37 protein-coding genes (1 of these 37 only partly in view) are annotated in these 46,662 nt (G+C 43.8%); 28 read left to right on the forward strand and 9 right to left on the reverse strand.

What is annotated here, in order from left to right:
* The 11 genes from fhuB to JMX48_RS05930 all read left to right on the forward strand — a co-directional run.
* Positions 1–1,052, forward strand: partial view of a Fe(3+)-hydroxamate ABC transporter permease FhuB gene (fhuB, locus tag JMX48_RS05880; RefSeq protein WP_227687918.1) — the end only. Its footprint begins 1,207 nt before the window's first position; the window shows 1,052 of its 2,259 coding nt (coding positions 1,208–2,259); the start codon falls outside the window, past its left edge; its stop codon occupies positions 1,050–1,052.
* Between the two features lie 407 nt (positions 1,053–1,459).
* On the forward strand, positions 1,460–2,809 hold the full coding sequence (locus JMX48_RS05885; protein ID WP_201535453.1) for a diaminobutyrate--2-oxoglutarate transaminase family protein: 1,350 nt from the start codon (positions 1,460–1,462) through the stop codon (positions 2,807–2,809).
* A 133-nt stretch (positions 2,810–2,942) separates the two neighbouring features.
* Positions 2,943–4,460 (forward strand): pyridoxal phosphate-dependent decarboxylase family protein, encoded by a 1,518-nt coding sequence (locus JMX48_RS05890; protein WP_201535455.1) that lies wholly within the window; start codon positions 2,943–2,945, stop codon positions 4,458–4,460.
* A complete protein-coding gene (locus JMX48_RS05895) occupies positions 4,447–6,243 on the forward strand; it encodes an IucA/IucC family protein (RefSeq protein ID WP_201535456.1) in 1,797 nt (598 codons plus the stop codon). Before JMX48_RS05890 ends, JMX48_RS05895 begins: the two co-directional genes overlap by 14 nt.
* Positions 6,244–6,295: 52 nt before the next feature.
* Positions 6,296–7,693: a lysine N(6)-hydroxylase/L-ornithine N(5)-oxygenase family protein gene (locus tag JMX48_RS05900; RefSeq protein ID WP_201535459.1), complete on the forward strand. Its 1,398-nt coding sequence runs from the start codon at positions 6,296–6,298 to the stop codon at positions 7,691–7,693.
* A 75-nt stretch (positions 7,694–7,768) separates the two neighbouring features.
* Positions 7,769–8,371 carry a GNAT family N-acetyltransferase gene (locus tag JMX48_RS05905; protein WP_201535462.1) on the forward strand — a complete coding sequence of 201 codons (603 nt, stop codon included), beginning with the start codon at positions 7,769–7,771 and terminating at the stop codon, positions 8,369–8,371.
* Between the two features lie 97 nt (positions 8,372–8,468).
* The gene (locus JMX48_RS05910; RefSeq protein WP_201535465.1) at positions 8,469–9,884 is read left to right on the forward strand and encodes an MFS transporter; all 1,416 of its coding nucleotides are present in this window, start codon (positions 8,469–8,471) and stop codon (positions 9,882–9,884) included.
* A 155-nt stretch (positions 9,885–10,039) separates the two neighbouring features.
* Positions 10,040–11,941: an IucA/IucC family protein gene (locus tag JMX48_RS05915; protein WP_201535468.1), complete on the forward strand. Its 1,902-nt coding sequence runs from the start codon at positions 10,040–10,042 to the stop codon at positions 11,939–11,941.
* 23 nt (positions 11,942–11,964) lie between these two features.
* Complete coding sequence (locus JMX48_RS05920) at positions 11,965–14,133, forward strand: IucA/IucC family protein (protein ID WP_201535471.1); 2,169 nt, start codon at positions 11,965–11,967, stop codon at positions 14,131–14,133.
* An 83-nt stretch (positions 14,134–14,216) separates the two neighbouring features.
* A complete protein-coding gene (locus tag JMX48_RS05925) occupies positions 14,217–14,861 on the forward strand; it encodes an RraA family protein (RefSeq protein WP_201535474.1) in 645 nt (214 codons plus the stop codon).
* A gap of 245 nt (positions 14,862–15,106) precedes the next feature.
* Entirely contained in the window at positions 15,107–17,473 is a 2,367-nt protein-coding gene (locus JMX48_RS05930) for a TonB-dependent receptor (protein WP_201535477.1), read from the forward strand.
* A 185-nt stretch (positions 17,474–17,658) separates the two neighbouring features.
* Here JMX48_RS05930 and JMX48_RS05935 read toward each other — a convergent pair whose 3' ends face one another.
* The 6 genes from JMX48_RS05935 to JMX48_RS05960 form a co-directional block, all read right to left on the reverse strand.
* Positions 17,659–19,392 carry a BCCT family transporter gene (locus JMX48_RS05935; RefSeq protein WP_201535480.1) on the reverse strand — a complete coding sequence of 578 codons (1,734 nt, stop codon included), beginning with the start codon at positions 19,390–19,392 and terminating at the stop codon, positions 17,659–17,661.
* A gap of 43 nt (positions 19,393–19,435) precedes the next feature.
* On the reverse strand, positions 19,436–20,923 hold the full coding sequence (locus JMX48_RS05940) for an aldehyde dehydrogenase (protein WP_201535483.1): 1,488 nt from the start codon (positions 20,921–20,923) through the stop codon (positions 19,436–19,438).
* A 67-nt stretch (positions 20,924–20,990) separates the two neighbouring features.
* Positions 20,991–22,028 carry an LLM class flavin-dependent oxidoreductase gene (locus tag JMX48_RS05945; protein ID WP_201535486.1) on the reverse strand — a complete coding sequence of 346 codons (1,038 nt, stop codon included), beginning with the start codon at positions 22,026–22,028 and terminating at the stop codon, positions 20,991–20,993.
* Positions 22,029–22,070: 42 nt separating this feature from the next.
* Positions 22,071–22,982 (reverse strand): flavin reductase family protein, encoded by a 912-nt coding sequence (locus JMX48_RS05950; protein ID WP_201535489.1) that lies wholly within the window; start codon positions 22,980–22,982, stop codon positions 22,071–22,073.
* A gap of 35 nt (positions 22,983–23,017) precedes the next feature.
* The gene (locus tag JMX48_RS05955; RefSeq protein WP_201535492.1) at positions 23,018–23,842 is read right to left on the reverse strand and encodes an alpha/beta fold hydrolase; all 825 of its coding nucleotides are present in this window, start codon (positions 23,840–23,842) and stop codon (positions 23,018–23,020) included.
* A 13-nt stretch (positions 23,843–23,855) separates the two neighbouring features.
* Positions 23,856–24,458, reverse strand: a complete 603-nt coding sequence (locus JMX48_RS05960) for an amino acid synthesis family protein (protein WP_201535495.1) — start codon at positions 24,456–24,458, stop codon at positions 23,856–23,858.
* 186 nt (positions 24,459–24,644) lie between these two features.
* Between JMX48_RS05960 and JMX48_RS05965 the strand changes: the two genes are divergently transcribed.
* From JMX48_RS05965 to JMX48_RS06005, 9 genes are all read left to right on the forward strand, one after another.
* The gene (locus tag JMX48_RS05965; protein WP_201535497.1) at positions 24,645–25,304 is read left to right on the forward strand and encodes a GntR family transcriptional regulator; all 660 of its coding nucleotides are present in this window, start codon (positions 24,645–24,647) and stop codon (positions 25,302–25,304) included.
* A 26-nt stretch (positions 25,305–25,330) separates the two neighbouring features.
* On the forward strand, positions 25,331–25,717 hold the full coding sequence (locus JMX48_RS05970) for a carboxymuconolactone decarboxylase family protein (protein WP_201535500.1): 387 nt from the start codon (positions 25,331–25,333) through the stop codon (positions 25,715–25,717).
* Between the two features lie 20 nt (positions 25,718–25,737).
* Positions 25,738–27,189, forward strand: a complete 1,452-nt coding sequence (locus JMX48_RS05975; protein WP_201535502.1) for an NAD-dependent succinate-semialdehyde dehydrogenase — start codon at positions 25,738–25,740, stop codon at positions 27,187–27,189.
* 388 nt (positions 27,190–27,577) lie between these two features.
* Positions 27,578–28,024 (forward strand): DoxX family protein, encoded by a 447-nt coding sequence (locus JMX48_RS05980; protein ID WP_201535504.1) that lies wholly within the window; start codon positions 27,578–27,580, stop codon positions 28,022–28,024.
* A 426-nt stretch (positions 28,025–28,450) separates the two neighbouring features.
* Positions 28,451–30,805 carry a FepA family TonB-dependent siderophore receptor gene (locus JMX48_RS05985; RefSeq protein WP_201535506.1) on the forward strand — a complete coding sequence of 785 codons (2,355 nt, stop codon included), beginning with the start codon at positions 28,451–28,453 and terminating at the stop codon, positions 30,803–30,805.
* Positions 30,806–31,003: 198 nt separating this feature from the next.
* A complete protein-coding gene (locus JMX48_RS05990) occupies positions 31,004–32,560 on the forward strand; it encodes an ABC transporter substrate-binding protein (protein WP_201535508.1) in 1,557 nt (518 codons plus the stop codon).
* Between the two features lie 65 nt (positions 32,561–32,625).
* Entirely contained in the window at positions 32,626–33,564 is a 939-nt protein-coding gene (locus tag JMX48_RS05995) for an ABC transporter permease (RefSeq protein WP_201535510.1), read from the forward strand.
* A 66-nt stretch (positions 33,565–33,630) separates the two neighbouring features.
* The gene (locus JMX48_RS06000; protein WP_201535512.1) at positions 33,631–34,434 is read left to right on the forward strand and encodes an ABC transporter permease; all 804 of its coding nucleotides are present in this window, start codon (positions 33,631–33,633) and stop codon (positions 34,432–34,434) included.
* Complete coding sequence (locus JMX48_RS06005) at positions 34,431–35,924, forward strand: ABC transporter ATP-binding protein (protein ID WP_201535514.1); 1,494 nt, start codon at positions 34,431–34,433, stop codon at positions 35,922–35,924. Before JMX48_RS06000 ends, JMX48_RS06005 begins: the two co-directional genes overlap by 4 nt.
* 470 nt (positions 35,925–36,394) lie before the next feature.
* Here the strand turns inward: JMX48_RS06005 and JMX48_RS06010 are convergent, their stop codons facing one another.
* Positions 36,395–37,294 carry an NAD(P)/FAD-dependent oxidoreductase gene (locus JMX48_RS06010; RefSeq protein ID WP_201535516.1) on the reverse strand — a complete coding sequence of 300 codons (900 nt, stop codon included), beginning with the start codon at positions 37,292–37,294 and terminating at the stop codon, positions 36,395–36,397.
* A 114-nt stretch (positions 37,295–37,408) separates the two neighbouring features.
* Here JMX48_RS06010 and JMX48_RS06015 point away from each other — a divergent pair, with 114 nt between their 5' ends.
* Positions 37,409–37,819 (forward strand): Rrf2 family transcriptional regulator, encoded by a 411-nt coding sequence (locus JMX48_RS06015; RefSeq protein WP_201535518.1) that lies wholly within the window; start codon positions 37,409–37,411, stop codon positions 37,817–37,819.
* 147 nt (positions 37,820–37,966) lie between these two features.
* Here the strand turns inward: JMX48_RS06015 and JMX48_RS06020 are convergent, their stop codons facing one another.
* A complete protein-coding gene (locus JMX48_RS06020; RefSeq protein ID WP_201535521.1) occupies positions 37,967–39,292 on the reverse strand; it encodes a basic amino acid/polyamine antiporter in 1,326 nt (441 codons plus the stop codon).
* A gap of 10 nt (positions 39,293–39,302) precedes the next feature.
* On the reverse strand, positions 39,303–40,244 hold the full coding sequence (locus JMX48_RS06025; protein WP_265088767.1) for a homocysteine S-methyltransferase family protein: 942 nt from the start codon (positions 40,242–40,244) through the stop codon (positions 39,303–39,305).
* A 507-nt stretch (positions 40,245–40,751) separates the two neighbouring features.
* Here JMX48_RS06025 and JMX48_RS06030 point away from each other — a divergent pair.
* The 7 genes from JMX48_RS06030 (at position 40,752) to hxpB (ending at position 46,435) form a co-directional block, all read left to right on the forward strand.
* Complete coding sequence (locus tag JMX48_RS06030; RefSeq protein WP_201535526.1) at positions 40,752–41,816, forward strand: 2,3-butanediol dehydrogenase; 1,065 nt, start codon at positions 40,752–40,754, stop codon at positions 41,814–41,816.
* 215 nt (positions 41,817–42,031) lie between these two features.
* On the forward strand, positions 42,032–42,451 hold the full coding sequence (locus tag JMX48_RS06035) for a VOC family protein (protein ID WP_201535528.1): 420 nt from the start codon (positions 42,032–42,034) through the stop codon (positions 42,449–42,451).
* A 138-nt stretch (positions 42,452–42,589) separates the two neighbouring features.
* Positions 42,590–43,057, forward strand: coding sequence for an OsmC family protein (locus tag JMX48_RS06040; protein ID WP_201535529.1), 468 nt, complete (start codon positions 42,590–42,592; stop codon positions 43,055–43,057).
* Between the two features lie 117 nt (positions 43,058–43,174).
* Positions 43,175–43,717, forward strand: coding sequence for an ASCH domain-containing protein (locus JMX48_RS06045; RefSeq protein ID WP_201535530.1), 543 nt, complete (start codon positions 43,175–43,177; stop codon positions 43,715–43,717).
* Between the two features lie 478 nt (positions 43,718–44,195).
* Positions 44,196–44,909, forward strand: coding sequence for a deiodinase-like protein (locus JMX48_RS06050; RefSeq protein ID WP_201535531.1), 714 nt, complete (start codon positions 44,196–44,198; stop codon positions 44,907–44,909).
* A 95-nt stretch (positions 44,910–45,004) separates the two neighbouring features.
* Entirely contained in the window at positions 45,005–45,643 is a 639-nt protein-coding gene (locus tag JMX48_RS06055; RefSeq protein ID WP_201535532.1) for a glutathione S-transferase family protein, read from the forward strand.
* 114 nt (positions 45,644–45,757) lie between these two features.
* A complete protein-coding gene (hxpB, locus tag JMX48_RS06060; protein ID WP_201535534.1) occupies positions 45,758–46,435 on the forward strand; it encodes a hexitol phosphatase HxpB in 678 nt (225 codons plus the stop codon).
* Positions 46,436–46,662 lie beyond the last annotated feature (227 nt).

The raw sequence follows: 46,662 nt of genomic DNA on the forward strand, positions 1-46,662 counted from the left end.
CGGGCATTCTTGGTGCGCCGCTTATTATCTGGTTAATCTTACGCCAGCGCCGTGAACGAATAGAAACCGTGATTCCAACGCTTGCGGGCAACAATACGCCTGTCGCATTTTGGCGCTGGGGTCTTGGCGTAGTCGTAATGATCATACTGGCTTGCCTTTTTGTGCAAGATATCAGTGGATGGGGACTGAGCACCGATTGGGCAATTACCCAGCAGTATCGATTGCCTCGCAGTTTAAGTGCAGCCGCAACGGGTCTCATGCTGGCGGTCGCTGGCGTACTATTACAAACGCTCACGCGCAATCCGATGGCAAGTCCAGAGGTATTAGGGGTAAGCTCAGGAGCCGCACTTGGGGTTATTTTAGGGTTTTTGCTACTGCCAAGCTTGGGGCTATCTTCTGGATCAGGTACTTTATTGATTTCAGGATTGTCTGGCGCCATGGCAGTGCTATTGTTAATTATTTGGCTGGCACGGAGGGTAAGCTCAGGCTATCTGTTATTGGTCGGCATCGGTATTGCGGCCATGATGGATGGGGTGATGCATATGGTTAAGCTGTCGGGTGACCCGCGTTTAGAGGCGATGCTCAGCTGGTTATCAGGCACGACTTATAGTGCCCAGCCTAGTACCGTGTGGTATCTCATTGGCATTGCTTTTATCTTATTTATATTGAGCTTATTACTTATTAAACCCTTACGTGTTCTTGGTTTGGGGACAGGCGTCGCTCGCAATTTGGGCGTGGCAGTCACTCCCGTGACGATGGCACTATTGGTATTGGTGGCAGCCCTTAGTACCGCCAGTACGCTTGCGGTGGGGCCACTGAGTTTTATTGGCTTGATGGTGCCGCATTTGGCGACCTCACTTGGGGCAGTAAGGCTTGAGCGTCAATTGCCTTTGGCGGCATTATTAGGGGCAGGCGTAATGGTGTTAGCCGACTGGATCGGACGTTATGTCATTTTTCCTTATGAGCTGCCTGCTGGTACGATTGCTGCCATCATTGGCGGCGCTTATTTCTTATGGCTAATTCGTAAAGTACCCATGGCGGTGAGTCGATAGTTTTCTGTAAGAAAAAGTAGAGATATAGTGGATTCAATATAAAATAAGTATAGTGATACTGAAATACATTTTGCGTAGCCTCTATCTGCGTAGGCATCGCAATCAAGAAAAGAGATACGAGTATCGTATTGCTATATTTGTCTCTCTTTTATTCAGGACTAACTATAAATCAATGGCAAGCAAATAGCTTTATGCCTACAAGTGTTTATCATTGATTTATCAACAGTTTTTATTAAAATCAATCTTTTCATACGCTTAAAGAAATTCTCAGTACGAACACTTAAAAATAAATAAACAAGGTTGACAGTGAGGCATCGGTCGTCAATAATACGCCTCTCAAATGATAATGGTTATCATTTTTATTATCATTCGTTTTTATTAATTAATAGCGAATAAGGTTTGATACTATGTCTACGTCTTTCTCAAAAGAAAAAAACAACAACAAAAACTATTTAAATCGCCAAGCGCAGTTTGAGTCAAAGGTGCGCAGTTATCCTCGCAAATTGCCTTTTGCGATTCAGTCGGCATCAGGCGTTTGGATTACCGATGTTGAAGGTAATAAATATATAGATTGCCTATCTGGAGCAGGGACGCTCGCGCTTGGACACAATCATCCTGTCGTCACTGAGAGCATCAAACAGCTTTTGGACAGCAATCTGCCAATGCATACTTTAGACATTACTACGCCATTAAAAGACAAATTCAGCGAGTTCATGTACACGCTTTTGGCGACCAATCGCGATGAATATTGCTTGCAGTTTTGCGGGCCGACAGGTGCTGATGCGGTGGAAGCTGCGATTAAATTGGCAAAACAAGTCACTGGTCGCTCAGGTATCGTCAGCTTTAGTGGTGGCTATCATGGCATGACTCATGGCGCGCTTGCGGTGACGGGTAATCTGGCTCCCAAGCAAGGCATTGAGGGGCTTATGAGTCCTGTACAGTTTTTGCCATATCCCAATGCTTATCGCTGCGCTTTTGGCTTGTCCTCTGAACAAAGTGTCAGTGCGCATATTACGTATTTTGAAAACTTTCTAAAAGATGTAGAGAGCGGTGTGGTCAAACCAGCAGCGGTCATTTTAGAAGTGATTCAGGGAGAGGGCGGAGTCAATCCTGCGCCAATAGAGTGGCTAAAGCAGGTGCGCCGCGTGACCAAAGAGCTTGATATTTTATTAATTATCGATGAGGTGCAAACAGGATTTTGCCGTACGGGACGCTGGTTTGCCTATCAATATGCAGACATCGATCCCGATATGATCGTTATGTCAAAAGCCATTGGCGGCGGTTTACCCTTGGCAGTACTCGGTATCAAAAAACAATACGATGCATGGCAAGCGGGCAATCATTCTGGCACGTTCCGTGGCAATCAGTTAGCGATGGCAACGGGTCTTGCCACCCTTGAATATCTCAAAGAGAACGACATGGCAACTTATGTGTCTGAGATCGGTGCATGGTTTATGTCGGAGCTAAAAACGCTACAACAACGCTATCCCAGAATTGGTCATATCAGAGGTCGAGGGTTGATGATCGGTATGGAGATTATAGATCCGAGCTTACCCAAACAGACTGATGGTAGCCATCCTGCGGACAGTGCTGTGGCTGCAAGCATCCAACAGGCCTGTTTTAGACACGGCTTGGTTATCGAAAAAGGTGGACGAAGCGGTACAGTGCTACGTTTGTTACCGCCGCTCAATGTGACAAAGGATGAGCTGCGACAAGTATTAGAAAAACTGGATAGCGCGCTGCAAGACAATGCTTAACACGCCATATTTTCCATATTATTTTGTCTTAAAAAACTGATCACCATGATAAAAGCAATTGACAAAATTAATGAATGAGAATGGCCGCTTATCTAACTTCAATAGAGCCACAGAATAGACTGGTGAGAATACTTTGCATTTATTAAATGAGCAAACCAGTGAGCAATACCTCACACACATGCATAAAACGAGTACCGTCATCAAGCGATGGCTGGATGATAATAACGTATATTCAGGAGGAACGCCGCAACAAGTACAAGCGGCTAGTACCGTCCATATTAGCGAAAATGGGCGAGATATTGAGGCCATATTGGCAGATATACAAGCCAGTTTTTTGCCCGGTTGCGTGTCCACTGCGCATCGTCATTGTTTGGCACATTTGCATCCGCCCACTTTGCTGATTGGTCAAATGGCGGAAATGATCATTGCCGCGACTAATCAAAGCATGGACTCTTGGAATCAAAGCCCTGCAGCCACTTATATTGAAAAAGATTTGGTTGAGTGGCTGTGTCGGCGATGTCAATTTGATAAAGGGGTTGCGTCTCAAACCAGCGCGCAGACTGATAGCGAATACACTCGTCAGTCGGGTGGCATCTTTACCAGCGGCGGTACACAAAGCAATCTGATGGGTTTATTGCTGGCGCGCAATAAATTTTATGCAGCCAAAGGAATTGACGTACAAAAACAAGGAATGATGGGTCAACCCCGTGGCACCATCTTATGCTCAGACCAAGCGCACTTTTCTATCGAAAAAAACGCGGCCTTACTAGGGCTTGGCGTACAGTGTGTTGAAAAGGTAGACACCGATTCAAATGGCGCTATGCTCACATCGCATCTACAGCAGAGAATAGAAGAGATCGGCGTAGACAATGTGATGGCAGTGGTAGCAACCGCTGGCACGACGGATTTGGGCGCTATTGATGACTTAACAGGCATCGCCAAGGTTTGTCGTACTGCTCAGATATGGCTGCATGTGGATGCGGCATGGGGCGGGGCTTTACTACTGTCTCAGCGCTATCGTCATCTCATTGATGGTATTCAAGAGGCAGATTCGATTACTTTGGATTTTCACAAGCATTTCTTTTTGCCTATCAGTTGTGGCGCTTTTTTATTACGCGATCAACAAAATTTTGAGAGCATTCGTCACCATAGCGAGTACCTCAATTCTTCTGATGATGAAAAAGACAATATCCCTAATTTGGTCACTTATTCTCTGCAAACCACCCGTCGATTCGATGCGCTAAAGCTGTGGATGGCGCTTGATTTATTAGGAACTGATGATTACGGCGCACTGATTGATGCCTGTCTTGATATTGCCAGACAAGCGGCAGAGTTGATTGAAGATCACACCGATTTTGTGTTAATGCACCAGCCTATTATTAGCAGTGTTTTATTTTACTTTAAACCAAAAAACACCGCGTTATCTGACAAGCAACTGTCTCAATTGAATCGCCAAATTGCCCAAGACTTATTGATTAATAATATTGCTAATGTGGCGACCACTCAATTGGGTCAGCAACTTTGCCTAAAATTCACTATTTTAAACCCTAATACCCAAGCCAGCGATATCAATGCCATCCTTGAACAGGTGGCTGTCGCTGGCTTTGATCGACTCAAGGTTTCTGAAGGACAACACGATGATGCAACATAAAACGCTTGATCGCTTGACGCTACAAAATTTAGTGAATGCTTATAGTTATGAGACAGGGCGGGGCAAAATTATACAGATAGACGAGCAGAATGCGCTGCAACAGCAAATCTCACAAAATAAGCCTATTTTGCTATTGAACCTTGCACCGCACAATACGGTTATGGCTGTCCCTGTGGATAGAGTCAGCCAATTGGGTCAGCACCGTTTTGCTGATACGCCCTCTGTATTAAGTGCAGCCTCATTAAATGAGCATCAGCATGAACATCAGTGGCTGAAACCTTCTGCCATGAGTCTAGCGTCTTTTATTATTGAAGATATCGTCCATCAACATAAAGATGACGTCACGCTAGATGGCAATGGGGTGCTTAAGCGCTGGCTTGAGAGTTATGAAGGGCTACAGATTATTTTAGAGCATCGTAATGATGAGATTGATGACATTGTTGATGACAAGCAGGATTTTATTCAAACTGAGCAAAGTCTGATTTATGGACATGCGATGCATCCAACACCCAAAGGTCGAGCAGGTTTTTATGGTGCTGAATGGGCAAAGTATGCGCCCGAGACCAACAGCAAAACCCAGCTGAATTATTGGCTGGTACATTCGGACTATATTATTGAAGAGTTCGTTGATGGCGATAGCATCACAGCAGAGCTAAAGGAAAAGCTAGTGGCTGATATGAGCGATTATCAGCAACAATTGATAGCGCAAAACCCTGAGCATAAATTGTTGCCACTACATCCTTGGCAAGCGACATTTTTGCAGCAACAACCATGGTATCAGCAGCTCGTGGAGAGCGGTCAGCTTTTTGATTTGGGTGCACTTGGATGGTATTTGCATCCGACGACATCGGTGCGCACGCTTGCAGCATTTGACGCCCCTTGGATGTTTAAACTGTCATTATCTGTGGCGATTACCAATTCTGTGCGTATCAATTTGCCCAAAGAATGTAAGCGCGGTATGCATGCTTGCCGGATATGGCGTAGCGACTATGGTACGCAGTTGGGTACTGAATACCCTACGATCGCGGTACTGAATGATCCCGCTTGGATTGCCTTACGGATCAACGGCAAAATCATCGATGAGACCATCTGCATCCTACGTGATAATCCTTTTACTCAATCAATGCAAGTCACCAATTTGGCAAGTTTAAGCCAAGATCATCCCACCCGTCTCACCAACCGCTTGGCGACTTTATTTCAATCTATTCATCAGTGTACCAATCAGCCTTTGGACAAGGTTGCTACTGAATGGTTCGATACCTACTTACAAGTGGGTTTTATACCGCTTATTCATCTGTATTATCAGCACGGTATTGGGTTTGAGGTGCATCAACAAAATAGCTTGATAGAGCTAAAAGATGGTTATCCTGCCAAATTTTGGGCGAGGGACAATCAAGGATTTGGTTATATTGCTGAATATGCCATGCCACTTATTGATGCGTATCCCGAGCTTATCAGTGAAGGTGAGTGCGTCATTCCAGAAGATTTTGCCGATTCACGCGTGGCTTATTACTTAGTGGGCAATACGATCTTTGGTCTTATTACAGCGATTGCTCGCACGCAGCTTGTCAGTGAAACGGCTTTATTAGCAACGTTTCGAGACTGTCTCGTCATGCTAGAAAAACAGTATCCACACCGCTCTTTATTCGATCTATTGCTACGCAGTCCTACATTACCGTTCAAAGGCAATCTGCTCACCAGACTTCATGCTTTAGATGAGTTGACCGCGCCTGTGGAAACCCAGTCTATTTATGTAGACATTGCGAATCCTATGAGCGCTTAGGGTAAAGCAGAAAATCATCGATATATATCTAAGTGATAAGTAAGGAATCAATGTGTTAGATCTTCTCGGTATTGGTTTGGGACCATTTAATCTTAGTCTGGCTGCATTATTGGGCAAAACAGATGTCAAGGCCAAATTCTTTGAGCAAAAGGCGGATTTCAATTGGCACAAAGGCATGATTTTACCGCACACCACGCTGCAAGTGCCCTTTATGGCGGATTTGGTGACATTGATAGACCCGACCAGTCCCTATTCATTTTTAAACTATCTGCATACACAGCATCGATTGCTTAAGTTTTATTTTTTAGAGGACTTTAAGATTTATCGCAAAGAGTACAATCATTACTGTCAATGGGTTGCAGGTCAGCTTGATAGCTTAGCTTTTGATGCCCAAGTGATCAACGTGGCTTTTAACGAAAATAGTGATGGCTCAAATGCTGACACACACAATGGGTTTATCGTCACGGTCAAAGAGCAAGGCGAGCAAAAAACGTACTATGCCAAAAACCTAGTCATAGGGACAGGCACGCAACCGACGCTGCCAGCTACGCTGAAAATGATTGCCGATCAAGCACCTGAGCGCTGTATGCACACCGCGCATTTTGCTAATCATTTCGATTTTGAGGCTATTAAATCAAGAAATAACAAAACAAGGAACCATGAGATAGAAGGCGGTAAAGCAGACGATAGTCTGACCAAAATAGTGGTATTGGGGTCTGGGCAATCATCGGCTGAGGTATATCGCGAGTTGTTCGATCAGCAATTTGATGCTGATAATGAGCCAATGTTTCAGTTGGATTGGATAACCCGCTCAGCTGGCTTCTTCCCGATGGAATATTCGCCGTTAGGTTTGGAGCATTTTAGCCCTGCCTATACCGATTATTTTTATCAATTGGACGTCGCCACCAAAGCAAAAGTCGCGCCCAAGCAGGACCTGCTTTACAAAGGCATGGGGGTTGAGATTATCCGCGATATCTATCATAAGCTTTATGAGCGCAGTATCAGCAATCAAGCATTGTACACGACGCTATTGTCCAACTGCGGCGTGGTTGCGGCGACGCTTGATGATGCTGATAATACATTAAAAGTGACGTTTGAGCAGCGTGAACAGAATCAAACGTTTACGGCAGATTACGACTGTGTCATCGCGGGTACGGGCTATCGTCATGCGTTGCCTGCTTGCTTAAACACACTGCTGCACGCAATCGAACATGATGAATTTGGACAACCAAAGATTGATCGACATTATGCCTTGGTTTATCAAAGTCATGATGATAAGGGCGGCAAAGTGTTTGTACAAAATCAAGAAATTCATACTCATGGCGTTGGTACACCCGATTTAGGATTGGGTGCTTATCGAGCAGGGCAGATTATCAATCAATTAATGGGCACGGCAGTTTATGACACCGATGCTTTAGCAGTATTTCAAAGCTTTGGCGCGTCATCTTAACGTTTATTGGAAGTAAGACATATTGAAAGTAATACATGTTGGAATTAACACACAATATAAAATAAGGAACTATCAATGCCAACGACCACAAAAAATCTGCCAGATACTTTTAGCGTAGAGGCGTATCAAAAGACATTTGCATTAAGATCGGTCAAGTATCCCGAGGACATGCCGTTGCTTTATAAATGGATGCACGCGGAACATGTCGTCGAGCAATGGCAACTGCATTTGCCTATGCCACAGCTTCGAGTACACTTTGAAAAAATGCTGGCCGATGACCATCAGCGTCTCTATATTATACTTTGCGAAGACGTTCCTATTGGTTACACGGAGATTTATGAAACGGCTCGTGATCGCCTGTCTCACTATTATAAAGCCAAAGAAAATGACATGGGTTGGCATATTTTGTTGGGTGATCCTGCCGTCGTTGGCAAAGGCTATCTGAAACCGACAGGGATGATGATCAGTAAATTTATATTTGAGCATACCGATGCCAAAAAAATAGTGGTCGAGCCTGATAGCAAGGTTGAGGTTTATAAATGGGTGGCTGATAGTTTTGCCTATCATATACAACGGCTCATCGATATGCCTGAAAAAAAAGCATCGCTTTATTTTTGCAATCGTGATGAGTTTTTTGAATCGAGAGGCTATCTCAACTTTTATGGTGCCGCTATTTAATGAATAGAATTTTTTATGGTCACAAGGCCAACTACTTCCTAGAGGTTTTGGCGGTACGACGATGCTGGCAAGGCATGATTTGCCAATGGTTTAAATAATGCCTTCACTTGATAGCAGTCACAGACTGACCCAAAAGCAAGTGCGTCAGGTGTTATTGACATTGTTGCTTGGTGGTACGGTCGTCAGCTTTAGCAATAGCGCTCTCAATCCTGCTATTCCGGTATTCATGTCGGTATTCGACGTCGATATTGTGATGGGCGGCTGGGTATTGAATGCGTATGTGCTGTCTATGAGCGTCGGGCTTATGCTCAGCGGTTATTTGCATAAAAGGTTTGCCTTTAAGCTGGTCTATTTGACCGCGATCATAGGGTTTATGGTGGGTTCGGTGCTTGGTATGTCTGCGCCCTCCATGACGATAGTAATCGTCGCTCGTGCTATACAGGGCATTAGTGGTGGTCTAACTATCCCGCTGTCTATTGGCATGCTCTACCAGATTTATCCGCCGCATAGACACGGTAGAGTGATGGCGCTATGGGGCATTGTTATTATGATGTCACTAGCGTTTGGCCCACTGATAGGGGCTTATTTGGTGGAGCAATTTGCGTGGTGGACATTATTTGCAGCCACTATACCGCTAAGTGCGTTGGTCTTGGTTATGGTGTGGTTGTTCTTGCCTGACATGCGCGCGCCCAAAACAGACAGCTCTTTTGATGTCATTGGTTTTGTCAGCTTGCTCGTTTGGCTGCTAGCTTTGATGACATGGCTCAGTACGCTTAAGACAGATTTTCAGGCCAGCTTTGCTAGTGTGATTGAGACAGGTTTATTGGCTGTCGTGTTTTTACTATCCTTTTTGGGTTGGTGGATATATGAGCGCCGTCAGAGTCATCCGCTATTGAACGTGCGCTTGTTTAATAATCAGGTGTATTTGCACAGTACGATTATCAGTGTGACGCAGACACTGGGTCTGATGGTGTGTCTGTTGTTATTGCCAATCTTAATCCAAGAAGTCATGGGCGAGAGTGCATTATGGACAGGCGTTATTTTGATGACTGCGACGCTTATGTCTAGTATCACGACCCATTTTGCAGGCAAGCGCGTCGATAGGTATGGTGCTAGAGGCATCGGGATTTTGGGCATTATCGTCAGCGCGTCGTCTATGCTGATGCTGGCGTGGTGTTTGTATCAGCCAACGCTTTGGTTGCTGATCGTTGTGATGAGTGTACAAGGTGTGGGAGTGGGGCTGGCATATCTGCCTACGACCACGGTCGGTTTTAGCAGCTTGGCGAAAGAGCTGGTCACTGAAGGCGCGGCGCTCAATAACATCAGTCGCCGAATTGTTTCTAGCATTTTTATCACGTTGGTTACGGTCTACGTGGCAGGGCGCGGGGCGCAATTATTAAGCGCTGGTAGTACGCAAAGCATTGGTGCTGCTATCCAAGAAATTTTTGTCATGCTGGCTGTGATTTTGTTTTTGACGGTTTTTTCGGCGCGGCAATTACCAAAAGCCACCTGAGTTATTTATAGTCTATGCACGCTGTCATACCAATCAGCTCAAGGCATTATTTTAGCTGGTAAACGTAATTAATTCTCATTCGCTTTTATATGAATTCAATAGTACTGATTTAACCCAAACACTTATTTTTTAGTTTTTAGAAAGGACATTGTTACATGCAAAATAATCGAGAAAATGATGCAACAAGTAGTCGAACGATTGATGTAACTGCGCCTTGGCAAGCGCCGATTGACCATCGAGCCATGCAGCGTGCAGAGCAGCGGGTCATCAAACAACTATTACAAGCATTACTGTACGAAAACATTATTGATTTTGAGTATGCGAGTGCAGAATCAAGCAGTGATAAAGCGCTCTTGGATTTTACGATAAAAGCTACTGATACTATCAGTTACTGTGCTCAAGGTCATATTCATTATAGCTTTGATATTATCCGTTTTAATAGCCTTAACGTACAGCGTAGCGTTGATGGCAATATGTACGATGCCAAGCTTGAGAATGTCATTAGCGATATTTTGTTAAAAATAGAAGATGCCACATTAAAGGATAGCTTTATCAAAGAGCTGCGCCATACTTTAATCAATGAAATTCAATCTCAACAACTCTCACCAAATGCACCAACGCCCATTGACATGCTCACCTACGAGCAACTCGAAGGTTATTTGATGGCGGGGCATCCATATCATCCGTGTTTTAAGTCGCGTATTGGCTTTGATTTACAAGACAATTATGACTATGGGCCGGAGTTTGATCAAAATATCGAAGTGGTCTGGTTGGCGGTAAAAAAAGATCTGCTGGTCAGTAATACAGATTTTGATAGCAATCTCGACATGACGCTTAACGATTGGATTGAAAACTATGTGGATGCGGATAAGTTTGCCAAATTAACGGATAAGCTGAAACACGTACTTGTGACGACGAGCGAGCAGAATGGATATCAGATAAATGAAAGCGAAACGGTCAATACTTATGCATTCATCCCAGCGCATCCTTGGCAGTGGCAAAATACGTTAATCTTTGCCTTGCAGCCACTTATTGACACGCAAGAAGTGGTTTATTTAGGTAGTGCAGGCAACCAATATCGTTCGCAGCAATCGATTCGCTCTTTGTCTATGTTACAAGACGACAAGGCTTATCTAAAACTCAGTATGCATCTGATGAATACCTCCAGCACTCGTATCTTAGCCAAGCATACGGTGATGAACGCCGCGATTGTGACGAAGTGGCTCAATCAGTTAGTGGCAGAAGATGCGGTAGCGCACGCGTTGCAAATTGCCTTTTTGGGCGAGACAGTGGGCGTCAGTTTGGATCATGAGGTGTTACAACAACGTGGCTATCAGCATTCGGATATTTATGGCGGACTTGGGGCTATTTGGCGTGAAAACGTGAGCCAGTATTTATCGATCAATCAAAAAGCCTTTCCGTTAAATGGTGTCAGTTATATCAATACAGATGGCTCTAGACTCATTGACCCTTGGATTGATAAGTACAGTGTAGAGGGTTGGACTGCCCAACTGATCAGAGTCACTGTCGCCCCGATATTGCACCTGTTGTTTGGTCACGGTATTGCTTTGGAGTGTCATGCGCAAAATATCGTTTTGGTACACGAAGCAGGCTTTCCTATCAAAGTATTATTAAAAGACTTGCATGATGGTGTTCGTTATTCTCCCAAGCATCTGACCCGCCAAGATTTGATTCCCAATTTCCATAGCCTACCTGCGGCCCATGCAGCGTTGAATCGTGGCTCTTTTATCGAAACCGACGATACCGATGGTATTCGGGATATGACGGTCGCTTGCTTATTTTTTGTGGCGTTTGCGGACATTGCTATTTTTATGCAAACCCATTATCACTACCCCGAGGCTGAGTTTTGGCAACAGGTTGCTGATTGTGTGACAGAGTATCAGGCTCATCATCCGGAGCATGCGGCAAGGTTTGAGTTGTTCGATGTATTTGCCAAGCAAACGCGTATTGAGTCTTTGGCTAAGCGCAGACTGTTCGGCGATCAGGTATTTCCGATCAAATATATCAATAACCCATTAGCCAAAAGCCGAGTATAGACACCATGTTAAGTGAAAATGCGATGTCAAATACAAATGCGATGTTGAGTACAAATGCCGTGCTAAATACACATAAGACGCCCACTTTATTTCCAGTGCAAAACCATTATTCAAATAATCAGCCCGACATGGTATCGATACAAAGCTCATTGATAACTTATCTAGTCGAGTGCGCCTTGATTGAGCAGTGGATAGAAGAGCCTCTCATTGAAGTGACAACGACGACTGACTATCTGGCAAGTCAACCGTTGCAGCAGCATTTGGCCTCACTACCAAGCGTTTATCAAGCGTTTTTGGCTCAACCCAATCCGCTATTGGTGATCCAAACGAGCAAGGACAGTCGGTTACTATTATTGGTAGAGTCAGGCTATGCCGCGCCATGGCGATTGCATAAATTTTGTTTGCCCATCTTACATCGTCTACAAAGCGACCATGGCTCCAACATTCATAGCGCCGGTAGTGGTTCGTTACAACGGCTAGAGACAGTAGAGACGCTGCTAGATATTTTACTGTCTGCAATGGATCGCTCTTTACTTAGCGACACAGGTATCGCCAAACTAAAAGAGAGCTTGCAAGCGGCTTTGGTTGCTAAAGAGCACTCTGCCAATAGTGATATCACCATGACTGTTTATAATCAACCGCACTGGTATCAGACCCTGATTGCTGGCGAGCAATGGGCATCATTGATGGATCGTCCTTTTCATCCGCTAGCGAAGGGTAAGCTTGGCTTTACGGCAATAGAGTACCAACGTTACATGGCAGAGTTTAATCAGCCTATTAACTTGGCTTGGGTAGCGGTTGCAAAAAGTCACATCATGGCGGCGGATCACGTAAAGGACATTAACCGACAAAACCCAGCAGTTTATTTATTAGATAAGGTGCAGCAGCAGCGATTGGCAGAGGAGATGCAAGGCCACAAGCTGATAGACACTCATGTGGCGATACCTGTTCATCCTTGGCAGATGACTCACGTCATTGACGACAACTATATTGATAATGGCCATATTGATAATAGCCGTGTTGATAATAGCTGTGTTGACAATAGCTGTGTTGACAATAGCTGTGTTGACAATAGCTATGCGAATGATTTTGCCAATGGCACGCTAGTCAAATTAACATTTAATGCGCCAATCACTTATGCCAGTGCCTCGATGCGCAGTATGTTATTGAATACTGATACGCCGCACAGCATCAAGCTACCAATGGGCGTATATGCCTTAAATTCTAAACGTTACTTGCCAGCACTTAAGCTGATCAATGGCGAAAAAAACCAAGCAATTTTGATGCAGGCAAGACAGATCGATAATGTCTTGTCAGCAACATTACGGCTATGGGATGAGCGCCTTTGGTGGGGCTATATGTCACCAACGCATTTGCAAGATAAAAGCGCAACCAATCCCTATTTTTATCAAGAAAAACCCACACATTTAGGCGCGATGCTCAGGAGTTTGCCAGCTGATTTGTGTGATGAGCAAGTGCGCATGCTACCCATGGCAAGTCTAGGAATGTTGGTACATAAAAACGGTGTCAGTCATCACCTCTTTGATGAAATCATTCAAGCAAAGCAATCAGTCAATCAAGCAGCACCCATGGAAACAGAGCAAATACAGGGTGCTGCTATCGAATGTTTCAAAAACCTGTGTGAGGTGTTTTTGGGTACGATGCTGCGCTGCTTGCGTTTGGGACTTGCGCCAGAGATGCATGGACAGAACATCGTAATGGTCATAAAAAACCATCATTTTACCAGTCTGTTGCTCCGTGACCATGATTCGTTACGTATTCATTTGCCATGGCTGGCGCGTCATCAGATAGCAGATCCTGAATATTTGAGCCCGCCCAATTTTAAAAACCGGCTGTACCGAGAGACGCCGCAAGCGCTGATGTTTTATTTACAGTCGCTAGGAATATTGGTCAATATTCGCGCCATCATCGAAGCGCTATCGGAGCATTATAATCTTAGTGAACCGGTGTTATGGCGTGCGGCAATGAACAGTATAGAGCATGCATTGGTAGAGATTGATTTTGATGCCGATCAATCTCAGTTCATCCGCGAGCAGCTACTGACCAATCCACACTATCCGCATAAAACACTGCTGTTGCCAGTCATCGAGCGCGGCGACGATCCCCATGGCAGTATGCCTGCAGGGGAGAGTATAACCACCAATCCTTTTTTCAAGTTAAAAAACAGCTAAGCGAAGCTGAGCGTCAATTCAGTACGTACCGACTTTAGCTATGTTTTAAAACTTGACACGAAATAATATTGAGACAAGAAAAAATGGACAAAATCGATAGTCATACGCTGATAGAAAGTTATAAAGAAATGTCCACCTCCACGATTGGTCATTTGACCGAGTTAGGGTATTTGCCAGACATTAAAGCACTATATCCGTGTGCGCATACCATCGTTGGAAAAATCATAACAGTCAGTTTGAAATCCGATAATACAGACGTCATCAATCAAGCGTTGATTCAAGCGCAGCCTAACGACGTCTTGTGTATTGATGCACAAGTCTTAGGAATCAAAGCTTGTTGGGGAGCCTTACGTACCTGCGCGGCTATTTATGAAAAACTTGCCGGCGTTATTGTCCTTGGGCAAGTGACCGATTCGCTACAGATTCAACAATTGGGTTTTCCTATATTTGGCCAAGGCGTGAGCGCGGTTACTACTTATAAAAGTGGTCAGATACAAGGCGTATTGGCGTCTGATATTGATTATCGCTTTGAGGCGCAAAGTACACTTATCCGCTCAGGTGACATTGCTATCATGGATAATGATGGCGTGTTCGTATTGCCACTCGATTTGGCACAGCAATTACTACCGGAGTGCAAAAGCAAACATCAACAAGATGAGATGAAATTCCAACTATTTTTTGACGCTTATAAAAACAATCAGCTGGATTTGTTATTTAAGAATAATTAGGGCTAAAATTTAAAATAAACCAAATGATTCAATCACTTGTTAAGTATATGTGTCACCACAGAATAAATTGATAGATGCGCCGCGGCTGTATGGTCTAAATAGTAGGCCTACAGATTTGTAATTAATTATGGAAATGTTAATAATTATCATTTACAATACCGTTCACAAACTTAGTACAATCTGCAGGACAAGCTAAACATAACTTAAATTCCTATCAATTTATTCAGCTAATAAGCGAAATGATAATGAAAAGCCACCATCAACTTGCTCTATCCCTTCTTACATTATGTATTAGCCAGCAGTTATATGCACAAACTGATATCGACGCGTCAACGACAGATACCGTTGAAAATTCGGCTACTAGTGATGCGCCAAGCGTGACTTTGGATACCATTACCGTCACTGCGCGTGCCAAGACAGGTACGGCACTGGCACAAAAGATTAGCGAGATGCCAGCAGTCACACAAGTGATTGGTGAAAAAGATATTCAAGCTCAGGCCACAGGCAGCCGTACGGTAGGCGATATTTTGGCACAGCTCATTCCGAGTCTAGGTGCCAGTAGTGGCTCTACCAGTAATTATGGTACGACGATGCGTGGTCGCCCTGTACAGTATTTACTCAACGGTGTGCCTTTATCAGGATCACGCAGCTTATCGCGTGAGCTAAATAGCATTGATCCAGAGCAGCTTGAGCGGGTAGAAGTACTTTCTGGTGCGACCAGTATTTATGGGTCTGGTGCAGCAGGTGGTCTTATTAACCTAGTGACTAAGTCAGCAGCAGGCGCGGGTTTTACAGGTCAAACTCGAGTAGGTATGGATAGCAGTCGTGAGTTTGAATCAGACTCATTGGGTTATCATGTGGGACAGAGCTTGGGTTATGGTGGCGAGCGCGTCTACGGCCGTTTAGACGTGGATTATGAGAATAGAGGCGGCAAGTTCGATAGCCGTGGTGATCGTATCGGTCCAGACGTCAATCAAACCGATCAGCAAGATACTGAATCGTTAAGTGTTAACGCCAATTTAGGCATGGACATCGATGACAGCCAAAGCCTAAATCTTGCCATGACTTATTATAATGATGAGCAAGATACCGATTACGGCCCAGATTATGGCAAAAACTTACAAGTATTATTAGATCCTACTAAGGCGCCTGCCTCTTTAAAAGCGATCGATGGTGCTCGTATCGAAAAACAACCTTTCACCACCAAAAAATCGGTGAATCTCAATTATAACAACGACGATGTTGCTGGCTCTAATCTAAGCATTACCGGTTACTATAGTGATGAAAAAGGACGTTTTTATCCTTCTGCCAAAACTGCTACGAAACAAGCTGAAGAAATATGGCGAGCAAATGGTCTGACCGATAAAGGCACATTGGATAAGGTGTTAGCGGCAGCTAATTTTGTGATGCAATCAGAAGCAGATATTGACATAATGGGTCTACGTGCAGCGATGCAAACGGACACCGAGTTTGGCGGCAAACAGACACTATTGAGCTATGGTGCTGACTTTGAGCGTGAAAACAGTGAGCAGACCTACTATGGCCAAGACTTAGACCAGTTCATCGCCAGTAATGGTCTGATCTCAAAGGCTAATGGTACGACTTATAATGGCGGGCCAGACACGACGATTGATAAACTTGGTGCATTTATCAATGCCGATATAGATATGACAGATAAATGGCATGCCAGCGCTGGCGTACGCTATCAAAAGCTCAAATCAAAAACTGATGGCTTTATTCCTATTTATGAGCAGCTGTTAGAGGAGTATTTTAATGACCCTCGTATCAGTGGTGTCAGTAATGCGTTCGGTATTGACTATCAAGCAGGTGAAGTAAAAAAAGGCAAAACCGATCACGACAAAACATTGTTTAATCTCGGTAGCAGTTATCAGCTGACACCAAATGATCAAATATTTGCCAATTTCTCACAAGGTTTTACCACCGCTGACATACAGCGTGCGCTGCGTGATGTACGAGCAGGTTTTGTGGTCAATTCGGACAATGTGCAGCCCATTGCGATTAATAACTACGATCTGGGTTGGGAAGGTAAGCGCGGCGATACTTCAGCCAGAGTGAGTACTTTTTATAACACTTCAGACAAAACGGTACGTTTTACCAATGACTATACGGTAGAAGTGGTGGATACTGACGAGCGAGTTTATGGCGTAGAGGGATCACTGACCCAAGATATCAGTGATAGCTGGCAAGTCGGCGGTAGTTTGGCTTACACTCGTGGTCAATATAAGAAAGACGGCGATTGGCTTGAGCTGGATGCGGTACGTTTGACCCCGCTTAAAGGCACGGCGTTTGCGCAATATAACTTTGATGAAGGCAGTAACATACGTCTGCAAGCATTGGCGATTGGTGGCGATGATAGAGCGTTCAAAGATCAGCAAAGCGATCCTGATGCTAGTGCGCAACCAGTCACCGGTTATATGACTTTAGATGTATTGGGTCAAGTAAAAATGCCTGTCGGCCGTGTCGGTTATGGGGTTTATAATGTGCTCAATAAAGATTATCAAACCGTCTATCATCAAACCACGTTTGGCGACTTGAACCGTCTACCTGCGACAGGTACTACGTATGGCCTAAGTTATACCGTTGATTATTAAGAGATAGAGTAACGCCTGACCTCATAAACTAATAACCCCCGATACTCTAAGACTGAGACCATGACTGGATTTCAATCTTAGAGTATCGGGGGTGTTTTTTTGTATTAAAGGTCATATTATTTTTCTTATCTTAAATAATATGACGCCTCAAAACACAGCTCAAACGAGTGACGCAATTACCGTCATCATTCCTTCGTCCGTACCATATCTAGAATCAACGCTTTTAATAAACTGATCGCCATCAAGATAATGATAAATGAGAATGGTATGGCTGCCACGAGCATGGCTGAGGTAATCGCATTTAATCCGCCAGCGAGTAATAATGCCGCAATGACCGACGTTAAGGCAATTCCCCACACGATGATATGTTTTGAGCCATTTTCGACTTGCACTTCACCCGCAGCATTCAGCATATTAACGACCAAGAGTGCAGAATCAGCAGAAGTCACCAAATACGTTAATAGTAATACCACTACCATTGCCGATAACATTTTTGCCATGACAGGATCTAGCATAAAGCCAATAATTTCAAACAGCTGAGACGTTAATCCTGAGTCAAATATCTTGCCAGCAGCGATACCGCTCAACTCTAAATCGATGCCAGAGCCTCCAATAAAAGAGAACCAGATAAATAAAGTAAGGCTGGGAGCGACAATACCAATCAAGCCAAATTCACGAATGGTACGATTTTTGGAAATACGCGCTAAGAACATTCCAACAAACGGCGCAAAGGCAATCCACCATGCCCAATAAAAAATCGACCAACTGGTTTGCCAGCTGCCCAGCTCGGTATTGGGATCCCAGACGGTAAAAACCATGGCTGGCAGGTGTACAACATAGCTCAAAATACCTTTACCAAGCATCTCTAAGGCAAACATCGTTGCCCCAAAAATCAAGAAAAAGGCTAAGAGTAAAAAGGACAGTACCATATTAATGTTACTTAGCCATTTTACCCCGCGTCCAACACCAGATAATGCAGACGTTACAGACAGACACATAACCACAAACAGTGAGAGTAATAGGGCTCCTGTGGTTGGCTCAGGATTCACCGCATCAGTCACTAACCAGCTGATACCTGTAATGCTATACAAGCCTGAAGCAAAAGAGCTCAAGCCAATACCAATCGTTTGAGCAATACCAAATATAGTCGCAATGACCGCAGAGATATCAATGATATTTCCCAACGGCCCCTCTAAATGCTTGCCAAATAAAGGAGTGAGCGCCGAACGCATGGTGAGTGGTAAACCACGAGAATAAGCAAAAAAGGCCAAGCAGATACCAACCAAAGAATACGTTGCCCACGCACTGATACCCCAGTGGAAAAACGAATAGCGGAACGCCGCGTCCAACGCTTCTTGGCTCTTGGGTAGGACGACACCATCAATGGCTGTCAAGGTATTGGCTGCAACTTGGTTCTGATAGAAGGAAAATACATCAGCGCCTGCTGGCAGCGCTATACCACTGCTGTTCATTGATGACAAAATTATTTCTTTTGACATAATGATATCGGGGTTGTTTGCCAAATGCCAAAGTGGTTCGGCGGCACTATAGGTTAAGACACCAATGCCAATTCCTGCCCCAAAAATCATCGAAAACCATGAAAAATTTGAAAATTCAGGTTTGCCATTTGGATCAGAGCCAAGTTTAATACGACCAAATGACGGCCATAAAATAACCGTCAAACAGACCAAGATATAAAAAGCAACGGAGTAGGTGTAATAGCCATTCAGGGTGGTATAAGACCAGTTCTTCATGGCATCGAGCATGGCACCAGAACGCTCGATATCGCTTAAAATCCAAATCACAAATAAGATTACTAAAATTTTCGATGTCACGGTGACAAAACGATTAAAACCTTTATAAAAACCTTTGTCGTGCGTTTTTATATTTAACTCTTTTAGGGGAGGACGGATAGCCATAGTTTTTTCCTTAAAACTTGATGTAGCTGACTACACTAGTTGGTTATCTCATGATAAAAGGATTAGCCATCGGCTCCGCCGAGATATTAATCCATGTCGTTTTTGTGCGAGTATATTGCAGTACAGATTCGCTACCCGCTTCTCGTCCATAACCGGATTGATTATAGCCACCAAACGGCGCGGTAGGAGAGATGGCACGGTAGGTATTGATCCAACAAACGCCTGACTTAATTTGCTTAGAAACGCGATGGGCGCGAGCCAGATTTTGGGTAAAGACCCCTGAACCCAAGCCATAAACACTATCGTTTGCCATCGCAATAGCTTCGTCTTCGGTATCAAACGCCACCAATGACATGACAGGGCCGAACATCTCAATAGTCTGCGTTTCGATGTCAGTATTTGGGCATTCTACGAGCGTTGGACAAAAGTAGTTGCCGTCAGATAAAGCCGCATCTGTAGGAGCATGACCACCAAAACGAATGGTCGCGCCTTGGGCGACAGATTTTGCTAGCGTGTCTTTAATACGCTCAACCTGCGCTTTGGTACATAAAGGGCCAACGTGAGTGTCAGGGTTAAGTGGATTGCCAATCACAATACCTTTGGCTTTTTCTGCCACCCGCTTGATGATTTCAGGCAAGATAGAACGATGAACAAAACCGCGAGATCCTGCAACGCAAGACTGTCCAGACGCACCAAAATTACCCGCAATCAAGCCATTGGCTGCACTTTCTAAATCTGCATCTTCAAAGACGATGATGGGTGATTTGCCGCCCAACTCTAAACTGGTGACCGCAAAGCTATTGGCAGAGTTTCTGACCACGTGACGCGCCGCTTCAGGCCCACCCGTAAAGGCAATCTTATCGATATCAGGATGACTGGTCAGCGGAATGGCGCAGTTTTCGGCATCGCCGGTAATGACAGAGACAACCCCTTTTGGAAACCCTGCTTGTTCGATGAGTTCAGCGAAAGCAAACATCGGACAAGGTGCGACTTCAGACGCTTTCAAGATAATAGTACAACCAGCGGCGAGCGCAGGCCCAAGCTTCGTTGACGTCAAGAACATCTGAGCATTCCATGGGACGACCGCAGCGACCACACCGATTGGTTCACGAGTGGTGAAGACGTGCATATCAGGCTTGTCAATCGGTAGCGTTGCGCCTTCTATTTTATCAGCAAGGCCTGCGTAATAACGATAATAGTCGCTGACATAGCGAGTTTGCGCCACGGTTTCGTGAGCCAATTTGCCACTGTCTGTCGTTTCGATTTTGCCCAGTTTTTCAGCATTTTCTTCTATCAATTCAGCCAAACGGTACAGTAACTTGCCGCGCTGAGTCGCCGTCATGTTTGCCCACTCAGGATTGTTAAGTGCCGCTTTTGCGCCGCTCACAGCGCGCTCAACATCTTCAGGGCTAGCACAGGCAAAAGTCGCCCATGCTTCGCCCGTTGCAGGATTATAGCTGTCTAGGCGTTGATTGTTGCTGCCTTCGCACCACTCACCGTTGATATAGAGCTGGTAATGAGGTTTGGTCATGATGATTCTCCAAATTTTTTGTTAGATTATCCATTGAGATCGCATTAGCGTATGAGGCTCAAAAGGTTTATGCAAACGCTGGCATGACATCATCGATAAAACGGCGTAACGAGGCACGTTTTTGCTCATATGTCATGCTAGAGTCGATCCAGAACGCAAATTCGTCATAACCCAAATCTTCATACACTTTGAGTTTTTCAATGACTTGCTCAGGCGTGCCTATTGGCATGTTTTCTAACATTTTTTCAGGGGCATACATGTCGATTTTTGCCATTTCTTCTTCGCTCAATGGCTCAAGCAGGCCTTGGCTAATCGGACGTTCGTTTTTGAACCATGCGCCAAAATAGCAATAAAAACGGCTGATACATTTTGCAGCGATAGCCACGTCATCGGCATCACTACCAACATAAGCGTGTTGCAATAGCATGATTTTTGGGTTTTTGCCTTCGCCATGTTCAGCTTTGGCATTTTTAAATGCGGTCATTAGGTTTTGAATTTCTGTCATGCCTTGCCATAGTGGCGTAACTTGCACATTGCAGCCGTTTTCTACTGCAAAATTGTGGCTATGAGGGTCGCGCGCTGCAATCCACATCGGTACGCCGCCCTTTTGTAAAGGTTTTGGGGCTGAAGTGGTAGATGGAAATTGAGTATATTTGCCATCGTGAGCATAGTCACCTTTCCATAGTTGCTGTACGGCGGGGACGAGCTCGCGCATACGGCCACCAGCTTCCATGGCATCCATACCGGGCATCAAACGCTCATATTCAAAGTTATAAGCGCCGCGGGCAATCCCCAAATCCAATCTGCCGCCCGTGATAATGTCCGTCATTGCGGCTTCACCAGCCAGTTTAATCGGATGCCAGAACGGTGCAATCACGGTACCTGTGCCCAAACGCACGTTTTTGGTGTGATGGGATAAATCTATTAGATTTAAAAATGGGTTAGGGGCGATGGTAAAATCCATACCATGATGCTCGCCTGTCCAAATGGCGTGCATGCCGCCTTCGTCAGCCATTTTTGCCAGTTCGATGAAATCAGCATGTAATTGTTGATACGTTTGTGACTCGTCGAGGCGTTCCATGTGTAAAAATAATGAGAATTTCATAAGGCAATTCCTTTGCTATGCGTTGTTATATAAGTTTGAAAATTAGTGAACGTAACCTTGCTCTTCTTGCCCGACATAGACGCCATAAAGACCGTTTTCGCTTTCAGTTGTATAGCGAGTCATCATCTTCGTCATAGCTGAGGTGGCAAAATCCTGTTCTGCGATGTCATCAATGGCGACATATTCTCCCAGTCCTTTGGTCTCTGGCGAGTTTGCAATGGCTCGGTAAAAAATATAATTGGTATTGGTTTTTGTATTCTCATAGATTGAAAACACAGCGCCCAGTTGCGCATCTATATCATTCTCTATCAAAAACTGCTTAATCGTGCTGACCGCGTTCGTATTGTCATCGGTCGTTGTATTAGGTAATACCGCTTTACCTTCGCTTTCGCTAATGATTACTTTGCCGTTATGCTCGATAATAACGCCCACACAAACGTGTTTTTGTTGCGTGCTAATATCTGCAGCCTTGCGCTCTAGTGCCAAGCTAAAATAACCACCAGATGCGTACCCTAAACCGTGGCCTTCACGGTTCGAAAAACTCAGCACTTCGCCGACTAAAAGGTTGTGGTCACCTGCATCGAGGTTGCGATCTGTTTTGCAAGAAAAATGCGTCAATGCGCCGTCGATAATCGGATTGCCTTGTTCGTCTTTATGCCATTCAATTTGATTGAAACGGTCTTCTTTAGAACCTGCAAATATGTTTGAGATGGCCTGTTGGTCTTCGCTTAAAATATTGACAACAAAGTTCTCACAATTAGCAAATACATCAAAACTTGATAATGATTTTGCTGGGCAAACCAATAATAATGGCGGATCAAGTGATACCGACGTAAATGAATTAGCGGTAAAGCCAACAGGCGTGCCATCATTACTCATGGCGGTTATCACGGTCACTCCAGTCATATAACTGCCGAAGGCGTTGCGTAGGATTTTAGGATCAAGTTGCTTCATGAGAACCTCTTTTTCAAATTGAGCATGTTTTTAAATTAGGTATTGGTCGTAGCGAGCGAGTCGCACTGGGCAAAAAATCTTGCCAATGCAGCATTCACAGCGCTGGCATGTGTCATTTGTGTCATATGACGGGCGTCGGGCACGATAACGGCATTGGCATGGGGCAATATACTTGCCATAGCCAACGACATTTTAGGACTAGAATTGACATCCATTTCGCCCGTTAGCAATAACGTAGGGGCGATGATGGTTTGCAAATCTTCTGCTGCAATGCCGCGTAAGTGAGCAAACATTTGATAAGCTTGCGCGTATCCTAAACGGTTACCATTACTCAGCCATGATCGGCACAGTTCAGCTTCATCATGATATTGCGGATCACCATCGAACCATCTAGCGATTGGTTTATCAGTCACATTTTGATCAAGATCATTTAGGAGCGATTCGGCACGGGTTTGTACATCTTGAGCCGCATTGTCAGGACGATCATAGATCGCATTAAATGCTGCAACGCCGCGCACCACTTCTGGATAACTGACTGCTGTTTGCAAAGCAGTCATCGCTCCTAAAGAATGACCAACGATAATGGCAGGCTCACCAATCACATTTTCAATAAAAGTTTTGAGAGCCGCCGCAAAGTCTTCTAACGTAAGCGTGGGATTAGGCAATAAATCACTCTCCCCATGTCCTGGCATATCAATCACGTAACATGGATAGCGGTCATTAAATACCGATATCTGCTGATACCAGCTTTCTGCTCGCAAGCCCACGCCATGTACAAAAACGACAGGCGTGGCTTTTTCATTCTCAGTACCGCTATCGTAATAAGCAATTCCGTTAGAAATTTTGCGTGACCATTTCATCTGTAAACGCTCCTTAAACGGCGGCTGGATTATTCAAATCGTGACCGAGGTTTTTCAAATCTTGATAACGATCGCCAATGCGGTGGTGTGGACGACCGCCTGTTGCGCCGCCTAAGACGATCACCACTTCATCATCACGAGGCGCATCAGGAATGGCAAATTGAATCGTCAAATAATGTGAGCGGCGTCCAGCATCATCTTTATCCATGAGCGGTACCATAATAGGGGTGTTGGCTGTGCCGCGTGTATTCGTAAATGCCAAATAGGTATTGGCAGATAAAGCTTCACGATAAAAATTGCCAAAATGCAACGTATGAATGAGACCTGATGCATGCTCTATTTCACCGTTTAATCCAACGACAGCGGCTTTACCATACGCTTCAATCTTGTCAGCGCCGCCCGCTAGGGTCGTGATTCTGTCGGTAAGCAGCTTACCTAAGATAGGCGCGAATGCTTGGATCTCAGGTTGTAAGTCTTCGGCATAACGGCCTGCCCAAGGATTGGTAATCACTGCCGCGACGGCAAACATACGCAGAGGCGTGTCAGCAGTTTTGTAGCCTTCAATCAAGATCTCTTCATCAAAAGTAACGATTTTTCTAATTTCTGGTTTTTGCATTATGACTTTCCTCTATTGATTAATAATGGCTAACAATATTGGTATACCATAATACGGTATTAAATAAATTACTAGCTTTTTTTAAAAATAAATATTATGGTATACCGTAATACGATATGAAAGCGTGCTGCTTTTTTGTGCCATACTCGTTATACTTCTTTTTACATTTAAAAGAGTAGAGACCTTATGTTAGAAAGAGTAGAAAAACCAAAGACCCTCAAAGATACTGCATTGGAACAATTGCGATTGGCTATCATGATTGGTCAGCTCGCGCCAGGCAAAAGATTGATAGAGCGCACAATTTGTGAACAGTTGGGCGTGAGTCGCACTGTGGTACGAGAGTGTATCAGGCACTTAGAAAGTGAGCATTTGGTGACTTTTTCTGCAGGCGGTTCTTCAGTGGCGGTGTTGGAGAGTGATGAGATTCGTCAAATTTATCATTTGCGTGCGATGCTAGAGAGCGAAGCGGTTCGACACTGCGCTAAGCAGGTGACACCCGAATTGGTAGAAACCTTGCAAGACAGTTTGATTCAAATTCGCGATAACTTGCATGCAGGCAATGTGGTAGAAGCTTTGGCGCATTCTTATGCGTTTTATGAGCGTCTGTTTGTGACGGCTGGCATGACGGTCGCATGGGAGTTAACAGAACGGTTGAATGGTCGTATTGGTCGTCTGCGATTTATGACCTTATCTACACAGGAGCGTGCGGTCAAAGGCCCAAATAATCTGCAAGAAATTGTCAGTAATATCGCCAAGGGCGACAGTGAAGCCGCAGTTAAAGCCTGCCGAAAGCACATCGATGAAGCCTGTCGTATGGGCTTGCATCTCAATCAACAGTCATCTTAACAAACAATAAATAATAGGAAATAGCCATGGACAAACAACGATTTGAATTGGGTCTGACCAAACGCAAAGCCACGCTAGGCGCTGAGTATGTAGAAAAAAATATACAGGCAGCCGATGATTTTAACCGTCCGTTCCAAGAAGCCATGACCGAATGGTGCTGGGGCTTTGGCTGGGGTGATGAGGCGATTGACGCCAAAACTCGTTCTTTAATGAATTTAACCATGATCGCTGCGCTAGGCAAAATGCATGAGTGGGAACTGCATCTAAATGGGGCGATTACCAATGGCTGTTCTGTTGAAGAAATCCGTGCCGCTATTCATGCTATTGCGATTTATTGCGGTGTACCACAAGGCGTGGAATGTTTTCGTATTGCCCGTCAAGTATTGACCACACGTGGGTTGCTGGAATCCTAAAAAATTAGCTGGAGAGAAAAATGCAATTAAAAAACGATGCGTTGTTTAGACAACAAGCCTTTATCAATGGTGTGTGGTGTGATGCTGACAGTAAGCAAATCCATGAGGTACTGAATCCTGCTACAGGAGAGGTCATCGGTACCGTGCCAATGATGGGAAGCGATGAAACCCGCCGCGCCATTGAAGCGGCGGATATCGCTCAATCAACGTGGTCGAAAAAGACAGGCAAAGAACGTAGCACCGTTTTACGTCGTTGGCACACACTGATTGCCGAAAATATCGAAGACTTGGCTGTATTAATGACCCATGAACAAGGTAAACCTCTCGCTGAAGCAAAAGGCGAGATTCAAAGCGGGCTCGATTATTTAGAATGGTTTGCTGAAGAAGCCAAACGTATCTACGGCGATTTTATTCCCGGACATATGGCAGATAAGCGTCTGATTGTGATCAAACAACCCGTTGGCGTCACTGCCGCTATCACGCCGTGGAACTTTCCTCATTCTATGATTAGCCGAAAAGCAGGGCCAGCATTGGCTGCTGGCTGTCCAATGATCGTAAAGCCCGCCATGGAAACGCCTTATTCCGCATTGGCGATGGCGTATTTGGCTCAGCAAGCAGGTATTCCTGATGGTATTTATAGTGTGGTCACGGGTGATCCAGTTGCTATCGGCGAGGAGATGACCACAAATACATTGGTGAAAAAAATTAGCTTTACAGGTTCAACGCGTGTCGGAAAAATCTTGATGAAGCAGTGTGCCGATACGGTCAAAAAAATGTCGATGGAGCTGGGTGGCAATGCGCCATTTATCGTTTTTGATGATGCCGACATAGATGCCGCCGTTGCTGGTGCGATGATGAGCAAATATCGTAACAGTGGTCAAACGTGCGTTTGCGCCAATCGTTTGTTTGTACAGGCGGGTGTTTATGAGGAATTCACAAAAAAACTAGCAGAACAAGTACGCGCTATAAAAGTCGGTAATGGTTTAGACGACGGCGTGATGCAAGGCCCATTGATCTCTAAAGCTGCTGCTGATAATGCAGAAGCATTGGTCGCTGATGCCAAAGATAAAGGGGCTACCGTACTGTGCGGTGGTCAGAGAGTAGAGGCGGATAAGAACTTTTTTGAGCCAACGATTCTGACCCACGTCAATAATGACATGCGCGTCGCCAACGAAGAAATTTTTGGCCCCATTGCCCCGATTTTTAAATTCGAGACAGATGAAGAAGGGATTGCTCTCGCAAATCGTACTGAATATGGTCTGGCTGGTTATTTTTATAGTCGAGATATTGGACGAGTTTGGCGTATTGCCGAAGCGCTCGAAGTGGGTATGATTGGTGTCAATACCGGTATGCTCACCACAGAATTGGCACCATTTGGCGGTGTGAAAGAATCTGGTTTAGGGCGTGAAGGTTCAAAATACGGTATCGAAGAATATGTTGAAACCAAATATATTTGTATGGATATCAATTAATTTAACCCTTTAGCAAAAACGCGCATTGAAAAGCGATCATCAAATGGTTGTGTTCGTTTATAACGTTTCATCCCAATAGGACGGTGAACCGTAGTACCAAGCTCGTACCTGCTATGGCCAATCCACTATAAAACAAACACAGTGTTACTGGGATAAGTTTTGCGTCGCCTCTGTCTGCGCAGGCACAGCAAGCAAGGAAAAATGATCCCAGTAGCGCGTGATAATATTTGACCTTATTTTACTATTGTACCCTTAACGCTATTATCAATGTTTTGTTGTTAGTTATTTCCTATTATCTATCTTACTCTTTTGCTTTGTTGATAGTAAAGTGTGTTATCCCATCAAGTTAGACAGGTGGCTTAAAATACATTTTATAGAGTAACCACAGATGAATAATTCAACGTTAAACAAAATCTTACTATCAAACGCTGGGGTAGCAGAGTTGATTCTGCGTGTACCAGTCGGCCTTATTTTAGCAGCGCACGGCGCACAAAAATTATTTGGATGGTTCGGTGGTCACGGATTAGCAGGTACTGCTGGATATATGAGCAGCATCGGTATGGAACCCGGTTATCTGATGGCCATACTAGCGGGAAGCGCTGAATTCTTTGGTGGTCTTGCCTTAGTATTAGGATTACTGACTCGACCAGCGGCAGTGGTTGCAGGATTTACCATGTTGGTTGCCATTTTTTCAGTACATATCGGCAATGGATTATTTGCAAGTAATAACGGCTATGAATATGCGCTGACATTATTGGTCGTATTGGTTTCTTTAGCCATACAGGGCGGTGGCTACCTGAGCCTTGATAATTCCCTAGCAAAAAATAAAATTTAAACCTTTGAATTTTCCTTGTTTTGTGGCGAGATTAAGCAGTGTGTTGTTTAATCTCGCCGTATTCATGCGCTACTGATATAAACTTCCCTTGCTCCATTGCTGTGTCTACGGAGGCAGCTCAAAAATTATCCTAGAAGCACTGTGTTTTTTATGGTGAATCGACTATATCTTCTATTTAAAAGTCACTGAGAGTCGAGCGTAAATTAAAGCATCAAACTCTAATATATAAACAATAATAATTATCATTTGCATTATCATTACAATGTTGCTAAAGTGTGCGCTCTTTATTACCAAACAGTTAATGGCTATTTGGTTTTTTTTAGGACGTGATTTGTATCAATGCTTTAGCTGCTTAACTAGTATTAGTCATAGTAGAAGAAAGCGCTAAGGTATTGATAAAACTAAGTACTTTCAGGATTGTTATTTATGCCGACGTTATCAACCCTTTCTAATTATAAAAAAACTTTATCTGCACCACAATCGCGACTTCTAACGACTCGCAGGGCTTTGCTAAGTATCGCTATTGCCTCTATTCTTAGCACGACGGCATTTGCAGCTGAGAGTGATGAGCTGACGGCACAACAAATAGCAGACCAACAAGCGACTGATCAACAGTCGATGCCATCTACTGAGTTAGATACTATCGTAGTCCTTGCGGCAAGGGATGAGCTGGTACAAGCGCCCGGTCTCTCTATTATTAGTGAAGAAGCCATTGAAAAAGCATCAATTTCTAATGATATCTCAGAAATCGTGCGTAAAATGCCGGGCGTGAATCTGTCAGGCTCGTCTACATCTGGTCAACGTGGCAATCAACGTCAAATCGATCTACGAGGCATGGGTCCGAACAACACGCTTATCTTGATTGATGGTCGTCCTGTCACCTCTCGTAATGCAGTACGTCCGGGCCGTGGCAGCGAGCAAGACACTCGCGGTGACTCGCAATGGGTACCGCCAAGCGCCATTGAGCGCATTGAAGTATTGCGTGGCCCAGCCGCCGCTCGTTATGGCTCTGGCAGTATGGGCGGTGTGGTGAATATCATCACCAAATCCCCAACCAAAAAAGAGTTTTCGGTGACGGGTCACTATGAGATGCCAGAAAGCGATCTTGAGGGCAAAAACTGGCGCACCAATATCAACATGGCAGGCCCATTGAATGACAAGCTATCATTCCGTACCACGCTTGGCTATCACGATAGCGAAGGCGACGACCCTTATGTCAACAAAGAAGATGCCCAAATTGTTGATGGTCGCGGTGGCCCAGCAGCATCCGTTGCCGCAGGCCGCGAAGGTGTCGAAAATATAGACGCACGCCAACTCTTCGAATATGCCATGGATGCGATGAATACCGTCGGTTTCGAAGTTAATTATAGTAATCAAAGCAATCGCTGGGCAGGGGATTCACAGTTCCAAGGAATTAACGATGACTTAGTCAACGCACTGGCAGGTCAAGAGACCAATAAGATGGAGCGTTATGGCGCTGCATTCACTCACCGCGGTGAGTATGATGATACCAGTAGTAATAGCTATCTAGAGTATACACGTACTATCAATGAGCGCCTCAATGAAGGCAATGCTGGTGGTAGCGAAGGTCAAATCTCGCAACCTGAAGAAGATGCGGAGTACACTTGGACAAAAGCGACTTATGACACGTTAAACGCCAAGTCGGAATGGGATATTTACTTTGACCGTCATACCCTGACGGCTGGTACAGAATTCCGTGGTGAAAGACTGGACAATCCGCTGGTTTCTACTTTAACGTTTGATGAAGGCTTTGATTTTGGTGATACAGAAACCGATCCTGCCAAGCGTGAAAAAGTGACAGACGCGTACCTTATCGGTGCTTATTTAGAAGACAACTATCAGCTGACTCCTGACTGGTATATCACACCTGGTGTGCGTTTTGATTATCACGATCAAACAGGTAGCAATTGGTCACCCAGTCTTAATACTACGTGGAAATTTAGTCCGAACTGGTCGGTAAAAGCGGGTGCTAGCCGTGCATTTAAAGCGCCTTCTCTGTATCAGCTTGATCCAAACTACATCTACTACACTCGAAGTAACGGCTGCCCATCCAACGTACCGCTCGATCAGCGGGGCTGTTATGTCTTGGGTAACCCTGATCTAGAGCATGAAACCTCTTGGAATAAAGAACTGACCTTTACTTATAAGGATGACACTGGACTTAATGCAGGCTTGACGTACTATCACAACGACTATGACAATCGTATCGGCGCAGGTGTAGAGCGCGTGGGTACGGTAGGCGTGATAGCTGACGGTGTAGCGACAGACCGCTCTGTTTTTCAGTGGGAAAACCAAGGGGAAGCTATCATTGAGGGCCTAGAAGGGTTCGTCAAAGTACCTGTTACAGATACCGTCACATGGTCAACCAACTTAACAGGAAATATCCGGTCAGAGCGCAAAGACACGGGTGAGCCGTTATCCTTGATTCCTAAATTTACAGCGAACACGAGTGTCAATTGGGATATTACGCCGCGCTGGAATACGGATTTTGGCGTTAGCTACTATGGAACTATTGAAGCACCTGACATCTCGGTCACGACTGGTGATGAGCTTGATACGCTAAAGCTGGATCGTGAACCCTATGCTCTTGCTAACGTGAGCACGCGCTATAACCTCACAAAGGGCATAACCGTTGGCGCTGGTATCAAGAATCTATTTGACAAGCAAATTAAACGTGAAGGGACGACGACCAGTGCAGGTGCTCGTACTTTTAATGAGCCTGGTCGTTACTATATTTTTGATGTAAGCGTTGATTTTTAACTCCTATAAATAGTTTTTTGTTCGCATAACAAAAGGTCTGAGTATTCACTCAGGCCTTTTTTATTGGGCCAAAATAACTATATGGCGCTTGAAATGAGCGATAAATGAGAACTATTTTCATGACTATGGTTTACCTTTTAGTAATTTCGTTATAACATAACGTTTTTTTTTGAAATGTTATAATATAACGGAAGATATATGAAAAAGATCGGCTTAATTTCAATACTGGTCGTATTGGCGGGACTGGGATGGTACATCATTGCCGGTTCAAAAGCAGCTGACAGTGAGTCAGCGTCTACTGCAAAAAGCAATAAGCAACAAGAATTAATCGTAGTAACACCTTGGGAAATAACGGCTATTGATCCGAGTAAGTCAGGATTTATTTTTCAGCGTTTGCAGCTTGCCGAAACGCTGGTCGATGCCACCCAAAATGCCGAATTACAGCCAATGCTGGCGCAAAGCTGGTCTAGCAACGACAAAGGCGATGTTTGGACCTTTGTATTGCGTGATGGCGTCAAGTTCCATGATGGTTCACCACTGACCGCTGATGATGTGGTAAAAAGTTTGGACGTGGCATTAACCAAACCTACGGCATTAGAATCTGCTCTTATCTCAAAGATTACGGCCATTGACAGTCAAACAGTTGAGATTAGCTTAGAAAAACCGTTAATGTCTTTTCCTGCATACTTGGCGCATGCGACGAGTATTATTTTGGCAAAATCCTCGTTCGACGATAACAATGAAGTGGCACAGCTGATTGCTACGGGTCCGTATTACGTCACTAAATTTGAGCCGCCACAAAAAATCGAGCAAAAAGCCTTTGCCGATTATTGGGGTGAAAAAGCCAAGATCCAAGATGTCACCTATCTCGCCAATAGCCGTAGCGAAACCCGCACCTTACTGGCGCAAAGCAAGCCCAATTACCTGATATTTACCTTGGATTCAGCAAGCCTTGAACGCTTGCAACAAGATTCCAGTTTGCAAGTCAAATCAAAATCGTTGGCTCGCACCATTGAATATAAAGTCAATGCCAAAAACCCCTTGTTTAGTGATGTTAAGGTACGCCAAGCGCTCAGTGATGCGATTGACAGACAAGGCATTGCTCACTCTATCATGCGCGCTGATAATGCCGTGGCTGAGCAACTATTGCCGCCGATTTTTAAAGACTGGCAAATCAAAACGCCAATGCAAAAACCTGATCCACAAGCAATCAAACAACGTTTATTAGGTTTGGGTTTTACGGCGGACGCCAATGGCATGCTACAAAAAGAGGGCAAGCCGTTCAAATTTACCTTACGCACCTTTTCAGACCGTCCAGAATTGCCAATTATTGCAACGGCATTACAAGCGCAGTGGAAAAAAATTGGCGTGGATGTAGACGTGTCCGTGGGCAACTCTTCAGAGATTTCTGCTGGTCATCAAGATGGCACGTTAGAGATGGCGTTATATGCTCGTAACTATGGCATGACGCCTGATCCAGTGGGTTCGCTCTTAGAAGATTTTGACCCAAAAGGCAGCGATTGGGGCGTGATGAATTGGCAAAATGCTGAATTAAACAAAGATTTGCAAACGTTAGAAACGACTAAAGGCAATGATGTCGCTACCAAACAACGGGTCTCAAAAATTATTTTTGATGAGCGGCCTGTGGTGCCTGTGGTGTATTACCAACAGAATGCCGCGGCTCATAAGTCATTAAAAGGTTTAGAGATCGATGGTTTGGAGCGAAATTTTTACTTGAATAAATTGTCTTGGTAAGTGGTTGTTACCGTCATTTGCTGTATACATTTGCTTCATACATCCAAAAATTGTGATTGATAATTATGTTTAAATATTTTTCTCAGCGTGTATTACAACTGGTGTTTGTCATGTGGTCGGTTGGCACATTGACCTTTGTGTTGACCCGTAGCTTACCGGGAGATATGGCTTATCGCATCGCTGCCAGTCGCTATGGTTATGACCAAGCAAATGCCGCTGCCGCCGCAGTGGTGCGCTCAGAGCTTGGCTTGGATCAGCCGTGGTGGCAAAGCTATATTGATTGGTTGGTAGATTTGGCACAGTTTAATTTAGGGCATTCATTGGTCAGCGGTGAGGCGATATGGGCTGAGATTGGCCATCAGTTCGGGCATACATTGGCACTCGCATTGGTCGCCTTGGTATTGTCGCTGATTATTGGGCCGCCGCTGGGTCTGCTTGCCGCCCAACGACCTAGTGGCGTATTTGACCGTTTGACCTTGGTAGTGAGTACGGCATTGCGTTCTGTGCCCGTTTTTATTATTGGTATTGCGTTGATTACCTTGCTTGCTGTCCAAGTAAAATGGCTGCCAGCTGCCGGTTATGGCACGCCGCAGCATTATATTTTGCCTGCTCTGACCTTGGCTATTGGATTGGCAGCGGTTTCAATCCGAGTCAGTCGCCATGCGATGGTACAAGTGCAAACCTCTGATTATTATCATTTTGCTGAGTTAAAAGGCTTGAGTAAATGGACCGTGTTTTGTCGACATGGTCTGCGTAATGTAGCGATTCCAATTTTGGCCTATCATTCGGTGCAATTGGTTTATTTGGTGGAAGGGGTGGTGATTGTAGAGAGTTTATTTGCATGGCCCGGCAGTGGTCATGCGTTGGTACATGCGATTGTTGCTCGTGATGTGCCGATGATACAGGGCACTGCGCTCATCATGGGCGGTATGTTTGTGGTACTCAACATGATGGTGGATTTATTAAGTGGCTTGATTGATCCACGTGTTGATTTATCACGCTAGCTTTCTTTTACCACGTTGCATTATGTCAAAAATAAACCCACATAAAAAATTAGGAAAGCCACTTTCATGACCATTTTTAAGCCATTTGGCAAGCTACAACCTGCCCAAAATTTTGGGGGCGTTTTACTCATCCTATTGCTGGTGTTCGCCTTTTTACAGCCGATTTATTATCCAATGGATGCCAGTATTCAAGATCTCAGTAGTATGCTGCAACCAGCGAGTGTCAGTCATTGGTTTGGTACCGACCATTTTGGCCGAGATATGCTGGCAAGAGTGGCTTCCGCCATTCGTTTGTCGTTTTCGCTGATTCTATTATCAGTGAGTTTTGCGTTGTTTTTTGGGATATTAATGGGAGTATTAAGCGGCTATTTTGGTGGCTGGATAGACTTTGTCTGCCGGTTTTTGTGTGACATTGTCATGGCGCTACCGGGGTTATTGTTTGTATTATTGTTTGCTGCTATTGCGCCCAATAGCTTTTGGTCATTATATCTTGGGATCTCATTGGTGTTATGGGTCGAGTTTTTTCGTATGGTGCGAGCCATGACGCAAACGATTGCCAGTAGCAAAGAGATAGAATCGTCACGTTTGATGGGCATGGATTTCTTCTATTGTTTTAAGCGCCATTTTTTACCGAAGATTTTGCCTGTTGTCGCAACGCTCAGCGCCTTTGCGGCGGGTAATGCGGTATTGGCATTGGCGACCTTGGGCTTTATCAATGTCGGTCTGCGTCCGCCAACTGCTGAGCTTGGGTTGATGATGACTGAGTTGTTTCCTTATTATTATCAAGCCCCTATGGTTTTTCTTCAGCCTATTATTGCGGTCTTTATTTTGGTATTAAGCTTACAGTTACTCTCAGGGAAAACAAAATGATCGAACCATCGTCAATACAAAGTGCATCAAGAAATAGCGCGTCGATAAATAGCTCGTCAATAAATAGCTTATCAACAAACAGCATCTTAGTACAAACCAAGGATTTGGCGGTGTTTACCAAGTCGGGACAAAACTTGGTTGAGCCTATCAGCTTGACGTTATATCAAGGTCAAAATGTCACTATTTTGGGTGAAACTGGATCGGGAAAAAGCTTGCTCGCTCAGGCCATAATGGGTGCGTTGCCTGATGAGTTAATGGCTCAAGGCGACATCTTGATTGAAAATCAAGCCATGGATTCAGCAGCACGTCGACAATACTGGGGCAGACGCATGGCGATGCTACCGCAAGAGCCGAGCCGTTCTCTGAATCCAACCATGACCATGCTCGACCAAGTATGGGAAAGTCTGTTTTTTGTGGCCAAAAAAGACAATGTCACGAGTAAAAAGTTGGCAAAAGAAAAAATCGATCATTTAGGACTGGCAAAATCTGAGGATTATTATCCGCACGAGCTGTCGGGTGGTATGGCGCAGCGAGCCTCTTTTGCGATTGCCACATCGGGTGGCGCGTATATTGTGATCGCTGATGAGCCTACCAAAGGGTTGGATGACGTCAACAAACAAGCGGTCATCATGCTATTAAAAAACATCACCGAAAATGGCGGCACGCTGTTAACCATTACTCATGATATCGATGTGGCAAGGTCATTAAATAGTCATGAGAATGACCGTATGATGGTCATGAAAAAAGGAAAGCTGCTAGAACAAGGCACTGGCGAACAAGTGCTCAATCATCCCACGTCAAATTATGCCAAACAATTAATCGCCGCTGCGCCGCACAACTGGTCAAGCCAAGATAGAACCATTATCCAAGACAGTCCCTTGCTCGAAGTACAAGACTTGAGTCTGGCTCGGGGTAAGCGTGTTTTGTTCAAAGGCTTAAATTTCAGCCTACAAAAAGCGGAAGTATTGGGCGTGATTGGCAGTAGTGGTATAGGCAAAAGCTCATTAGGTGATACGTTATGTGGCTTGCTACAACCTGCCAGCGGCTCAATCACTTGGCAACAAACCCCAAAAAGCCATCAAGTGCTCAAGCTGTATCAAGATCCACCAGCCGCTTTTGCCTCGCATATACCACTAAAAGTCTTGCTAAATGACGTGATAAAAAAGCATCGACTCGATGCCAGTCGCGTGCCTTATTTGTTAGAACAATTAAAGCTTGATAAGCAGATTCTTGAGCGTAATGCGTTGAATGTGTCGGGTGGCGAGTTGCAGCGGGTCGCTATATTACGGGCATTGTTGTTTGATCCGGTATTGCTGTTTGCCGATGAGGTCACGTCCAGACTGGATCCTATTACCCAAAAAGAAACGTTGGATCTGCTGGTGACGCAATGTAAAGCGCAAAATTGCACGTTGGTTATGGTCAGTCACGATCATCATATAATGCGACATTACTGCCATCAAGTGATTGACTTGGAAACATTGGCTGCATAAAAGCTATTAGGACATGTCCTCAATTCAAGCGATTGTATCTAAATGGGCTAAAAATGGTTAAATTTTGCCAAACATTGTCAAATAGCTGATTAATATCTCGATATTATTTGCGCTATTTTCCTCGCTTGACTGCAATTTACTTCATTTTTATAACCATTTTTAAAATGAGGACATACCCTAGAATATAGTCGATCCATTATAAAATGGACGCAGAGCTACTGGGATAAATTTTGCGCAGGCTCGACGCAGCGCAGGCACAGCAAGCAAGTAACGTTTATCCCAGCAGCTCGTGATAATATTTGTATTGCTTTTATTTAGGACTGGCTATAGCTTGTAAAGCTAAATATACGCATAAAAAAGTCCAAAAAAAGATTATTTTTTTGGACTTTTTTATTTATTAGCACCTTAAAAAAGGTCAATAGCAAAATCCATTCATTATAAAGCCAAACAAGTCATTTCTTAAGCGAACGTTATTCATTAAAAATTAGCGAGCGATGTGCTCCGATACCAGCCATTGTGCCTGACATAACAGCTAGGGTTCCGTTGTGCATGGCGTTGGATAAATCACCAGCGACAAAGACGCCTTTTACTGAACTTTCTTTAAAATCATTGACGGTGACCATCGTACCTATTACTGTCTCTACGGTTTCAAGATTTAGCATTTCGATCAATGGTGACGCTACTATCGCTCTGGGCGCAATATATAATCCTTTGATGGGGCTTATGCGACCATCCTCCAGCAAAACATGCTGAATGTGCTCGCCATCTCCAACCACATGAGTGATGGGGCTTTCTTCTATGGTAACACCGCGACGGATGAGATGATCCAGTACCTCGCCCTCAGGCTTGAACTGTCCTTGTGTAAAAAGCGTGGTTGCGCCCCAATCAGGAATCATAGCCGCTTGATGAAACGCCATCTCGCTCGTCGCCAATACGCCAAGAGATCGATCTTTTAACTCATAACCGTGACAATAGGGGCAGTGAATTACACTCTTGCCCCAATGTTCTTTCACACCAGGAACATCAGGAAGCTGGTCTGTAATGCCTGTTGTTAAAATCAGTTTTTTTGCGCTGTACGTCGCGCCGTTTTTTAGTGTGACACAAAACCCATCTGGTATTTTAGCAACCTTGATAGCCATCTCTTCTACAAGATTGAATGTTGGATAAGCACTTAATTGAGACAATGCTGTTGAGCGAATTTCCGACGGTGTTTTGCCATCCAAACCAAAGACGCCATGAGAGGTTTTTGCAAAGCGATTGCGTGGTGAGTTGGCATCTATTAGCACCACATGGCGTCGACCACGAACCAGTTGCATGGCTGCAGATAGACCCGCAAAACTGCCACCCACAATAATCACATCTGTTTTCATATTAAGCTCGTTACAGTTAAAGAACTTTTATTGTTACATGAAAATTAAACAATGGCAATCATGTAATAGTAAAAGTTTCATGATATAGTCAATGTTTATTATTTAGGATGCCAAATGAGAAAAGACAGTCGACTCTCCCGCGCCTTACATGTACTGGTACATCTCAATGACGCTGAAAAACCTGTCACCTCAGAGACGATAGCGGAGATGTTATCAACCAACCCTGTGGTGGTCAGACGTATGCTGGGGTTGCTGCGCGATCAGAACTATGTTGCCTCAACCAAAGGCCATAATGGCGGCTGGACGCTTGCCAAGCCTTTGGGTAGCATTACACTGTTAGACATTCATAACGCGTTTGGTGACACCTCAATTTTTACGGTTGGTTTGACTGACGAACATACTAACTGCCCGATAGAAATTGCCGTGAATAATGCGCTAAAAGAAGTCATGGATGAAGCTGAGAGCTTAATGTTGAAGCGTTTTGGTGATATTCATTTGAGTGTACTAGAAGAAGCGTTTAGATAGCGGTATGGTCAACTGAAAGAAAGGGATTAAAGGGTTGCTTCAAGTTCAAGCAACTATTCAACTACCATAAGCCGCGCACAAAAAAGTCCAAAAACGATGGTTTTTGGACTTTTTTATTAAGGACATGTGAAGGAGTAATGAGCTTAATTAATTCAGCGCGTGCTTTGCTTGGTAGCGGCTATAGTAATAAATCGCTAAGCCGGGTATGTATAATAGCAATGACAATAATAAATTATCAACGCCTGCCGCATAAATTAGCCAAACACCATAAACACTGGCGCCAAGCCCAATGGCTTTAATATGCCAGCGCTCAGATTGTGCAAATGAGACTTTGACCAAATACGCGCCCACCAAAAAGTAAGGAATCAAGATCATGGAGGTGGAGATAATGACTAAGGTGTTATAACCTTCGCCCGTCCAAAAAATCATCAATAAGCAAAATTGAACGGTCAAGCTGGTGAGCATCAGCGATGCAGTTGGCGTGCCTTGCTCGTTTTGTTTGGTAAAAATACGTGGAAAAGCATCGTATTTGGCAGCGGTGTAAGGCACTTCAGCAGAGTAGAGAATCCAGCTCAAATAAGACGCCAGTACCGAAACGACTAGCCCAATACTAATGACCCATTTGCCCATACTGCCCGTCATTTGCGCCATGATGCCTGCCATTGAGGGATTGCTCAACGCAGCCACATCAACGCGGCTCATCACTCCAAGTGATAATAGCGTGATAGCAATATAGAGTACCAGCGCAAAAATCACACCGATATACGTGGCGCGACCAATATCAGAACGCTTTTTTGCGCGCTGCGACAAGACAATCGCACCTTCGATACCAGTAAATACCCATAAGGTAATTAGCATCGTCCCTTTTACTTGCTCCATAAAGGGCGCTTCTAATGTGGTGCCTGCGCGGTCAGCGTTAAAGGTTTGTATATCAAAGGCATAATAGGCAAAAACAATAAAAGCAATGAGCGGTAAGCTTTTGGCCAAGGTGGCAAGCAGATTAATAAAAGCGGCTTGTTTGACGCCGCGCAGTACCAAATAATGCACCAACCATAAAATAGCAGATTCGCCCACCAGCGCCCATAAGGTATTGCCGTCACCGAAAACAATGCTACTCGGCGTATCGACAAAACTGCCCAATGCCGCAAAAGCCACGACCAAATAGCCTACCACGCCAATAGTGGCGCACAGCCAATAACCCCATGCCGAAAAAAATCCTGCCAAATCGCCAAACCCTGTTTTGGCATAAGTATAAATGCCGCCATCCAGCTCAGGCTTGAGACGCGACAAGTGCAAAAAGCAGCCTGCGAGGAACAAAATACCCACGCCTGTGATCAGCCATGCGGTGATGATGGCATCCACGCCAGCGACTTCTGCCATGTTTTGTGGCAAGCTAAAAATGCCTGCACCGACCATCGAGCTGAACACGATGGCGGTGAGCATGGTTAGCCCAATTTTTTGTCCATTTTGCATGGTGCTATCTCTATTTTGTCAAAGTATCTGTTTTCGAAGTATCTGTTGTCAAAGTATCTGTGAAATGCTGACTTAATTCCTGAATATGCTCAGGACCAATACCGCAGCAGCCGCCGATCAGAGATGCGCCTTGCGTTTGCCATTTTTGTGCCCAGACCAAATAAGCGGGCGGTGTCAAATCGTCACGCACTTCATCGAGTCCATCATTTGCCGTGGCATCTTTGGTTTGTGGTGGAAAGGCATTGGCATACGCACCAAGCTTGATATGCGTTGCATCTTTTTCTTGCAAAGTACTTTTTGCGACATCAAGCGCCTGCTCAATGACTTCTGGCTGACAGCAGTTAAACAGTATTGCCTCGATATTTAAATCCGCCAACGTGGCGACGGCTTGTTGTACGGTTTCGCCTGAACGTAGGCGCGGTACATCGAGATGTTCGCTGTCTTCTAAGGTGAATGACACCCAAAGCGGCTTATTATCGGCATCTAGCGTGTTTAATAGTTCGCGGATGGCAACGGCTTCAGCAATCAAGCTTTGGGTTTCTGCCAACCAAAAATCCACATGTGGTGCTAAACCATTAATAAGTGGGGTTGCGATTTCTTCAACATGCTCAGCATCAAACAAGTCAGCGCGATAGGAACCAAATAGCGGCGGAATAGAACCTGCTACTTTGGTCGCTGTGCCTTCTAATTCAACTGCTGCACGTGCCATCTCGCCTGCTGATGCTGCCAAACCTTGCGCTTGCTCAGCAAAACGCTCTGCGCCAATATGAAAGGGTACGAGCGCGTAGCTATTGGTGGTGATGACCGCCGCACCACTTCGAATGAAGTCGCGGTGTACATCGCGGACGATCTCAGGCGCTTCTATCATCGCCAGTGCCGACCACTCAGGTTGGCGAAACGGTGCGCCGCGCTTGGCTAATTCTCGCCCTAGACCGCCATCAAGAATCGTGATTGATGTAGTTGACATAATAAATACCTCTTTGCTGTGAATAGTTGAGTCTATAAGGCTCTATTTTGAGCCATAAAATTATTTCGAGGGGCGAAATACTAGGCGTAATGGTAAACAGATGCAACCAAAAATTTGGTAGGGTTGACATGTTTTACCTTGAAATTATTTATGCCGATAGATAATGACCGAATACGACCGACAGACTCCATTGCTAGAAGCCAATTTGATCGATAACATTCGCATAGTATTTCTGTGATTTTGGAGTATTTTATTTGGCAAATACAAAGAGTTCTAAGGAAGATTTATATCAGTAGTGCGTGATAATATTTAACCTTATTTTATTTAGGATTAACTATAGTGATTGATATCAGTTACTTGGCCATAAAGGAATATCAGCGTTACTTTTGCTTAACAACTACACACGCAGTGGGCGTTGACAGCCCAACATTAATCTAGGCATGATGCTAGAGAACACCTCTCGTTTTACCATGATAATCCAAGGAAAATGATATGAAAGCAGCACGTTTTTATGACAAAGGTGATATTCGTATTGAAGATATTCCAGAGCCAACCGTTGCGCCAGGTACAGTCGGTATTGACGTCGCATGGTGCGGTATCTGTGGGACGGATTTGCATGAGTTTATGGAAGGGCCTATTTTTATTCCTCCTTGCGGTCATCCGCATCCCATCTCGGGAGAGTCCGCGCCCATCACGATGGGGCATGAGTTCTCAGGTGTGGTTTACGAAGTAGGTGAGGGTGTCGATGATATCGAAGTCGGTCAGCATGTGGTGGTTGAGCCTTATATTATTGCTGATGATGTCTCCACTGCCGAAGGAGAAAACTATCATTTATCAAAGGATATGAACTTTATCGGTTTGGGCGGACGTGGCGGCGGCTTGTCAGAAAAAATCGCCGTCGAACGCCGCTGGGTACACCCCATCTCCAATGACATTCCATTAGATCAAGCAGCTTTGATTGAGCCGTTGTCGGTGGGCTATCACGCTTTTGTGCGTAGTGGCGCGCAGGCAGGTGATATTGCTTTGGTCGGCGGCGGTGGCCCTATTGGTTTATTGTTATCCTCGGTACTCAAAGCCAAAGGTTTGACTGTCATCTTGACTGAGCTGAGTGCCAAACGCAAAGAAAAAGCCAAAGACAGCGGCGTTGCGGATTATATCTTAGACCCTACGGAAGTAGATTTGAACGCAGAAGTGATGAAAATCACGGACAATCGCGGTGTGGACGTGGCGTTCGAATGTACCAGTGTCAATGCAGTACTCGACTCGCTCGTTGAGCTGACCAAACCTGCTGGCGTAGTGGTGATTGTGTCTATCTGGAGTCATCCTGCCTCGATCAGCGTCCACAGCGTGGTAATGAAAGAGCTGGATATTCGCGGCACTATTGGCTATGTCAACAATCACAAAGACACCATCAAATTGGTCGAAGACGGTTTGGTCAATCTCGAACCTTTCATCACTCAGCGTATTGCGTTGGATGATTTGATTTCAAAAGGGTTTGAAACGCTGATTCACAACAACGAATCTGCGGTAAAAATCATTGTGAATCCAAATTTATAAACGATATTTTTGAATAAATTTGCTTTGCAAAGTAGTAGACAGTTATAAAAACTAATAGTCATCATAACCAAAAGCGTCAACCTATCGAGTTGGCGCTTTTTTTTGAGTGTAAGTTTTTTTTGGAACACGTATATCGTGAAAGCGGATAAATGCTATAGTCAATAATAGTTGTGCTTTTCGCCCGTTATTTGGACGTTATACCTTTAGGAGGATTCGTGTCTACAATTGAACATTTAAATATCACTGTCCCAAATATAGATGAAGCAATTAAATTCATTCAAATCGTTGCGCCTGATTTTAAGGTAAGAAAGGATGTAAAATCTTTGACTAGCTATCGTTGGGCACATATCGGCAATGATGATTGTTATTTTGCGCTTCAAGAGCCTCATTTAGGTTCTGAACCAGAAAGCCCTTGGAAATCATATAAGAATTATGGTGTCAATCATATCGCAATCGTTGTTGATGATCTCTTAAAAGTCGAAAGCGATTTGGTGAAATTTGGTTACAAGCGCAGTATTGATACTCCTATAGAGAAGCATCGTAAAAGGTTGTATTTCTTTGATGATTTTGGATTTGAGTGGGAGTTGGTTGAGTACAGCTCTCAAGAGCCAGCCGAGAAATATTTGTACGAATAAAGTTATAACAAGCACTTTAAACGGTGGTAGCCTTGATCTTTAAGTAAGTAGCGCCTTAGCCCAACAAGCGATGATGCAATACAAACAGCGCGTCGCATAAATAATAAAATTTTAGGTTACTTTCAACACGGAGTTCAAATGTCAGAGTATTTTGCCAAAATCAACTGGGTTAGAGATAGCAGTGAAAGTTACGTTGATAACAAATATAGCCGAGGGCACGAATGGATATTTGATGGTGGCGTCATCATTCAAGCCTCATCTTCTCCTCACGTGGTTCCCTTGCCGTATTCTGTTGAGGCAAATGTCGATCCTGAAGAAGCTTTTGTTGCCTCTCTTTCTAGTTGCCACATGCTATTCTTTTTATCTATCGCCGCAAAAAGAAAATATGTAATTGATTCATATGTAGACAATGCTGTGGGTACTATGGAAAAAGACAGCGACGGTAAAATTTCAATGACTAAAGTGATCCTGAAACCGCATGTTAAATTCTCAGGTGATAAACAGCCGACCATGGAACAACTTGAAAAAATGCATCATCAAGCGCATGAGCAATGCTTTATCGCTAACTCGGTGAAAACTGAAATTTTTACGGAAATCGTAGTCTAACAAGCTTTTAAATAAAGATAAATAACAGTTGGTATTCCACTCGCTGCTATTACAGAAGCTATTCTTGCGACACTGCATTTTAAAATATGGTTCAGATATAAAAATGCCTTACAGGTTATGGCAATTAGACGTAATACCGTTGGTGAACAAAACATTATATTTTTAATTGAATGTCGAGTTAAAATCATGAATGAAAGAAGTAAATCATATCTACAACAATATTTGAGTACGCTGCCAGATGAAGTTGCATCAAAATACACCTCATTTAGCGCAGATTATTTCTGTGCTGATGAATACAATGCAAATGTGTGTGCTGATTTGATATTGCATGGTGAAAAGCGAGCATCTTGTAGTTTAGAGCTTTGGTACAGTGAACAAGGCGAGAAGATGCCAGAGGTTGGTCATCTTCTAGTTGTAACAAATTGGAATGGAGACCCGATCTGTATTACAGAAATAACCTCAGTATCAAAGTGCAAGTACGGTGCAGTTACGGCTGAATTCGCGGCTTTAGAGGGTGAGGGAGACAAGACTTTAGCATGGTGGAGAAAGGCTCATTGGGATTTCTTTTCAAAGGAGTGTGAAGAACTCAATATTAGTCCATCGGAAGATATGTTACTTGTCTTAGAGCAATTCAAAACTGTATACCCGCAAAAAGTATAACAAACCATTCAAGCAGACTCTCGACATCTAGTATTTTTGGTATGCGCTGATTTGATATTGCGTGGTGAAAAGCGAGCATCCTGTAGTTTAGAGCTTTGGTACAGTGAACATAGGCAAGATGCTGCCGTAACTGAAATCAGCTGTTCCATTGTCAGGCGATAAACAGCCGACAATGGAACAACTGGAAAAAATGCATTATCAATCGCATGAGCAATGTTTTATCGCTAACTCGGTGAAAACTGAAATTATTACGGAGATTGTGGTTTAATGTAGGCGACTTCATTGACTTCTTTATGTGTATCAAGACCGATAAAAAATATGCTATGTTTATTCATGTTAGCCTCTGCGGTTTAGTTGCTTGACAAACTAATTATAGTTCTGGCTTTGAACTAAGCTAACCCATGGAAGCGGAGGCTAAAACCGTGTGGGAGTCATTATGTCTATGCTTTCGACTTAAACCAACTAGCGAGGGGCAATAATGAAAAACTATAATTACGATGAGTTTTCTAGTAATACTTATGATTTAGATAATTTCTATGGACCTGCGGTTGGTGATAAAGCCCCAAATTTCTCATTATCCAATATAGCTGGTGAAATCGTAAATTTATTGGATTTTACAGGAGATTTTCTGGTGCTTGAGCTTGGAAGTATCACTTGTCCATTATTTCAAGGTAGGCGAGAAGGTATGAGTGATTTAGTTGGCTTATTTCCAAGTGTTAACTTCTCTGTGCTATATGTAAGAGAGGCACATCCTGGAAGTAATATTCCATCACACAAGTCAATTGAAGGAAAAATTGGCTGTGCGAAAAAATTAAATAAAGATGGGGAGAAAAGAGGCATCCTTATTGATGAAATAAACGGCAGCGCTCATAATGGTTATGGTGGTTATCCCAATGCTGTTTTTATCGTTAATAAAAATCAATGTGTAGTATATAGAAGCGACTGGAATAGTGTGCCTGCTACCAAAGCAGCATTGACGAGACTTTTAAGTGGAAAGCCAGCTAATAATAAAAGTTATTTTTTGCCAGTTAAGCCAAGTATTGCGATTAAAACATTGAGGAGAAGCGGCAAAGGTGCAGCTAAGGATTTTTTTAAAGGATTACCTACTTTAATATGGAAAAATGTCATCAAAAGAAATGTATCGCTTTTTCTCAATGTAGAAACAATCACCCCGCCTGATGCAAAGTGTTAAAAAATCTAACAGGTTGCTGGATCGGAAAAACTACTCGCTCGCGCTCGTATTTTCCGCTAGCAAGCCGTTGATAAGCCACCTCAAAGGAGAGTCCGTTGTACCAGTTATATTATTATCCACTAAATGCTAGTATGGCACCGCATTTCGTGCTTGAGGCATTGAAAGTAGATTTTGAGTTAATATTGGTTGATAGAAAAAGCAATGCTCAAAAATCTGATGATTACTTAGCTTTAAACCCGTCAGGAAGAATTCCAACTTTAATTTATGACGATTTAGTGCTCTTTGAAAGCCCTGCTATTTGCATTCACCTTGCCGAGTCGAATCCATCATCAAATCTCATCCCGAATATTGATTCTAAAACTAGGCCTATATTCTTTCAGTGGATGATGTATTTAACAAACACAGTTCAAGCTGAATTAATGATTCATTTTTATCCAGAAAAACATACAACTCATTCAGATGTAGTCTCTGATATTGCAAAAACACAAGAACAAAGAATAACTGATATGTTTCAAATTATAGATAATGACTTAAAAAATAAAGACTTTTTAATTGGTAATATGCTGACTGTTTGTGACTTTTTCTTGTTTATGTTGGCTATATGGGCTGATGAATTTAAAAAACCACCTTTAGCATTTGATAATCTATCTAAGTATCTTCGTAACTTAGCCAAACATGAAGCAATTATTTCTGTTTGTAAAAAGGAAAAACTAAGCTTGTTAGACTATCAGTAAGTTGCTCATAGCCAGTGACTCAAAAGGACAAATAACAGTTAGTTTTTTGTTCCTCAGCCATTTATCCTAGCCAACAATTTTTTACCTCTTAATTAGGCGTTAAATGGAACCAGTATGATGCAAGCTGCAATTTTTGATATGGATGGAACTTTGATCGATTCCGAGCCAATATGGAAAAAGGCCGAAAAGGAAGTTTTTTCATCTTTAGGTGTAGAGGTAACTAATGAGCTTTCATCTCAAACTATTTGGATGACTACTCGTGAGGTAACTGATTTTTGGTATAATCATTTTCCTTGGTTAGGTAAAAGCTTAGAAGAAGTCGAAAGTGAAGTTGTTGATCGTGTAGCCGAATTAATTATTGATGAGGGTGTTGCTCTGGAAGGAGTATATAAAGTTTTAGATTTCTTTCAAAAAAAGAGTTTTAAAATTGGTTTGTCAACTAATGCTCCTTCAAAGTTAATTCCTATTGTTTTAAAAAAACTTAATATCTCTCACTACTTTCATGCCACTTCTTCTTCGGAACATGAAATAAAAGGAAAACCAGATCCAGCAGTTTATTTATCTACGGCTAAAAAATTAAATATTGAACCGTCAAAATGCATTGCATTTGAAGATAGTGTTTCGGGTATCCTTTCTGCGAATCAAGCAAATATGAAAACGGTTGTAATTCCACCTGTGTTAGAGTTTACAGATGAAAAATATGAATTATCTTATATTAAACTTAAGTGCTTATCTGATTTTTCCGATGTACATTTAGAAAAGATAATTAATTCTATGAAGTTGAGCGTCTAAGAAATTCCATTTAACAAGAAGTTAAGATCACCAATATCTACTACTAGCAATGAACTGAACTTCAGCACTTAAGCTGTATGAATATTCACTTCTCTTTCAATTATACAAAACAGCATAACCTCGCGCTTTAACCACTTCTACGCTGAAAAATACTATAGCCAAGCCCACTTAAAAGTGTTATAAACTAATAATCAAACCTAATTGTTGTCATAAAGACCATGACTTAC

It is taken from the genome of Psychrobacter immobilis (assembly GCF_904846225.1).
Classification (GTDB): domain Bacteria; phylum Pseudomonadota; class Gammaproteobacteria; order Pseudomonadales; family Moraxellaceae; genus Psychrobacter; species Psychrobacter immobilis_F.

Excerpts from the sequence above, each read along its gene's own strand:
- JMX48_RS05885 (WP_201535453.1), top strand. The coding sequence starts at position 1,460 with ATGTCTACGTCTTTCTCAAAAGAAAAAAACAACAACAAAAACTATTTA.
- JMX48_RS05895 (WP_201535456.1), top strand. The coding sequence starts at position 4,447 with ATGATGCAACATAAAACGCTTGATCGCTTGACGCTACAAAATTTAGTG.
- JMX48_RS05905 (WP_201535462.1), top strand. The coding sequence starts at position 7,769 with ATGCCAACGACCACAAAAAATCTGCCAGATACTTTTAGCGTAGAGGCG.
- JMX48_RS05910 (WP_201535465.1), top strand. The coding sequence starts at position 8,469 with ATGCCTTCACTTGATAGCAGTCACAGACTGACCCAAAAGCAAGTGCGT.
- JMX48_RS05915 (WP_201535468.1), top strand. The coding sequence starts at position 10,040 with ATGCAAAATAATCGAGAAAATGATGCAACAAGTAGTCGAACGATTGAT.
- JMX48_RS05920 (WP_201535471.1), top strand. The coding sequence starts at position 11,965 with ATGTCAAATACAAATGCGATGTTGAGTACAAATGCCGTGCTAAATACA.
- JMX48_RS05925 (WP_201535474.1), top strand. The coding sequence starts at position 14,217 with ATGGACAAAATCGATAGTCATACGCTGATAGAAAGTTATAAAGAAATG.
- JMX48_RS05930 (WP_201535477.1), top strand. The coding sequence starts at position 15,107 with ATGAAAAGCCACCATCAACTTGCTCTATCCCTTCTTACATTATGTATT.
- JMX48_RS05935 (WP_201535480.1), bottom strand. The coding sequence starts at position 19,392 with ATGGCTATCCGTCCTCCCCTAAAAGAGTTAAATATAAAAACGCACGAC.
- JMX48_RS05940 (WP_201535483.1), bottom strand. The coding sequence starts at position 20,923 with ATGACCAAACCTCATTACCAGCTCTATATCAACGGTGAGTGGTGCGAA.
- JMX48_RS05945 (WP_201535486.1), bottom strand. The coding sequence starts at position 22,028 with ATGAAATTCTCATTATTTTTACACATGGAACGCCTCGACGAGTCACAA.
- JMX48_RS05950 (WP_201535489.1), bottom strand. The coding sequence starts at position 22,982 with ATGAAGCAACTTGATCCTAAAATCCTACGCAACGCCTTCGGCAGTTAT.
- JMX48_RS05955 (WP_201535492.1), bottom strand. The coding sequence starts at position 23,842 with ATGAAATGGTCACGCAAAATTTCTAACGGAATTGCTTATTACGATAGC.
- JMX48_RS05960 (WP_201535495.1), bottom strand. The coding sequence starts at position 24,458 with ATGCAAAAACCAGAAATTAGAAAAATCGTTACTTTTGATGAAGAGATC.
- JMX48_RS05965 (WP_201535497.1), top strand. The coding sequence starts at position 24,645 with ATGTTAGAAAGAGTAGAAAAACCAAAGACCCTCAAAGATACTGCATTG.
- JMX48_RS05970 (WP_201535500.1), top strand. The coding sequence starts at position 25,331 with ATGGACAAACAACGATTTGAATTGGGTCTGACCAAACGCAAAGCCACG.
- JMX48_RS05975 (WP_201535502.1), top strand. The coding sequence starts at position 25,738 with ATGCAATTAAAAAACGATGCGTTGTTTAGACAACAAGCCTTTATCAAT.
- JMX48_RS05980 (WP_201535504.1), top strand. The coding sequence starts at position 27,578 with ATGAATAATTCAACGTTAAACAAAATCTTACTATCAAACGCTGGGGTA.
- JMX48_RS05985 (WP_201535506.1), top strand. The coding sequence starts at position 28,451 with ATGCCGACGTTATCAACCCTTTCTAATTATAAAAAAACTTTATCTGCA.
- JMX48_RS05990 (WP_201535508.1), top strand. The coding sequence starts at position 31,004 with ATGAAAAAGATCGGCTTAATTTCAATACTGGTCGTATTGGCGGGACTG.
- JMX48_RS05995 (WP_201535510.1), top strand. The coding sequence starts at position 32,626 with ATGTTTAAATATTTTTCTCAGCGTGTATTACAACTGGTGTTTGTCATG.
- JMX48_RS06000 (WP_201535512.1), top strand. The coding sequence starts at position 33,631 with ATGACCATTTTTAAGCCATTTGGCAAGCTACAACCTGCCCAAAATTTT.
- JMX48_RS06005 (WP_201535514.1), top strand. The coding sequence starts at position 34,431 with ATGATCGAACCATCGTCAATACAAAGTGCATCAAGAAATAGCGCGTCG.
- JMX48_RS06010 (WP_201535516.1), bottom strand. The coding sequence starts at position 37,294 with ATGAAAACAGATGTGATTATTGTGGGTGGCAGTTTTGCGGGTCTATCT.
- JMX48_RS06015 (WP_201535518.1), top strand. The coding sequence starts at position 37,409 with ATGAGAAAAGACAGTCGACTCTCCCGCGCCTTACATGTACTGGTACAT.
- JMX48_RS06020 (WP_201535521.1), bottom strand. The coding sequence starts at position 39,292 with ATGCAAAATGGACAAAAAATTGGGCTAACCATGCTCACCGCCATCGTG.
- JMX48_RS06030 (WP_201535526.1), top strand. The coding sequence starts at position 40,752 with ATGAAAGCAGCACGTTTTTATGACAAAGGTGATATTCGTATTGAAGAT.
- JMX48_RS06040 (WP_201535529.1), top strand. The coding sequence starts at position 42,590 with ATGTCAGAGTATTTTGCCAAAATCAACTGGGTTAGAGATAGCAGTGAA.
- JMX48_RS06045 (WP_201535530.1), top strand. The coding sequence starts at position 43,175 with ATGGCAATTAGACGTAATACCGTTGGTGAACAAAACATTATATTTTTA.
- JMX48_RS06050 (WP_201535531.1), top strand. The coding sequence starts at position 44,196 with ATGAAAAACTATAATTACGATGAGTTTTCTAGTAATACTTATGATTTA.
- hxpB (WP_201535534.1), top strand. The coding sequence starts at position 45,758 with ATGATGCAAGCTGCAATTTTTGATATGGATGGAACTTTGATCGATTCC.